58 protein-coding genes and 1 pseudogene (2 of these 59 cut by a window edge) are annotated in these 57671 nt (G+C 49.9%); 10 read left to right on the top strand and 49 right to left on the bottom strand.

The features are described 5' to 3' along the window. From DEALDRAFT_RS08115 to DEALDRAFT_RS08160, 10 genes are all read right to left on the bottom strand, one after another. On the bottom strand, positions 1 to 1054 hold the beginning of the coding sequence (locus DEALDRAFT_RS08115; protein ID WP_008516531.1) for an acylphosphatase. It extends 1835 nt beyond the left edge of the window; 1054 of the gene's 2889 nt are visible here — the first part of the coding sequence; the start codon lies at positions 1052 to 1054; its stop codon lies off the left edge, out of view. A gap of 2 nt (positions 1055 to 1056) precedes the next feature. Continuing rightward, positions 1057 to 3891 carry an acylphosphatase gene (locus DEALDRAFT_RS08120; RefSeq protein WP_008516532.1) on the bottom strand — a complete coding sequence of 945 codons (2835 nt, stop codon included), beginning with the start codon at positions 3889 to 3891 and terminating at the stop codon, positions 1057 to 1059. 59 nt (positions 3892 to 3950) lie between these two features. Continuing rightward, on the bottom strand, positions 3951 to 5621 hold the full coding sequence (locus DEALDRAFT_RS16470) for a sugar-transfer associated ATP-grasp domain-containing protein (protein WP_008516533.1): 1671 nt from the start codon (positions 5619 to 5621) through the stop codon (positions 3951 to 3953). A 39-nt stretch (positions 5622 to 5660) separates the two neighbouring features. After that, positions 5661 to 6911 carry a CDP-glycerol--poly(glycerophosphate) glycerophosphotransferase gene (locus tag DEALDRAFT_RS08130; RefSeq protein ID WP_008516535.1) on the bottom strand — a complete coding sequence of 417 codons (1251 nt, stop codon included), beginning with the start codon at positions 6909 to 6911 and terminating at the stop codon, positions 5661 to 5663. Between the two features lie 58 nt (positions 6912 to 6969). Next, positions 6970 to 7731, bottom strand: coding sequence for a sugar phosphate nucleotidyltransferase (locus tag DEALDRAFT_RS08135; RefSeq protein ID WP_008516536.1), 762 nt, complete (start codon positions 7729 to 7731; stop codon positions 6970 to 6972). Positions 7732 to 7774: 43 nt separating this feature from the next. After that, positions 7775 to 9295, bottom strand: a complete 1521-nt coding sequence (locus DEALDRAFT_RS08140) for an ABC transporter ATP-binding protein (RefSeq protein WP_008516538.1) — start codon at positions 9293 to 9295, stop codon at positions 7775 to 7777. 18 nt (positions 9296 to 9313) lie between these two features. Beyond that, the gene (locus DEALDRAFT_RS08145; protein WP_040378758.1) at positions 9314 to 10090 is read right to left on the bottom strand and encodes an ABC transporter permease; all 777 of its coding nucleotides are present in this window, start codon (positions 10088 to 10090) and stop codon (positions 9314 to 9316) included. A gap of 126 nt (positions 10091 to 10216) precedes the next feature. After that, entirely contained in the window at positions 10217 to 11785 is a 1569-nt protein-coding gene (locus DEALDRAFT_RS08150) for an LCP family protein (protein WP_008516542.1), read from the bottom strand. A gap of 167 nt (positions 11786 to 11952) precedes the next feature. Next, the gene (locus DEALDRAFT_RS16995) at positions 11953 to 12993 is read right to left on the bottom strand and encodes a CehA/McbA family metallohydrolase (protein WP_008516543.1); all 1041 of its coding nucleotides are present in this window, start codon (positions 12991 to 12993) and stop codon (positions 11953 to 11955) included. Between the two features lie 128 nt (positions 12994 to 13121). After that, positions 13122 to 13955, bottom strand: a complete 834-nt coding sequence (locus DEALDRAFT_RS08160) for a DUF5667 domain-containing protein (RefSeq protein ID WP_008516544.1) — start codon at positions 13953 to 13955, stop codon at positions 13122 to 13124. 112 nt (positions 13956 to 14067) lie between these two features. On the opposite strand from DEALDRAFT_RS08160, the gene DEALDRAFT_RS08165 reads away from it, so the two are divergent. Both DEALDRAFT_RS08165 and DEALDRAFT_RS08170 read left to right on the top strand, forming a co-directional pair. Further along, positions 14068 to 14490, top strand: a complete 423-nt coding sequence (locus tag DEALDRAFT_RS08165) for a MaoC family dehydratase (RefSeq protein WP_008516545.1) — start codon at positions 14068 to 14070, stop codon at positions 14488 to 14490. A 2-nt stretch (positions 14491 to 14492) separates the two neighbouring features. Further along, positions 14493 to 14759, top strand: coding sequence for a type II toxin-antitoxin system Phd/YefM family antitoxin (locus DEALDRAFT_RS08170; RefSeq protein WP_008516546.1), 267 nt, complete (start codon positions 14493 to 14495; stop codon positions 14757 to 14759). A 28-nt stretch (positions 14760 to 14787) separates the two neighbouring features. Here the strand turns inward: DEALDRAFT_RS08170 and mreB are convergent, their stop codons facing one another. The 7 genes from mreB to DEALDRAFT_RS08205 all read right to left on the bottom strand — a co-directional run bounded on the left by mreB (position 14788) and on the right by DEALDRAFT_RS08205 (position 21530). After that, positions 14788 to 15795: a rod shape-determining protein MreB gene (gene mreB, locus DEALDRAFT_RS08175; RefSeq protein ID WP_040378759.1), complete on the bottom strand. Its 1008-nt coding sequence runs from the start codon at positions 15793 to 15795 to the stop codon at positions 14788 to 14790. 101 nt (positions 15796 to 15896) lie between these two features. Then, positions 15897 to 16160: a sporulation transcriptional regulator SpoIIID gene (spoIIID, locus tag DEALDRAFT_RS08180; protein ID WP_008516548.1), complete on the bottom strand. Its 264-nt coding sequence runs from the start codon at positions 16158 to 16160 to the stop codon at positions 15897 to 15899. A gap of 223 nt (positions 16161 to 16383) precedes the next feature. Further along, entirely contained in the window at positions 16384 to 17454 is a 1071-nt protein-coding gene (locus DEALDRAFT_RS08185) for a serine hydrolase (RefSeq protein WP_008516550.1), read from the bottom strand. 123 nt (positions 17455 to 17577) lie between these two features. Then, positions 17578 to 18270 carry a M23 family metallopeptidase gene (locus tag DEALDRAFT_RS08190; protein ID WP_008516552.1) on the bottom strand — a complete coding sequence of 231 codons (693 nt, stop codon included), beginning with the start codon at positions 18268 to 18270 and terminating at the stop codon, positions 17578 to 17580. 52 nt (positions 18271 to 18322) lie between these two features. Further along, complete coding sequence (spoIID, locus tag DEALDRAFT_RS08195) at positions 18323 to 19327, bottom strand: stage II sporulation protein D (RefSeq protein ID WP_008516553.1); 1005 nt, start codon at positions 19325 to 19327, stop codon at positions 18323 to 18325. A gap of 83 nt (positions 19328 to 19410) precedes the next feature. Then, positions 19411 to 20676, bottom strand: a complete 1266-nt coding sequence (gene murA / locus DEALDRAFT_RS08200) for a UDP-N-acetylglucosamine 1-carboxyvinyltransferase (RefSeq protein ID WP_008516555.1) — start codon at positions 20674 to 20676, stop codon at positions 19411 to 19413. 98 nt (positions 20677 to 20774) lie between these two features. Then, positions 20775 to 21530: a YwmB family TATA-box binding protein gene (locus DEALDRAFT_RS08205; protein WP_008516556.1), complete on the bottom strand. Its 756-nt coding sequence runs from the start codon at positions 21528 to 21530 to the stop codon at positions 20775 to 20777. Between the two features lie 218 nt (positions 21531 to 21748). Between DEALDRAFT_RS08205 and DEALDRAFT_RS08210 the strand changes: the two genes are divergently transcribed. From DEALDRAFT_RS08210 to DEALDRAFT_RS08220, 3 genes are all read left to right on the top strand, one after another. After that, positions 21749 to 22360 (top strand): hypothetical protein, encoded by a 612-nt coding sequence (locus tag DEALDRAFT_RS08210; RefSeq protein WP_008516557.1) that lies wholly within the window; start codon positions 21749 to 21751, stop codon positions 22358 to 22360. Positions 22361 to 22772: 412 nt separating this feature from the next. Beyond that, positions 22773 to 23990 (top strand): multiheme c-type cytochrome, encoded by a 1218-nt coding sequence (locus tag DEALDRAFT_RS08215; protein WP_008516558.1) that lies wholly within the window; start codon positions 22773 to 22775, stop codon positions 23988 to 23990. A gap of 409 nt (positions 23991 to 24399) precedes the next feature. Continuing rightward, a complete protein-coding gene (locus DEALDRAFT_RS08220; RefSeq protein WP_008516559.1) occupies positions 24400 to 25620 on the top strand; it encodes a cytochrome c3 family protein in 1221 nt (406 codons plus the stop codon). Between the two features lie 101 nt (positions 25621 to 25721). On the opposite strand, the gene DEALDRAFT_RS08225 is transcribed toward DEALDRAFT_RS08220, so the two are convergent. Together DEALDRAFT_RS08225 and DEALDRAFT_RS08230 are read right to left on the bottom strand one after the other, a co-directional pair. After that, a complete protein-coding gene (locus DEALDRAFT_RS08225) occupies positions 25722 to 25934 on the bottom strand; it encodes a hypothetical protein (protein WP_008516560.1) in 213 nt (70 codons plus the stop codon). 157 nt (positions 25935 to 26091) lie between these two features. Further along, positions 26092 to 26820 (bottom strand): transposase, encoded by a 729-nt coding sequence (locus DEALDRAFT_RS08230; RefSeq protein ID WP_243441152.1) that lies wholly within the window; start codon positions 26818 to 26820, stop codon positions 26092 to 26094. A gap of 232 nt (positions 26821 to 27052) precedes the next feature. Here DEALDRAFT_RS08230 and DEALDRAFT_RS08235 point away from each other — a divergent pair, with 232 nt between their 5' ends. Together DEALDRAFT_RS08235 and DEALDRAFT_RS08240 are read left to right on the top strand one after the other, a co-directional pair. Further along, positions 27053 to 27295 (top strand): AbrB/MazE/SpoVT family DNA-binding domain-containing protein, encoded by a 243-nt coding sequence (locus DEALDRAFT_RS08235; protein WP_008516563.1) that lies wholly within the window; start codon positions 27053 to 27055, stop codon positions 27293 to 27295. Next, entirely contained in the window at positions 27289 to 27627 is a 339-nt protein-coding gene (locus tag DEALDRAFT_RS08240; protein WP_008516564.1) for a type II toxin-antitoxin system PemK/MazF family toxin, read from the top strand. Before DEALDRAFT_RS08235 ends, DEALDRAFT_RS08240 begins: the two co-directional genes overlap by 7 nt. A 695-nt stretch (positions 27628 to 28322) precedes the next feature. Here DEALDRAFT_RS08240 and DEALDRAFT_RS08250 read toward each other — a convergent pair. From DEALDRAFT_RS08250 to DEALDRAFT_RS08335, 18 genes and pseudogenes are all read right to left on the bottom strand, one after another. Continuing rightward, on the bottom strand, positions 28323 to 28967 hold the full coding sequence (locus tag DEALDRAFT_RS08250) for a V-type ATP synthase subunit D (RefSeq protein WP_008516566.1): 645 nt from the start codon (positions 28965 to 28967) through the stop codon (positions 28323 to 28325). Positions 28968 to 28970: 3 nt separating this feature from the next. After that, complete coding sequence (locus DEALDRAFT_RS08255) at positions 28971 to 30350, bottom strand: V-type ATP synthase subunit B (RefSeq protein ID WP_008516567.1); 1380 nt, start codon at positions 30348 to 30350, stop codon at positions 28971 to 28973. Positions 30351 to 30365: 15 nt separating this feature from the next. Further along, positions 30366 to 32156: a V-type ATP synthase subunit A gene (locus DEALDRAFT_RS08260; protein WP_008516568.1), complete on the bottom strand. Its 1791-nt coding sequence runs from the start codon at positions 32154 to 32156 to the stop codon at positions 30366 to 30368. A gap of 2 nt (positions 32157 to 32158) precedes the next feature. Next, positions 32159 to 32491, bottom strand: a complete 333-nt coding sequence (locus DEALDRAFT_RS08265) for a V-type ATP synthase subunit F (protein WP_008516569.1) — start codon at positions 32489 to 32491, stop codon at positions 32159 to 32161. Then, a complete protein-coding gene (locus DEALDRAFT_RS08270) occupies positions 32478 to 33482 on the bottom strand; it encodes a V-type ATP synthase subunit C (protein WP_008516570.1) in 1005 nt (334 codons plus the stop codon). Before DEALDRAFT_RS08270 ends, DEALDRAFT_RS08265 begins: the two co-directional genes overlap by 14 nt. 97 nt (positions 33483 to 33579) lie before the next feature. After that, positions 33580 to 34179 carry a V-type ATP synthase subunit E gene (locus DEALDRAFT_RS08275; RefSeq protein WP_008516571.1) on the bottom strand — a complete coding sequence of 200 codons (600 nt, stop codon included), beginning with the start codon at positions 34177 to 34179 and terminating at the stop codon, positions 33580 to 33582. Positions 34180 to 34192: 13 nt separating this feature from the next. Further along, complete coding sequence (locus DEALDRAFT_RS08280) at positions 34193 to 34672, bottom strand: V-type ATP synthase subunit K (RefSeq protein ID WP_008516574.1); 480 nt, start codon at positions 34670 to 34672, stop codon at positions 34193 to 34195. Between the two features lie 79 nt (positions 34673 to 34751). Further along, a complete protein-coding gene (locus DEALDRAFT_RS08285) occupies positions 34752 to 36695 on the bottom strand; it encodes a V-type ATP synthase subunit I (protein WP_161598025.1) in 1944 nt (647 codons plus the stop codon). Position 36696: 1 nt separating this feature from the next. After that, positions 36697 to 37023: an ATP synthase subunit B family protein gene (locus DEALDRAFT_RS08290; RefSeq protein ID WP_008516577.1), complete on the bottom strand. Its 327-nt coding sequence runs from the start codon at positions 37021 to 37023 to the stop codon at positions 36697 to 36699. Between the two features lie 201 nt (positions 37024 to 37224). Beyond that, positions 37225 to 37434 (bottom strand): AtpZ/AtpI family protein, encoded by a 210-nt coding sequence (locus DEALDRAFT_RS08295; RefSeq protein ID WP_008516578.1) that lies wholly within the window; start codon positions 37432 to 37434, stop codon positions 37225 to 37227. Positions 37435 to 37710: 276 nt separating this feature from the next. Continuing rightward, positions 37711 to 38892, bottom strand: coding sequence for an acetyl-CoA C-acetyltransferase (locus tag DEALDRAFT_RS08300; RefSeq protein WP_008516579.1), 1182 nt, complete (start codon positions 38890 to 38892; stop codon positions 37711 to 37713). A gap of 98 nt (positions 38893 to 38990) precedes the next feature. Beyond that, a complete protein-coding gene (locus DEALDRAFT_RS08305; protein ID WP_008516580.1) occupies positions 38991 to 40016 on the bottom strand; it encodes a lysylphosphatidylglycerol synthase transmembrane domain-containing protein in 1026 nt (341 codons plus the stop codon). 23 nt (positions 40017 to 40039) lie between these two features. Continuing rightward, complete coding sequence (locus DEALDRAFT_RS08310; protein ID WP_040378723.1) at positions 40040 to 40495, bottom strand: deoxycytidylate deaminase; 456 nt, start codon at positions 40493 to 40495, stop codon at positions 40040 to 40042. Between the two features lie 13 nt (positions 40496 to 40508). Next, positions 40509 to 41131: pseudogene (gene upp / locus DEALDRAFT_RS08315) on the bottom strand (uracil phosphoribosyltransferase). A 4-nt stretch (positions 41132 to 41135) separates the two neighbouring features. Continuing rightward, complete coding sequence (glyA, locus tag DEALDRAFT_RS08320) at positions 41136 to 42371, bottom strand: serine hydroxymethyltransferase (protein ID WP_008516586.1); 1236 nt, start codon at positions 42369 to 42371, stop codon at positions 41136 to 41138. Between the two features lie 17 nt (positions 42372 to 42388). Beyond that, a complete protein-coding gene (gene rpiB / locus DEALDRAFT_RS08325; protein WP_008516588.1) occupies positions 42389 to 42856 on the bottom strand; it encodes a ribose 5-phosphate isomerase B in 468 nt (155 codons plus the stop codon). 55 nt (positions 42857 to 42911) lie between these two features. Further along, on the bottom strand, positions 42912 to 43364 hold the full coding sequence (locus DEALDRAFT_RS08330; protein ID WP_008516589.1) for a low molecular weight protein arginine phosphatase: 453 nt from the start codon (positions 43362 to 43364) through the stop codon (positions 42912 to 42914). A 6-nt stretch (positions 43365 to 43370) separates the two neighbouring features. Beyond that, on the bottom strand, positions 43371 to 44438 hold the full coding sequence (locus tag DEALDRAFT_RS08335) for an L-threonylcarbamoyladenylate synthase (RefSeq protein ID WP_008516590.1): 1068 nt from the start codon (positions 44436 to 44438) through the stop codon (positions 43371 to 43373). 203 nt (positions 44439 to 44641) lie between these two features. Between DEALDRAFT_RS08335 and larB the strand changes: the two genes are divergently transcribed. Together larB and larC are read left to right on the top strand one after the other, a co-directional pair. Beyond that, positions 44642 to 45400 carry a nickel pincer cofactor biosynthesis protein LarB gene (gene larB, locus DEALDRAFT_RS08340; protein ID WP_008516591.1) on the top strand — a complete coding sequence of 253 codons (759 nt, stop codon included), beginning with the start codon at positions 44642 to 44644 and terminating at the stop codon, positions 45398 to 45400. Position 45401: 1 nt separating this feature from the next. Continuing rightward, on the top strand, positions 45402 to 46577 hold the full coding sequence (gene larC / locus DEALDRAFT_RS08345; protein WP_008516592.1) for a nickel pincer cofactor biosynthesis protein LarC: 1176 nt from the start codon (positions 45402 to 45404) through the stop codon (positions 46575 to 46577). 210 nt (positions 46578 to 46787) lie between these two features. Here larC and larE read toward each other — a convergent pair whose 3' ends face one another. From larE to sigG, 6 genes are all read right to left on the bottom strand, one after another. Further along, a complete protein-coding gene (gene larE, locus DEALDRAFT_RS08350; protein ID WP_008516593.1) occupies positions 46788 to 47588 on the bottom strand; it encodes an ATP-dependent sacrificial sulfur transferase LarE in 801 nt (266 codons plus the stop codon). A gap of 15 nt (positions 47589 to 47603) precedes the next feature. After that, positions 47604 to 48761: a YibE/F family protein gene (locus tag DEALDRAFT_RS08355; RefSeq protein ID WP_008516594.1), complete on the bottom strand. Its 1158-nt coding sequence runs from the start codon at positions 48759 to 48761 to the stop codon at positions 47604 to 47606. 10 nt (positions 48762 to 48771) lie between these two features. After that, the gene (locus DEALDRAFT_RS08360) at positions 48772 to 49218 is read right to left on the bottom strand and encodes a Fur family transcriptional regulator (RefSeq protein ID WP_040378724.1); all 447 of its coding nucleotides are present in this window, start codon (positions 49216 to 49218) and stop codon (positions 48772 to 48774) included. A 13-nt stretch (positions 49219 to 49231) separates the two neighbouring features. Continuing rightward, entirely contained in the window at positions 49232 to 50836 is a 1605-nt protein-coding gene (locus tag DEALDRAFT_RS08365; RefSeq protein WP_008516596.1) for a Na/Pi cotransporter family protein, read from the bottom strand. 116 nt (positions 50837 to 50952) lie between these two features. Continuing rightward, positions 50953 to 51531 (bottom strand): stage II sporulation protein R, encoded by a 579-nt coding sequence (gene spoIIR, locus DEALDRAFT_RS08370; protein ID WP_008516597.1) that lies wholly within the window; start codon positions 51529 to 51531, stop codon positions 50953 to 50955. Then, positions 51518 to 52324, bottom strand: coding sequence for an RNA polymerase sporulation sigma factor SigG (gene sigG, locus DEALDRAFT_RS08375; RefSeq protein WP_008516599.1), 807 nt, complete (start codon positions 52322 to 52324; stop codon positions 51518 to 51520). Before sigG ends, spoIIR begins: the two co-directional genes overlap by 14 nt. Before the next feature lie 188 nt (positions 52325 to 52512). Here sigG and nikR point away from each other — a divergent pair, with 188 nt between their 5' ends. Continuing rightward, entirely contained in the window at positions 52513 to 52932 is a 420-nt protein-coding gene (gene nikR, locus DEALDRAFT_RS08380; protein ID WP_008516601.1) for a nickel-responsive transcriptional regulator NikR, read from the top strand. Here nikR and prmC read toward each other — a convergent pair. The 6 genes from prmC to DEALDRAFT_RS08410 all read right to left on the bottom strand — a co-directional run. After that, positions 52924 to 53775 (bottom strand): peptide chain release factor N(5)-glutamine methyltransferase, encoded by an 852-nt coding sequence (gene prmC, locus DEALDRAFT_RS08385; protein WP_008516603.1) that lies wholly within the window; start codon positions 53773 to 53775, stop codon positions 52924 to 52926. The two genes, nikR and prmC, sit on opposite strands and share 9 nt — an antisense overlap. Next, positions 53772 to 54842, bottom strand: coding sequence for a peptide chain release factor 1 (gene prfA, locus DEALDRAFT_RS08390; RefSeq protein ID WP_008516604.1), 1071 nt, complete (start codon positions 54840 to 54842; stop codon positions 53772 to 53774). The genes prmC and prfA overlap by 4 nt, the downstream gene beginning before the upstream one ends. Positions 54843 to 54848: 6 nt before the next feature. After that, the gene (locus tag DEALDRAFT_RS08395; protein WP_008516605.1) at positions 54849 to 55721 is read right to left on the bottom strand and encodes a DUF1385 domain-containing protein; all 873 of its coding nucleotides are present in this window, start codon (positions 55719 to 55721) and stop codon (positions 54849 to 54851) included. A 251-nt stretch (positions 55722 to 55972) separates the two neighbouring features. Then, entirely contained in the window at positions 55973 to 56170 is a 198-nt protein-coding gene (gene rpmE, locus DEALDRAFT_RS08400) for a 50S ribosomal protein L31 (protein ID WP_008516607.1), read from the bottom strand. Between the two features lie 111 nt (positions 56171 to 56281). Beyond that, entirely contained in the window at positions 56282 to 57268 is a 987-nt protein-coding gene (locus DEALDRAFT_RS15995; protein ID WP_008516609.1) for a peptidoglycan DD-metalloendopeptidase family protein, read from the bottom strand. 120 nt (positions 57269 to 57388) lie between these two features. Beyond that, on the bottom strand, positions 57389 to 57671 hold the end of the coding sequence (locus DEALDRAFT_RS08410; protein ID WP_008516610.1) for a sodium:calcium antiporter. The gene runs 701 nt beyond the window's last position; 283 of the gene's 984 nt are visible here — the last part of the coding sequence; the start codon falls outside the window, past its right edge — the gene reads right to left on this strand; the stop codon is at positions 57389 to 57391.

The following is a 57671-nucleotide window of genomic DNA, read 5'->3' on the forward strand; positions in this document are numbered from 1 at the left end:
CAATTAACTGCTCTACAGTTTTTTGGCCGTCGCCAACCACATGAGCAGGTACTCGCAGCAAAGCTGAACGTGCCTGTCCACCGATTACTACAATACGTATATCTACACCCTGAACCAGTTCCTCAATAACAACAGAACTGTGATACCGTTTTGCATATTCCCATGCCGTTTCCAGGGCACTTTCAGTACGAACATCAACAGTGACGCCAGTACCGTTAAGGCCTGCCGCAGGCTTTACGACCACCGGCCGTTCAATCTGTTTCAGATACTGTTTTGCCTTTTCTAGATCCCGAAATACCTTACCCATGGGGACAGGCAGGCCACATTGCTCAAGAAAGTCTTTTGTTAGTTGTTTGTGGTCTGTAAGGGAATGGACATTGGAAGGAACACGAGTGGTTTGTGAACGCTGTAAGCCTATTTTATTTTCCGGAGATACAAAGTATATTTCTTTTTTCATGGAACGAATGAAAAAAACATTCCGCTTAATTGCGGCACCAACTAGCTCATCGGCGCCAACCAGTCTCTCAAAGTCTGAATATTGATTTGGTTCCGCTGTAAGTTCCGATACCAAATCAAGGGTCTTTATATAGCGGTCTGCTGTCCCCTGGGACCAGGAAACCTGATCTTTATCTTCGGGAATATCTTTATCTTCGGCTCCGGATTTTTTAGGTTTATTAAACCAGTGCTCAGTAATCTTTTCAACCTTTGCTTTTCTTGGTCCTTTCCAGGCGGCCTGTACCACCGGTTCAATGTCTTCACCGGGGCCAATTAGGATTGCTTCAACAGTGCTAAGGCCTTTATTTATTGCCACACTTTGCAGTCCATTTAGACGTGCTCTTCTTTGCAGCCATCCGGGATATCCTACACCTACTACCTCTCCGGATATTATTAATCGTACAGCTGCATGTTTCTTTTTAACCGCTTGTGTTAGCCAGCTCTTAACAGGTGCCCCTTCATATGGGTCTAACCCTCTATTGGCTGGATTAAGAAAGACACAGAGATTCTTGTAATATATAAACTTTGCTAACTTTTTTACCTTTTTTCTTCTAGCCACAGCTAATCCCCCTTAATCCATTTAGTCCTATTTGTTAAACATAATTCGTTTACTATATTGTGAACCACCGCAGCCTGTTTTCCTTTCCAGGGAAAGTGAAACATAGCCCACGGTGCTCTAACATCAATCTTGGAGACCACCCATTTCTGTCGGTTTGCTGGGTGTTCTGGGTAAGGAATAACCATCTGAACAACTGCCAACTCCAAACCTGGAACAACTGCCACAGACTGTAGCGCGTGTTGTATAAAATCCTGGTGTATATAGTCGGCAATATTGACTGTTTCCCCACCCCACTGCCAGTGATATTTTTTTTCCAGAATTACTGCTTGTCCTGCATGTGGCACACTATCTGGTTTAAGATTTAATTCATGCAAGGTAGCCAGGACTTCCTCATTAATACTAATTAGTTTATCTTGGTACCAGGGATTTTGAGAGCGCAATTTATTTTTATGCTCTATTAATTGCTCTATAGAAGAAGAGCCATCTCCTGTTACAGTAACCGGTTCAAGCAGCAGTGCACCTCTGTATTTGCCTGCCACTATAGCAACGTAAACATGATGTCCCGCAATAGTTTCTTCAAGCAGTAGATACTTGGTTCCTTTGCTTTTCTCTTTGCCCCACATTGCTTTCAATTCTTTTTTGTTATTTATTATATGGGTGGTATTTGCCGGAGAATTGATACCTGTTAATAAACAGGGAAAATTAATGTGCTTGACATGGGACAGGCCTCTTTGCAACTCTCCTGCTTTACAGGCAATGCCACGCGGTACAGGTAATGTATTTAGTGAGAGCAGATATTTAGCAGGATACACCCTCTCACATATTTTATCACAAAAAATAGAACTGTGGCGCATTCCGGCAATTCCTGCGGCGTTATCATTAAAAATTTGTATTACATCCTGATCTATAACCTTCCCATCTAATCCATGGTGACTAAATTCATTTAAAAACAACTGTGCATTAATATCAATATCACCAGCAAAACTTTCCGTTTCATATGCTGTAACCGGAAACGACCCTGTATCAAAACTGCTGATTTGCTCCTCTGCAGTTGGGGTTTCTGGTTTTAGCAGATTGCCTGTGTTATGAGCAAAGAGGGACGACAATTCTTTTTCACTTGCTGTTAACGGGGAGATTTGCAGATTATCTACTACCTGGCCTTCTGCGGGAGAATAGAGTTTAAAGATAAAAGCAGCTACAAGGTGTTTTCGGCCATGGACCAATATCTCGGCTTCATTATTGCCGGATTGAATACTCCCTTGTAGATTAAAGGAGCGCGCAAGCTTTACCGTATCCTCAAAAAATGTATCGTCAATTTGGCCTGAAATTAAGAGACGTATGCTTTCTAAGGGATAAGATTCATCAGTTATGTTTTCAGGGAACAAATAATCAACTAATTCCTGTGCGGCATCCACAGGTTTTCCATACATGGGAAACTGAACATTATAAATGTTTGCCCGTGAGTTTACTTCGATTATACTACAATGTTGACTGTGTCTTGGCTTATCAATTGCTTCCACTAATAGATCAATTCCCCAGAAATCATCCACACCAAATGATGATGCTGCCTCTTCTGCCAATGCTAATAAGTCGGGATGTAAATACTCCGTAATATTTATACTGTCAGCTCCTGCACCAATGTTAGCCTTTAGATGGAGAAAGACCACTTCACCTTCTTTAGGAATGCTGGACAAAGAATGGCCCTGTCTGGATAAGAAGTTTTCCGTAAAGGCATCAGGAACAATTAAGGCTTTGGCCAGTCTGGGATTGGCTAAGCGATTCTTATTTTTATCATCAATCAGGCGCTCAATTGTTTTCGAGCCATCCCCTATTACATTGGCCGGAACTCTCATAAGTGCTGCTTTGGCAGTTTTACCAATGACTAATACTCGTACGTCTATCCCTTTTATTAGTTCTTCAACAACTATTTGTTCATGATATTTCTTAGCATATAACCATGCTACTTCCATGGAAGACTCTGTACGCACATCAACTGTAATACCTTGTCCATATGATCCGGAAACTGGCTTTACCACAACGGGATAACCACATGTACGAAAATATTCTTTGGCATCCTGCCATTTAGTAAAGATCATACCTTTTGGCACAGGAAGTCCCTTGGAAACCAGAAACTCTTTTGTTAAATGTTTATGGTCGGTGAGCGCACGCACCGTGGTGGAGACTCGTGAGGTTTGTGATTGCTGTAGTCCCAGCATGTGATTTGGAGATAACAGGAAATTAATATTGCTAAACCTGGCTACAGATAAGTTTTTATTCAGAGCAGCACGTTGAATTTCACCTGCGTTACTAAATAGCCCTGTTTGAGTAAATTGATTTGGTCTTTTCAATAAGGGCTCTAACTGTTTAATGGTAGTACGTATTAGCTCCACTGAATCACCGGACCAAAGAATCTCTTCATTTTCCGGCTGAATAGCTGGCAGAGAAACTTTTCTTGGCTTATTAAACCATTTTTCTTTAATTTTTTCTACTTTGGCTTTGGCAGGGCCTTTCCACGCTGCTAAAGCAACAGACTCAACATCCTTTCCTTCTCCGATTAAGATAACCTCTATGGTTTTTTTACTCCGGGGGAAAACGAGGCAATCAAGGCCATTTAGGTGAGCCTTTTTTTGTATCCATGAGCGAAAGCCAACCCCTATTACGCTGCCGCTAATTAGCAACTGAACAGCTGATACCTTTCTTCCAGGTACAATACTTGTTGCCCAACTCCTAAAAGGAGAACCCTGATAAGGGTCAAGCCCTTTGCTTTTAGGATTTAAAAGCAAACAAAGCGTTCTAAAGTATAATATTTTTGGAATACGAATCAGCTTACTGGTCATTAAATATCCCCTGGCTTTCGAATTAAGCAGTCAGGTTATCTGACTGCAAACCATGCTGGTTAGTTAGTCTTTTTGATTTTAAAATTATTGTCCACTGATTTTTGGTGGCTTGAAACTATAACGTCTTTAACTTTAGCTCGCTCCGGCCCAAGCCAACAATTGTTAATTACATCTTCCACAGCAACAGAACTGCCTGAAAGAACCGCCTCAACCGAACCATCCTTTTTATTGCGCACCCAACCTTTAAGACGGCGGGATTGTGCTTGCTTTAATAGCCATTTACGGTAACCTACTCCCTGAACTTTGCCGGATATAAGCAAATGTACGCTTTGCTTATTAATCTGCATTATCCAGTTAAGCCATCGATTAAGCCCCGTCTTACCATAAAGCCTTGCGCTGTCGGCATTACCGCTATAAAGCTTTTTAACTGCACTTTTTGCATGGGCGGCTAGTGGTTTTGCCATGGGCATTTGCCCCAGGGAAGAAAGATGGGCTTTTTGCAAATAACATAGCCCTGGTTGGCTGTTTGCTTCGAGTATTACCGGGCCGTTTTCTGTTATTAAAATATCCCAACCAATTATTAACCGGTAAGGGAAATAAGAATGTGCTTGTTTAACCAGTGTCAATGTTTCCTGCCAGTAAGGAATTATGCGCCCCTTAATTTGCTCTTTACTCTCAGGCAATGTATCAAAACGCAAACTGAGATTGTCTGCTGAAAAGCCCACTGCAGGCCCCAGGCTTCCCGTAATCAGAGAAACGGGAGACACAAGGCCACCCGCATTGGCATTATCCACCACAGAAACAGGGTCCGTGGAAAAACGTAACATGGCGCTATTTACTTTAATGCGCATTTTTTTATCTAAATAAGTTACTACTCTAACTGTTGGAGTAGCTTTTTTACGAAAAGGTGCCAGCTGTGTGTGCGGCAGCATCAACGGCTGAACAAGGTACGAACCGCTCTTATGCTTACTTGCCAGCTTGTGTAAGTGCGTTCTTAGCTGCTCTTTAGTAAGTTTAATCCCTGCTGCACTGAGAAAGAAGTTGTCACCTTGCCAGTGCCAGGCCACTGCACCCTCACCTTCGTTATCTACATTAGGTTTGCAGAAAACATCATGTTCGGGGAATTCAATAACATCATTAACCTTAGAACCATACACATCTATTACTGTACCATCGGCTAGAAACTCATATAAAATTGGAACAACTGCAATTCCCTTTTTTGTGCAAAACCTTGTAAATTGAGTTTTGTCACCTAAGGAAAAAAAAGCATTTTCCGGTTGAAGTAGCCGCCCATGTAGTGTTAACAGACGATATACTCCTCTTTTAAGCGCATTTTTGTTTACAAAATGTCTGGCTCTGTGTAGGCCGTCCTGTTGATAAAACTCTTGCAGATAATAATTCTGCGCATCTATTGAGAAAAAAAATGCCAGGTAAAATTGTTCAATAATCTGACGGACAACGGATTTATTGGCACTGGCAGCAGCATTTTTACCTAATTTTCTTGTCCAGTATAATATATCCTGTCCAATTGTCACCGGGGAGATTAAAAATGCCAGGATTATCTTTAACCGGCTTTTTAATGTTTTGCATTGCCGCCAATAAAAGATAATATAGGCTCTGTGGAGATAATCGGCGGCATTACGCGGACGGCGCAATAAGCCCAAAACAAGAAGGTTAGGCAGCATGAAGGGAGCTTTTGTACTTTTTTCCTTGGTTGCAAACTTGCCCATATATATTCTTCCTTTACGTTGGTTGGACTCTCAGGAATACTAGTTCAGAAAGTTTTCTTTAATAGCCTTCCATAGTCTTTCTGATGACTTTCCATCCCGGTAGTGAAAAAACATCTTGCAGATTTCTTCCCTCTTTGCCTGGTATTGATCTTTAGCACCTGTTAGATGATGGTGGATTTGTTCCTGCAATTCTTTTTGATTGTAGCACTTGGGGCCAGGGGTGATTTGGTCGTAATCCAGTAGAAGTTCCCTCTCCCCACCTACATAGCTTTGGCGATCATAGGGAAAAAAGATTATTGGCCTGTCCAGTAAAAGGTAATCAAGGTAAATCGAAGAGTAATCCGTTATAAGAAGATCTGTTAGTGTTAGTAGGGGGTATATATCTGCTGTTTTGCTATATTCAACTATGTTGCTATAATCTGAAGGCTCAACTACACAATGGTGTTTGGGGTGTAATTTAAGGATAATAATAAACTGATGCAGACGCGCAAACTGATCCAGTTCTTGAAGTTTTAACTGGCTTAAAGTTTGTTCGTTTCTTCTCCAGGTAGGTGCATAAGTGACAAGGTAATAACCGCTCTGCTTTAATTTATTAAACTTTGCCAATGATTCATAGTCGCTGCCTGGCACTTGATCTTTTAGTTGGTGTGCAAAAAAGATATCATTTCTGGGAAGACCATTTAATACCAACTTTCCATACCGAAAAGCCTTGGAGCGCATTTTTACTTGGTACTGGGAGCTAAGAGTTAGCAAATCATAATAAATATATTCTTTCTTTAGCCTTAGTGCTATGGGGTTTAACCTTTTTATTTGCGGCTTTAGCAGCCCTATTGTTTTTAGACCTGTACCATGCCAGATCTGGACTTTCCTTGCTTTAAAGAAGATAAAATATTTAAGGTTTTTCGCCCATTCATTACCGTCTACAATTAACAGGTATGTCTGAAACATTAGAAGAATGGTGCGGAAGCTTGGGTAATACCAGACATTATACCCGTTATCCTTAAGGTTCCTGTATACTTTTCTTTTTTCTGTGAGAAAAACAAACTCCACACCTGGTTCATCGATGCCGTTTAGATACATATAAAAATACTTCAAACTGCCGTCAAAATCTCCAAACCTGGAAGTTAAGACGACATATCTTTTTTTCGGCATCAGATAGGATATTGGAATAAAAACCAGATAGCCGAAAAGATATAAGCATTTTTTCACAAAAAATTTCACTGTATCCAATACTGTCAAAGCTGCATTTGTGAAGAAACCAGACTTTACTTGAAGATTAATTTTTGACAACGTGATCCTCCATCCAGCAAGCTCAAACTTTTAAGAAAGTCCACAATGAATCTCCGATTTAAACCATTGTTTTAAGGTCGGCGGAAGTATCAACTTCATACCAGCTATCTAAACCAACCTCTAATAGATCTATCTTAAATACATCTTTAATCTCATTAAAAAGATTGTGCCAATAGTAGCTCTTTAGAGAGGTATCCGGTTTCATTATTAATTGATTAACCATGTATTTTAGTGCTCGCTTACTATTTGCATCTTTAACAGAGATTACACCGGCTGACTTCAACCGGCATTTTGCAGCATTAAGGTCTTTACCTGCTTTAACAAATTGGCCATTTTCGTCCAACATCACTTTCATATCATCTTTGTAAAATTGACTTGCTTTGCTGACACATAACGAAACCGTGGGTTTTTTTACGTCAGTTGGAGCATTGGTCCACTTTACAATATTTTCTACCAGTGACTCCTTAATTAGGGTATCTCCATTTACAATAACCACGCTATCATTTTTTGACTGGATTAAGCCCAGCCACAGAGAAATAAGGGGCCCGGTATTTGCGTAAAATGGATTGCATACATGATCAAATTTTGCCAGGTCGCTAAGGCTATCCAGTTCCTCCATAACCTTAGGCCTCCCATGGCCCACTACAGGTATAATTGTAGCATCCCAGTCCCACGACACAAAGGATTTTATTAAATGGTTGAAAATACTTAGGCCGTCTTCACAAAGAAGTAGCCCTTTTGGCCTGTCATTTGTCAGCGGTCTCAGGCGTCGTCCTTCCCCCGCCATCAAGACAACCACATCTACTTTTCTTGCCAACATATTCTAGCCTCCAAAGGTTTCAAGCTTATAACAGTACACCTAACTATCCTAGCTTTGCTTTTTTCTTACTTGTTTCTTTAACATGTTTTTTGTAAAGGGCCACAGCCTCTTTGGGATCGCCGTCAAACATAACTTCACCTTTGTTTATCCAAATAGCCCGAGTGCAAACTTTTTCTACAAAACTATTACTGTGCGACACAACAATAACAGCTCTGGCATTTGTTATCATTTCCTGCATTCTTTCGCTGGCCTTTTCCTGAAAAGAGATATCACCTGCGCTTAAGGCTTCATCTATGATAAATAAATCAGGTTGTATTGATGAAGCAATACTAAAACCAAGGCGCGAGCGCATTCCACTGGAATAATGTTTAACTGGCTTGTCAATATGGCCACTAAGCTCTGCAAAATCAATGATCTCTTCTTTTAAGGCAAATATCTTTTTCTTGGGAATCCCCATCATTAAACCGTTAAGGATGATATTATCGCTGCCCGACAGCTGATTATTGAAGCCTGTCTTTAAGCCCAGCAGTGCCGATGTATCGCCTTTTACTTTGACGCTACCTTCATCTGGCTTATAGATGCCGCATAACGCACGGCATAAAGTAGATTTTCCGGCCCCGTTGTGCCCAATAATACCCACAATTTCTCCTTCCTTAATGGAGAAATCAACGTTTTTAAGGGGCCAAAAAGTATTTTTGCCAAGCTTAAATTTAACACCCAGGTTTTTTACAGTTACAACTTCTTTATCTTTAACTTGCGAGATTGTTTCTGTGACCTGTAAAATTTTCCGCTTTTTTTTCCTTTCCGGGATTGACTGTTTGTACAGCGCGGCAACTTCCTCAGGAGCACCATCAGCTTTAACTGTGCCGGCATCAATCCACACAGCACGTGTGCAATTCTTTTCAATAAAACCAATATTATGGGTAACAACAATTACCATCTTGGCTTTTTCTACCAGTTCTTTTATCTTTTGTGAAGCCTTTTTGCCAAACTCCATATCACCGGTGCTTAAAGTTTCATCTAGTACCAGTATCTCAGGCTCAAGCATCGCGGCAATACTAAATCCTAGACGCGCTCTCATGCCACTGGAATAATACTTGACCGGCTGCTGAATAAAGTCTCCCAGTCCTGAAAATTGATGAATACTATTATAAAACTTTTTAATTTCCTTTTTGGGTATGCCAAGCATCATGCCATTTAGAAAAACATTCTCTCTACCGGTTAGTTCATTTTTAAATCCTGCCCCCATGGAAAGCAGGGCTGAGACCTCTCCGTTAATGTTAATAGAGCCTTTGTCTGGGCGCAAAATACCGGAAATTGTTTTACAGAGGGTGGTTTTACCTGCTCCGTTTGAACCTATAACTCCCAATACTTCTCCGGCAAAACCGTCAAAACTAACACCATTTAAAGCCCAAAAATCTTCAGACTTCATTCTTCTGCCTAAAAGAATCTCAAAGCTAAGCGAACGAATATCTTCGCGGCGATGAGAGGAGTCATATTTTATACCTAAGTTCTGGGCAGTTATTACCTTTTCTGTCCCCTCTGCATTGCTAAGGGATTTCATATCTTGCACCACCTAATTTTATAGAACCTTAATGATTTTATGCTCATTTTTATTATAAAAATACATCATAAATACGATGATAATTAATGAGACAGCACCTAGTGGCAACAGCCGGGAAAAATCAGGCATAGCCTGATACATAATGATATTGCGATAAGAAATCAGCAAATGTGAGAATGGGTTGGCATCGCTTACCCACTGATATCTAGGCGGAAGACGACTTGCCTCCCAGATAACAGGAGAAGCGTACCGCATAATTCTCATAAAGTAAGTCAGTACATTTTCAATATCTCTGATAAACACACAAATATATCCCATAATTAAACTTAAAGCCATGTGAAAAAGTATTTGAATAAGCATTACAAATGGCAACCAAACAATCTCCGGTCCGGGAGCAAGCCTGGAAAATGCTAAAAATATTGCTATTACTATCAGACCAAACAAAAAGTTTATCAACTGTGTCAATGAGGCCGCTAAAGGGAAGATTACTTTCGGCATATAAACTTGGCTGATAATGTGGGACTTTGTGGCAATGGATCTGGCAGATGAATTAACTGTTGAGCTAAACCAGCGGAATACCACCAACCCAATTACAAGGAAAGGAACTATATTCTCCCCTGCCCTACCGAGTAAAACAATTCTTAAAAAGTAGTAAACCAGCACACCTAGTAATGGGTCTAACAGCCACCAGAAATACCCTAAAAAAGTATTGCGATGCTGAGCTTTTAATCCTGAGGTTACCAAATAAATAAGCAAATCTTTTCGTTTAAATAAATCCTGCATATATTTTCTCATAATAAAGATGTGCACCTATCTTTCTCTCTTAGATACAATGAACTGCCGAGCGATTTTTATGCGACCAAAAACATTTCGACAAAATTAGTCCGGCACCTGCTATTTTTTTATCTCAATATTTATCAATTAACCATCAGAGTTTTTATTATCATTGTCAGTTTCGTCACCATCCGGATTTTCATTTTCTTGCTCGTCATTGTCGTTGTCATTGTCATTATCATTGTCGGAATCAGAATCTGAGTCTTCATTTGGCTTTTCCCGGTCCTGCTTAGAATCTTTTTCAGTCTCCTCGTCCTTTGGCCGGCCCTCTTCATCTTCAGCAGGCTCGGATTCCGGCTGTTGCCCGTTCTCAGGGTCCGCCATTGCTGCTTCTTCGATGGTAATGCTGGAGGTTACTGAATCGGAAACAGCACGCCGATTTACCGCTTCCAGACGGTAGCTATAGGTACTTCCAGGCTTTACGTCTGTATCAAAGTAGGTTCGACCTTCCTGTTTATTTGAGATACGGACATCTTCTTCACCATTTGTGCTACGATAAAGAGTATATTCACGATTGAAGTTATCACCTGGTTCCCAGGTTAAACGAATTTGAGGAGTACCGTCGTCATCTATTACTTCTGCAGTGAATGATTTAGGCGGACTTGGCGTGGTATCTGTTAAGGTTTGTTGGGGTTGAACCTGAAAGTCGATGTCGAAAACTTTATTGATAATTTCAGCTCTTAGTTGTTGGTCCATTAGCATGTAATAGATGCCGTCTTTGTGCTGGCCTCTGCCCCGGAGGGTGTGTGAGATGATTTCATCGTTTCTGAAATCCATGCCGTACATAGCAAGACCTATAATTTGTTGGTTATTAAGATTGGTATCGATGAGATCATAGTAGGAATTGTAGAGGGTAGGGATGTTTCTTACTAACCCTTCACTGCGGATGTGAGTTAATGTGGCTTTTAGAAGTTCGGTCTGTCTTTGCATGCGGCCTACGTCGCCGCCTACTTCGCGGGTGCGGAGGTACCAAAGGTACTGATAGCCGTCCAACAGTTGTTCACCTTTTTCTGCCACAAGTCTGCCACGGGTATTGTACAGGTCGAAGGGCATGTCGAAGCGAACTCCGCCGAGGGAGTCTACCAGAGTCACCACAGCGTCCATGTCCAGAGCTACGTAGTAGTTTAAGGGAATACCACCTAAGACATTACTGATGCTTTTTAAGGTATAATCGATGCCTTTTTGGTGGCGGTTTTCGTCACCTTCAGCGCCGCCATAGCGGTGACCGAAGTAGTAGGCATGGTTGATTTTATCATGGGTTGAAGTGTCTGCAATGCGAGTGTAAATATCCCGGGGGATATCTATTATGTTTATTGTCTCGTCGTCAAAGTTGACGGAAAAGACTTTAATTGTATCGGGGCGGTAGATGCTGTAGCGTTCATCGCGAGCTTCACTGCCGTCAAAGCCTAAGAGGGCGATGTTTACGATGTTGCGGCTGAAATAGCTTTCAGCGTCCCATTCATACTCCTCTGGGCGCTCGAAATCTGGGATGGTTGGTTCAAACAGATCGGCGGGCTTGGAGACACGGTAGTAGTACCAGGAAGCGTAGGCTGTTACCGGAATTAGGAGTATTAATAATATGGTGAGAACCTGGTAAGGTTTTTTTAGCGTTTTAAACTTATTAAATAGATTAAGGATACGCTGTTTAAATTGCATAGAGACCTCCGGAAAGGTGTTTTTCGACATATCCTGTTGAGTTCGACAAAACCTGTAGATTTCCTTTTTGTCAGGCAGGCAATATTTAGGAAAAAGCGTTAACATCTGCACTTTAGTTGTTAAATTTTGTTCATAAAAAGAAGTTGACAGACGTGTCAACTTCTTTGCTAAGCTTTTGAAATATAAATGGGATTGGTAAAAATCCAGGGCTTTTTGCCGTGGCGGATTTCCAGGCGGTATGTACCGGGTTTGTAGGCGCGGATGGCGACGTTGCAGCGGTCTATTTCGTCCAGGAGAGTGCCGTTGTGGATGATACGGATGGTGGTGCTGCCGCGGCATTCCAAGGGGCACTGGACGTGGAGGGCGGTGTTGTCGGTGAGGGGGACGGTATCGCCCATTTGGAATTCGGTGTTATCGCAGGTGGCAAAGAAGGCAAAACCGGTGGCTTCGCTGGCCAGGCGGTTTACGATATAGGAGCGTCCGTAGCGGAGAGCTTCGTAGATTTGTGCTTTGGCGGTGGGTAGGTCTTTGGAAAGGGGTTCGGAAAGCAGGACGCAGTTGTTGGCGGTGCGGAAAAGGTAATGATAGGGGAAGATGTCGCGGCGGATGGGGCCACGGCGGATGGGCCAGTTATGGGCGTCTGAGCCGGCAATGGCTGTTATTTTTCTGCTGCGGGTGATTTCATCAAAGCGGGCCATGGCTTCCGGGGTGGGACCGGTGATGGGGCCCGTGGGGTGGAGATAGGCATAGAAGAGGCCCAGGAAAATGTTTTGGACGCCGTCTCGCCACTGGGAGCTCCAGTTCCAGACTTCGATGCCGGTAAAGCCGGTGACGCTCCAGTCGGTCCAGGGATAGGTTCTGTTATTTAGGACCAGGGGTGAGCCCTTCTCGTAGGGGTGGGCGATAAAGCCCAGGCCGTCTTGGGCGTTGACGGCATCAATTACCTGCTGGGGGTTTTCGTCGTTGGGCGGGATTTCTTTGTGGACGTTGAGTGCTAAATAGTGGTGCTTGGTATCGTTTACTTCGGTGCCGCAGAGGACCAGCACGTCATCGTAGTAGCCTTCGTCGGAAAGGGGGATGATGTCGTGGTCGGTAACAATGATAAAGTCCAGGCCTGCCTGGGAGGCTTCTTTGGCTATTTCGGGAATGGATTGGGCACCGTCGGAATGCGAGGAATGAATATGGATATTTCCGATATACGAATGCATAGTCTCCACCTCCCGTTTATGGCTATGGAATAGTTTCTTCCGGATTGTGAAATTTCCTGCTATTTAGGTTGGAACAATTGGAAAAAAAAATACGGGAACGGATATCCGTTCCCGTAAAAATTATGGGACTAGCGATTTCTTTGTCCGCGAGGATTGGGATTCCCTGGCTTTGGGGGAGCTTCTTGGGTTTCCACATCTCCTTGCAGCTTTTCTGTATCATTATCAGGAGCTGAGGGCTCCTGCTCCTGAACTCTTTTTTGTTGGCCCGGAGCGTTTGGATTGGGGCCGGGTCTTTCACCGGCTGCTTTGGCTTCTTTTACGTCAATGGCGCGTTGGATACCGGGTTTTGCCTGGTCAGGCACTTTGTTAAGAACCTCTCTTAAGACGGTTAGAGAATTTTTTTCCCCGGCGGCTTTTTCGGAGCCCTTTTGGCCATCTTCATCTTTGGGGTCGGCACTGTCGTCGCCTTCTTCTACACCATCTACGTCATCCACATCCACATTTACATCATCGGCTTCTTCCAGTTCTGTTTCTTCCTGAGGATCATTTGTATCTTTGGGATCCTCTTGCTGCTCCTGCTCACCGAGAAGATCGTCGGCCTTTTCAATGAAGGTGAGGAAAGCGTCTACCAGGCTTTCGGCGTATTGGGCCTGTTTTTCTTCCGGCAGTGCTTCCAGTTCGGCCAGGCGGCGTTGGGCAAATTCCATAAGTCTTTGCGCTTTGGCCTCGTCTTCAAAGGTAAAAGTTAGCTGGACTTGCTCAATAAAACGCTTGAGAAAATAGAATGGGGAATCGGGAAGGATCCCTGCATCGGCTTCTGTCTCTGTATCGCCGGTTGCCGGAACTACCTCAATAATGGACTGCTGCAGTGGGTCTACTGGCATGGATACTGCCAGGGCGGTGGTGGAAAACAGGGTCCCCATAAGCATCAGGGCTACCACCAGGATACTGATCTTTTTCATTTTGTTACCTCCTTGTAGTCCCCGAAAAAATCTTTTCGGTAATACAATTCGCGGGCAGGAAATCGTTTATGGGGGTGGAAGAATATTTTAATGAATTCTTCAGGAGGATTTTATGGTTGCAGATTTGAAGTATGCAGATATCCAAGTTGGTGATTCGGCTTCTTTTAGTAAGACCCTGGCAGAAGCGGATGTTTATAATTTTGCCGGCATCAGCGGCGATTTTAATCCCATCCATATGGATGAGGAGTTTGCCAAAACTACACGGTTTGGCAAACGGATTGCACATGGAATGGTGACTGCCAGCTTTATATCTACGTTGGTGGGTATGTACATGCCGGGGCGCAATGCTCTTTATTTGTCCCAGGAGATGAAGTTTGTCAAGCCGGTGTTTATCGGGGATACGCTGACGGCTACTGCTACGGTGCTGGAAAAGATTGAAGAAAAGCGGATTCTGGTGCTGGAGACGGTGATTAAGAACCAGGAAGAACAAGTTGTTTTGGCGGGTAAGGCCCGCGTGATGAAAATGGAGGGATAATTATGGGCAAAATCAGAATCAAGAACCTCTCAGAGGTACAGCGTCGGTTGGATAGCCTTTTGGATGACCTGCAGGACGGCCCGGTGTTTATTGCTAAAAACAAGCGGGTTAAGGCGGTCCTGATGGATATGACCGATTACTACGACCTGTTGGGTGAGTTGGAGGATTTGGCGGAGCTGCTGCATACTTTGGGCGGCTGCGGCTGTGGTTGTGAAGATGACGAGATGAATGAGCTTTTGGATAAAGCGTTTTCCGAAGCTGGGGACTAAAAAAACGGCCTGAGGGCCGTTTTTTATTTTATTGGTTTGATGCCCTTCGGGGCGAAATTAGGGTATGATTGATTTTTTCCAGTTGTTCCAGGGCGATACCGGTGCCGATGGCTACGCTGCCGATTGGATCGTCTGCCAGGTAGACGTTAACGCCGGTTTCGGCGGTGATTAGTTTATCCAGGCCGTCAATCATGGCGCCGCCGCCGGTGAGGACGATGCCGTGGTCAATGATGTCGCCGGAGAGCTCCGGTGGCGTTACCTCCAGAACGTGGCGAACGCATTCCACCACCGATTCCAGTGGTTCCTGGACTGCTTCCAGGACGTGTTCGGTGTGGGCCATAAAAGAACGGGGCAGGCCGGAGACCATGTCGCGGCCGCGGATTTCCATCTCTTTGTGGCGGTTGTTTTTAAAGGCGGTGCCTACTTCTATTTTCAAGGCTTCGGCGGTACGTTCGCCGATGAGCAGGTTGAATTCTTTTTTTATGTAGCGGGCAATGGCTTCATCAAACTTGTCACCGCCCACGCGGACACTTTCGGTGACCACCGTTTCGCCCAGGGAGATTACCGCCACATCGGTGGTGCCGCCGCCTATGTCGATGACCATGTGGCCGGAGGGCTGGAAGATATCCAAACCTGCGCCCAGGGCTGCGGCGCGGGGCTCTTCAATGAGGAAAGCGTCACGGACGCCGGCACGCATTACCGCTTCCACCACCGCTTTTTGTTCCACCGTGGTGGTGGCGGCGGGGATACAGACGATGACGCGGGGGCGCAGCAGTCGGCGCCTATCGCATACTTTGCCGATGAAGTGGCGCAGCATCACTTCGGTAATGTCAAAGTCGGCAATTACGCCTTCACGCAGGGGGCGGGTGGCGATAATATTGCCGGGGGTGCGGCCAAGCATTTGCTGTGCAGCTTCCCCTACTGCCAAAACCTGCTTTGTTTGTTGTTCTATGGCTACCACGGAAGGTTCGTGCAGGACTATTCCTTTGCCGCGCAAATGAACCAACACACTGGCTGTGCCTAAATCGATTCCCATATCGGTCGCAAGATTCAACTTATTCACCTCTGGCTTTCCAGGCTTGTCTACCTAAAAAAGTATCCCTAAATAATTCGCCAACTGGTGGTGTTTTCCTTTTTTTATTCCGAATCTTTCTCTGAACCGGTATATTTCTGACGGGTTGCTTCTCCGCCGCGAAGGTGCCGTTCCGCTTTGTTCTTTTCCAGTATCATTTTTATCTCGCGGGCAATAAAGCGGTTAATATATGGCAGACGTTCGGTAACGTCTTTGTGGACTGTGGATTTGGACACGCCAAAAACTTTGGCCACTTGCCTGACGGTTGCTCCGGTCTCAAGTATATAATTGCTTATCTCCAGGACGCGCTGCTCGATATAGTCCTGCATTGGGCCGCCCCCTTTATTCACTTTGTTAAAACAATATATGTGATAGGGGGGTAATTATGACACAATCATAACAATCAAATCTTTTACGGCAATTATATTCAGAAAATTATCACGCTTGGCAGATGAAAAGAGAGCCCGCCGGCTCCCTTTGTTTAACAGCTTAAATAGTATATTTTGTTTATATTTATTAAAAAAACTACCTACCCGGAGGGCAGGCGATTTGTTAATTTTGCAGGTAATAATTAATTATATGCTCCGAGAGGCGTCCCATTAATTCCGCATTGGCTTCATCGTCGATCTGGTGGCGGTTTTTACCCTGAATCATCACCGCCAGGGCGATGGGCTCCCTGTTTGGAAAGTGGATTATGGCCATGTCGGCCAAGATGGTTGCGGTATTGCCCAGTTTATTGGCCACCTTCACATCTTCCGGGGCATACCTGCCGATGCGGCATTTGCTGGAGCCACGCTTTATATCCAGTGCTTTTTCGTGTAGGGGGCCGTCAAAAAGGGCTTGTTCTTCTATTAGAATCAAAAGTTGGATTAAATCGTCCAGGGTGGTGAGGTTATGGGGGCGGTCGGATTCCAGGTCAAACATTTTCCGGTGGGCTCTGGTGTTTTTCAGGCCGTATTCTTTAATCCGGTCATTGATGTGTTGGAAGCCGAGAATATTGGTGATGATATTTGTGGCCACGTTATCGCTTTCGGCCACCATTAGAGACAACAGCTCGGCGTGAGTCACCTTTGTCCCGGAGGGCTCATACTGCAAGAGGCCCATACCGCCCACAATGGTGCTGCCGGCATATTTATCCCTTTGCTGCAGTATATACTCCGCATCCAGAGACTGCCGCTCATGCTTTACTTCCTCCAAAAATACGGCCAGATAGAGGGTTTTTATCATGCTGGCGGGGAAAATTACCCGGTCGCCGTTATGACTGAGGGTTTCGCCGGTGGCAAAATCATAGAAGGAAAACATCAGCCGTTTGTCTTCCGGCAGTTGGGTAAGCGCCCATTCCAGGGTTTGGGCGGGGGTTTTGGCTGGGTTTGTGGATACCGCTACTTCCGGTTCCGGTTCAATTGCAGGTTCGGGATCCTGGTTTTGATTTTGGTCGGGTTCGGCGGTCTCTTCTTTCCGCTCCTCTTCATAGGTTTGGGGAGAGACGCTTGCCACTTCTTCTTTGCGGAATTCCTGCATGGCGGCGGCAGGTTGATTTTCAGACTCGAATGTGTTCTTTTCTGCCGGCTGGCACCCGACGGTGAATATTAAGATGAAGGCCATAAGCCAGTAATATTTCATTTTTTCCTCCGAAATTGAATTAGTCTGGCTGTAAAATTCTACAAGAAGTCGTACTTTCCTCTTTTTAGTACTGTATTCCTCTGCTGGATGAAAAGAACCAAAAAAAACAGCCCGGAGGCTGTTTTAGTGGGGAGAGAGTACGCCCACCGGATCAATGGTATCCTGATCCTGATAGACGACAAAATGCAGGAATGCTCCTTCGGAAGCTCCCATGCGGGCACTGTCGCCCACGATGCCGATTAGGTCACCGGCGTCTACTTCGTCACCGACGATGACATAGGGTTCTTCTTTCAGGTTGGCATATTTTGTGATGTAGTCGCCGCCGTGGCGGATTTCAAGAAACCAGCCCAAGCGGGAATCGTTACCAACATACTCCACGATACCGGGCCAGGCTGCCAGGACTTCGTCCTCTAAGGACGCTTCCAGGTTCAGGCCGGCGTGGGCTCGCCACTGGCTACCCACTTTATAGGGTTCGTGGTGGCCGATGAGGATTTCCCCTTCCAGGGGCCAGAGCATGGGCCCGTCGGGGAGGGCCAGGGCAGCTATTGCTTCCTCTTCTGTCAGCGCTTCATCTTCTTTCTCTTCCTCCTCGTCCAGAGCATTGAACGGGGGATTTGCCACGCCCGCATCATCTTCCACACCGGTTTCTGCGGCGCCCGGGTCTGCCGGCGCCTGAGTCAGGGGTTCGGTAAAGATACCGTTATAGGTGACGGCTACCAACAGGATGCCAACCACCAACAGGTAACCCATAACTAACAGGGCCTTACGGCCGGGGCGGAGTTTTCGCAGGGGTGCAAGAGATACTAGTTTTTTCATCTGGACATCACCTCTAAGCAGGTAGTTTGCCCAGTTTATGAGAGTTTATACATCAGGGGGAAAGGGTATCTACGGTTACATCAGTATAAAAGTATTCAATGATTTCCTTATAGTTATTGCCGGCTTTTGCTTTGCCGTCGGCGCCGTACTGACAAAGGCCAACGCCGTGGCCGTAGCCTTTATTGGTAAAGATAATCTGATCTTCTGTGGCCTGCCAGGTGAAGTTGGTGGAGGGCAGGCCCAGGGCGGTGCGGATGTCGCGGCCGCTTACCGCTTCACCGGCCACGGAAAGCTGCAGGACCCGGCCCGAAGAAGTGCGGGTGGCGGCATCCAAAAGAGGCCTGCCGGTGGAGGAGACGGGGACGGCGGAGACATAGGGCAACAATTTTTGGGCAAACTGCTCACTGGAAAAGACATGCTCCGTTTCCGACCAGCGGGTACCTTCGCAGTAGGGGCAGTCTACCCCGCGGAGATAGGCTAAGGCGGTGGTCCAGACATCTTCGCTGTTTTCCGTCTGGCCGCCGCAGTGGGCATGGAAGACGGCATCGATTAATTCATTGTTGTGGAGAGCTACTTCGCCGGCGGTTTCACGGACGGCCTGGCGGATTTTATTTAAATAACCGGGGCCTTCGTCCTGGGGCCAGCGGTTGAGGGATTCTTCTTCGCTCTCCCAGGCCTGGCAGTGGGCAAAATTGGTGCAGATGTCCACGGTTTGGCCATGCTTGTCACATCCCTTGCCGCCAAAGGAAAGCATTTGGTTTACGGTATAGGTGCGGGCCACCACGGCCTGGGCCTTCAGTGCTTCTATATCAAAGGAGGCGGGCATCTCAGCGGCAACTACGCCCACCAGATATTCTTCCAGGGTCATGGTCTGTACTTCATCGAGGTGATGGTTAAACACCTGCAGGGTAATTTCCCCGGCGGGAGATTCAATGGGAGCCCGGTCTACGGCGGGTGGCGGTTCTGTGGCTTCATTGCGGCAGCCGCGGACCACCAGGGCAGGTAGAATGATAATCAGGAGGAGTAACAGGATTATTACCAGCGGCAGTTTCCTCATTGTGGATGAACCTCCTAAGGCATGATAGATATATATATGAGGAAAACCGGGTGGGTAGAACGGCAAAAAAAAGCGAACAGTCATTACGGCTGTTCGCTGCGTTTTATTTTGGCTCCCAGGCTTTGCAGCTTTTCTACAAAGTTCCAGTAGCCGCGGTCGATGTGGTAGACACAGCCCACCCGGGTTTGTCCCTGAGCAGACAGGCCGGCTAATACCAGGGCGGCTCCGGCGCGGAGGTCGGTGGCGTTTACCGGTGCCCCCATTAGTTTGTCTCTGCCGGAAACCACGGCACAGTGGCCTTCGATTTTAATCCTGGCCCCCATGCGGCAAAGTTCATCCACATGCATAAAACGGTTTTCAAAGACAGTCTCAGTGACAACGGAGGTGCCCTGGGCCCGCGTTAAGAGCGCCATCATGGGAGACTGCAGATCCGTTGGAAAGCCGGGATAGGGTAGGGTTTTCACATCCACGGCTCTGAGCGGACCGTTTCTTTGAATATGGATAAGACCATCTTCTTCGGAAACATCACATTCTGTTTCTTTTAACTTGGCAATCAAAGGCGTAATGTGTTCTGGAATGACATTTTCCACCGTTACGCTGCCGCCGGTGATGGCGGCGGCCAGCATGAAGGTGCCGGCCTCAATGCGGTCCGGGATTACCGTGTATTCGGTGCCGGAGAGTTTAGAGACACCGGTGATGCGGATGGTATCTGTGCCGGCGCCGGTAACCTTACCGCCCATGGCATTTATGAAACGGGCCAAATCCACCACTTCCGGCTCCTCTGCGGCGTTTTCGATGACGGTGACACCTTCGGCCAGTGAGGCGGCCATCATGATGTTTTCGGTGGCGCCTACGCTGGGGAAATCCAGATAAACCCGTTCGCCACAAAGCTTGTCCGCCAAAGTTTCGATGAAACCGTGGCCGATGACCACTTCGGCCCCCATGGCTTTGAGGCCTTTTAGATGCAAATCGATGGGACGGATGCCGATGGCACACCCGCCGGGAAGGGAAACCCGGGCTCGTCCGTAACGGGCCAACAGCGGGCCGATGACCAGAAAAGAGGCCCGCATTTTGCGCACCAGATCATAGGGCGCTTCCGCTTTGCCCAGATCTTGTGGATCAACAATCAGTTTCTTTTCTTCCGGGAAATAATCCGTCTCTGCCCCCAGTGCATTCAGTACCTGACACATGGTATGTACGTCGTCCAGCGGGGGAATGTCGTGAAGGATAACACGGTCTTCGCAAAGGAGCGAGGCGGCAATGATGGGCAGGCAAGCATTTTTGGCACCCTCAATCCGCACACGACCCGAAAGCTCTACACCGCCTTCTAAAGTTATAAGTGCACTCACATAAAATCAGACCTCCCTCCTGAACTATTCTATTTTATCTTTTGATGACTTGTCATTGTTTATGTTTACTTTTTAGTGGATTTTAATGTTAAATTTTATTAATAAGTACCGTGAATCAATGGAAAGCCGGCCCAGAGGATGGTTGTATCGTTATAATCATCGTAGCGCAGAGCCAGGTTGAGATTAAATTTTTCGTCATCTATAGCCATGGAGCGTCCCAGCATGGGAGTATAGGCAGTCAGGCTCACCATTTGCTCATCTTCCATGCCTTCCACCACGCTGCCGCGAACTGCGCTTAAGGCTCGCTCAGCCAGGCTTTCCATTTCTCCTTTGGTTTGCCTGGCAGGAATTTCACCGGTCAGATAAAAGCTCAGTTGGCCGCTGGGCGCATACGGGATGACAATTTCCTCCAGCCTGCTGATGATGGTGGCCAATTCGCTTACAGATTCATCCCGGCAGATGATGAGTAAATAGGTTTGAGGATCTATATCATATTCTTTGTCTCCGGGATTACTTTGTAAAACCACATGGGCTTTGGGTCCAAAGGCGGTTTCGCCGTACACATCCAAAACACGAAATGATTCCCCTTCCCCGCGGTCCACCGGCCCACCTTCTATTCCCAACAGATCCGCCACCTCAAGCAGAATTGATTCCAGCTCGTCCATGGTATAATAGCGGCTCTCCAAAGCGGCGTAAAACTGTACTTCCCCTTCCACAACCGAGGCTCCCGCTGTATTAAAAATGGTCTCCAGCGCTTCCATTTCCGTTAAAACCGGCTCCTCCTCTTTCTGTTGAAGAACCACCACCATTAAACCGATTAGCAGGACCAAAACTATGATTTTTGTCCGATTCATGTCCTCACCTCCCACTCTATAGCATTGGCAAAAATTTCCCACTTTAAACCTTACTGATGTATATGAAGGACAAAAAATATTAGACCGCTTAAAAAGTTTGAATTTTAAGACATTTTTTATCAAAGCTGCCGTAGTACGGTGTAGAAAACTGTGGTATAATACCTTTAATACATAATGCCTTTGGGCTGTCCACCCCTGGACAAGAGGAGGAGGATTTTGTGCAAAAAAAAATAGTCAACACTGCTGCTGCCAAAGAAATGGATCAAATTGTTTCCCTGCTTGGTGATTTGCTAAAGGAAATAAGCTCCGCTTTTATGAATCACCGGCTCAGCCTGAAATACCGGAAAGCGACGGATGACATTTCGGGTCAGATTCGCAAAACGCTGGTTAGCCTCTCGGAGACCGCAAGTGAAATGGGTGGTCCGGAAGCGCTGGCGGTACAAAGTGCCACGCTGAACCTCAGCAAGGTTTTTTACGACACGCTGCATCTGGGACATCAGGTGGAAAGCAAAGTTAAAGAAAAAGTAATGTTTTCCGAAGAAGCGGTGGCGGAGATGAGTGACCTGCTGCGGCGCACCACCGACTTACTACCCCATGTGGCCGATGTTGTCCGCACCTGCAATCCCCTGATTGTGGAACATGTCAATAAAGAAGCAGATGAGCTGCGCAATAGTGCGGCTAACAGCACGGTAATGCATGAAGCCAGACTGTGTAAGGGCCAATGCCATCCCAAGGCTTCTGTTATTTTCATGCAAATGCTGCAGAACCTGCAGGATATCCTCTGGCACTTTAAAGCACTTTCCTGTGAACAGACGGTCCCTAAAGTATAAACTTATCATGCTTAAAAGAAGCAGGCGTTTGCCTGCTTCTTTTTTGTGCTGAAATTATTTTCGTATTTGCAAAGGCTGCAGCGGTATACAGTACGAAACGGGTGTTTACTGCACGTAGGTCATTATGCCCCTGGTACTAAAATAGGGCAATTTATTGGATTTTGGGGACATTTTATGTCTAATTTACACCGAAAAGGACATTTGTCTTGGGTCATAGGTACCCATGCACCCGAGGAGATATAGCTTGTAAGTAGAATTCACAAAGTGAGCTCTTTTAACTCAAGTAGTTATTACGTTCATTTAGTTAAAAATACCTTAGTAAAAATGTTAAAAGAGCGGACAACAAATATAAAGGGGGATAGAGCAAATTTAACCGGAAGCAAGCTTTATCAATTTTTTTTAGGGGGTAGAGATGTTGAAAAAGAGTTTACTATTGTTGCTTTGTCTGGCTCTGATTGCCTTTGTTGCCGTAGGTTGTGGCAACAATGACAACGTAGCCGATAACGGTAACAACAATAACAACGATGCCAATGATAACGACAACGGCGACGAAGTGGTAGAACTGACATACGTTGGTTCCGATAGATGCGCCGCTTGCCACGGCGACGAGCATGCAGGCTGGAAAGACACCCAGCATCCATACATGATCATGGATGCGGATGAAATCCTTCCTGAAGCCGTAGCCGCTCTGGAAGCTGCCATTGCCAATGGCGACGAAGACTTGCTGCGCATCGGAGCAGACGGTGAAGTTCTTACTTCAGTGGATCAGATTGACCTTGTTAACGGCGGATTTTTTAAACAGCGTTTTGTGTTCAGAACTGATGAAGGGCACCGGTTCTTAACTTCCCAGTTTAACGTGCCTTCCGGTGAATTATCCCCGTATGGTGCCGGTAGCCTTTGGGAAGACAACTGCATCGGCTGCCACTCCACCGGATTTGATCTGGAGTTGTCCCAGTCTCTTGTCAGAAGTGATCCAAACTACAGACTGGAAGACAACTTTGCCGAGCCGGGCGTTGGCTGTGAAGCCTGCCACGGTCCCGGTAGTGCACACATTGCCGATGTGACCAACCCCGAATTAATCGTTAACCCGGCTGACTTTACCATCGAAGAGCAGCTCCATTTCTGTGGTTCCTGTCACGCCCGTGCTTCCGGCAGCCTCGAAGTACCTGGACGGAACGACCCCATCGGCTTTGAAATCGGTGATGATATCTTTGATTACACCAAGGTTCTCAGCCCCGGCACTAACCAGAACGTTTGGTTGGGCGAAAGCGGTCGTTACTATGACAGCGAAGAAGACGGAAACTGGCGTTTCTTTGAAGACGGCGGTTCCAGATCTCACAGAATGCAGTTTAACGACTTAATCCAAGGTCCTCACTGGGGCGTAGTATCCTGCACCGACTGCCACGATGTGCACGCAGCCGGCCAGGTACACACTTCCACTGGCGCTCCCAGCACATTAAGATGGGCGTTCGAGGATACCTGTAATGCCTGCCATGAAGATGGCCAGTATGACCCCGAAGAGTATATGCCAGTACGTGCTAGCAGCAGCAACACTCCGGATCAGCGCAACCACACCTTCCTCCCTGGTGGTGTAGGCGACCCTGACCCCAATGTTCCTGAGCAAAACTAATCGATTCATTAAGAAGAAAGGCTGCGTCATACGCGGCCTTTTTTCTTTTGTACAAAAAAGGGACGGACCTTTTTTCGCATCTCTTTGCAGAATTTTGCACATTTAACGCTCGTAAAACACTTTTTACTGTAGGCTTTATAATTATTAGAAGAAGCAGGCGTTAGTTTGCCTCTTTTGCAAATCTGTGTCTTTTCAGGACTTATTGACAACTTTTAGGTCTATTTATTACAAAATTATTGCGAAAAGGACATTTGTCTCGGGACAGAGTTGCTTATGGCATCGAGGGATTGGGACTTGTGCGCCGAATTCACAAGAGGAGCTCTTCAAACACTGCTGCAAAAGTGATCACCACAGGGAGGTTGAAGCATGGCTGTAGCGGTACCAACAACTTATAAAGGGGGTTTTTATTTTGAGAAAGAGCTGGTTGTTATTCTTCTGCATGGCCATTTTAGTTGTGGCTCTCGCTGCAGGTTGTGGCAACAACGACAACAACAATGTTGCCGACAACAACAACGAGAACAATGACAATGACAATGGCGAAGAAGTAGCAGAGCTGACTTACGTCGGTTCTGAGTCCTGCTCCACCTGTCACAGCGGCGAGCATGCAGGATGGTTGGAAACTGAGCATCCATACATGATTCAGGATGCCTCAGAAATGTGGGATGTTTCCAGAGCGGCTTTGGAAGCCGAACTGGAAAAAGGTGAAGACAGCGAATTTACCACCATCGGTGGCGATCGCGGTCGCATCGAATCTTTGGACGAAATCGTATACATCGTAGGTCAGAGATGGAAGCAGCGCTTCGTTGTTAAGACTGACGAAGGTTATGGCTTCCTGACCACTCAGTACTACCCTGAAGGTGCTGACGGAGCCGGCCTTTACGGTTACGGCGGAGGCAGCATTTATGAAGACCGCTGCCTGGCCTGCCACGCTACCGGTTTTGACCTGGAAGCCAGTCAAACTGTTGACAGAACTGCAGCTGACTACAGGCTGGAAGATATCGTTTCTGAAATTGGCGTAGGCTGTGAAGCTTGCCACGGACCTGGTTCCGAGCACGTTGCCAGCCCCTCTAAGGACAACATTGTTAACATCCGTAACCTGAGCATTGCTCAGCAAAACGACTTCTGCGGCACCTGCCATGCCAGAAACAGCGGCACTGTGGGTCATGACGCCCGCCAGGATCCCATCGGCTATGAATTCGGCGATGACCTGCGCGACATCACTCTGCCCCAGAGCGTTGTAACCGGTGAAAACATCTGGCGCAAAGTTGAAGGCGGCGAAACCGTCGGCTACTTCGATGCTGCTGAAGACGGCAGCATGCGCTTCTTTGCAGACGGTGCCGGTCGCTCTCACCGCATGCAGTACAATGACTTTGAGCAGACTGCAATGTTTGACAGCAAGAGCTGTATCGACTGTCACGACCTTCATTCTGCCAACGGCTTGGTTGGCGACAGCTTCGACGACACCTGTGCACAGTGTCATGGAGATGAAACCTTTGACATTGATGAGCTGATGCCCGTAAGAGCCTTCAGCAGCAACACTCCGGACATGAGAGTTCATACCTTCCTGCCCGGCGGCGAAGGTAACCCCAACGACGATGTTATTCCGCTGACAGATGACTCTGAAGAGTAAACCGATTAATTAAGAAACCGGCCAAATGGCCGGTTTCTTTTATATCAGCAGGGGAAAACGGGCCTCGTTATGAGTGCCCGTTTTCCGTTAAGTACGTAAGGCTATTGATTGGCGAGCGCGCCTTGTACGCCGCAACCCGCTGGGCTTGGGGCCCGACGCGGCGCCTGTTCGCTCTCATTTTTAATCACCCTCAATTTCGCCATTTGGCACTCTTGAGACTGATTAACAGTGTGTAATTTTAGGGGTTCTCCCTTAAAGACTTTTTCATTGGATTCCGCGATCCGCTTAAGCAAACGGCCAAATTGAGTGAACATCTTCGTCCCTCCTTTTTTTGAATATACAACCAACTATAGCAAACTATTCAGATAATTGCAACAAAAAATTGCAAAATAAATTCTGAACTTTCAATAAACGACACAGTGCAAAAGGGGGACGGACCTTTTTTCGCACTGTTTTGCAGGATTTTGCATATCAGGCGCGGTATATAAGATGCACACTGACCCCCAGCATCTCTGCCAAAACCTTCGCCGGCAAGTTAACTTTTTCACGTATTTCCCTTAAAATTTGAGCCCGTAGAGCTAGGTTTGTGGACGCCAGGCTTTCGGTTGTTATCTTGTGCTTTGCCAGGATTTCTTTTATCACTACTTCAGCTTCCCGCCTTTTTTCGTCCAAATCTTTTTCTATATCTATGAAATTGTCTTCCGCGTCCAACGCCGAAAAGATAGCAAACTTTTTCTGTGCAACGGATCTTATATTAGCAAAAAGCCCCAAAACAAATTCGGTATCAAGCAGTTTTGTGCCTTCCTCTTTTTCCAGGTAAGCACGGTAGCTACTCCACAGATAACCATCAGGTTGGTGCACTAAATAGGCTTTGCATGGGTTGTTATGAACATACCTTATACATTCAATGAGCCGACTATCCGTTTCTATGGTCTCGCTGCGATAACGACTTTGGAATAGATAACCCACCCTACCATATTTTTTGTTAAAATAGGTGGCGTACCGAACATTTATCCTCTTCATTATTTCCGGCAACAATTCATCGCCTTCTTTGATTACCAGATGAACATGGTTATCCATGATGCAATAAGCGAAGAGGATAAAGCCCGAAATTTTTTGGACCTTGAAAAGCACTTGCAAGAAGTATCTCTTGTCCTCTTCGTCTAAAAAGATTAGTGTCTTGTTTACGCCTCTTATCATCACATGATACACCCCACTTCTGCTCCGCTTCCGTGGACCTCTTGGCATAAATTCCACACTCCTTTCCTTTCGAACATTTGTTCGTGCAGAATATTTCGCTGTTAATATCGAAAATCCTGCAAGGAATTACAGTAAAAATACAAAAAATGATACGTCCCCAATTAGCATTGAGTCTAATTGACTGCTCTTTTACCATGATGTATAATCAATGTAGATACAAAGGAGTGGTTATATGCTTATAAAGGTACAAAAGTGGGGTAACAGTCTGGCGCTGAGAATACCCAAGTCTTTTGCCAATGAGATTCAACTAAAAAACGGATCCAATATAAATCTTTCCATAGCCGAAGGTAAACTTATTATTGAACCTGTAGATGAAAAGAAATATAAGCTGGAGGAATTGCTCGAAGAGGTAAAAGAGACCAATCTCCATAAAGAATATTCTTTTGGCAAACCGGAAGGTAAAGAAATATGGTAGGTAAGGTATATGTTCCGTGTCGCGGTGATATTGTCTGGTTGGATTTTTCCCCACAATCAGGACATGAACAGGCTGGCAGGAGGCCTGCGGTATGTATTTCCCCAAATGCTTACAATAAGAAAGTAGGTCTTGCTATTTTTTGCCCCATAACTTCCAATCAAAAGGGTTATCCATTTGAAGTGCTGTTGCCGGATAAACTTCCAATCAAGGGTGTTGTACTGGCAGATCATCTGAAAAATCTAGATTGGCGCAGCCGGAATACCTCATATATCTGCTCACTGGATGAAAGCACTTTTGCAGAAGTCCTGGGTAAGATTCATACTCTTATTTAAAGGACAACCTTAACTTACTGCGGTTAAGGTCATTCCTCTTTGCATTACAAACCGTGCAAAAGTGTGCAAAGAAATGCGAAAAAAGGTCCGTCCCTGGTTTGCACAGGGAAAACGGGCCTCGTTATGAGTGCCCGTTTTCCTAAAGGATTTTACGCTATTGGTTCGCAATTGCACCTTCCCTGCATTGGGCTCACAGCACAAATGGGAGCTCGACGCGGTGCCTGTTTACTGTCATTTCTAATCATCCTCAATTTCGCCATTTGGCTCTCTTGAGACTGATTAATGGTGTACACCTTCAGGGGCTTCCCCTGGAACACCTTTTCATTGGATTTCGCAATCCTTTCCAGCAAACGGCCAAATTGAGTTAACATCTGCTTCCCTCCTTTTTGAGTTGTACTTCTTATAGTATCAGAATATTCTGACAATTGCAATCTAAAATCAGTAAGTACAAATAATAACTTTCAGAGCTAAATGCAGCCGTTTTTGCAGAATGTGTTGTGGCGGGATAACATGCTTATCAAAGTGTTGTTATGGCAGAATGCTGTGGCTAGAGTGATTCCTCTTTGCATCGCAAACCGTGCAGAAAGTTGCAATGAAGTGCGAAAAAAGGTCCGTCCCCGGTTTGCGGGGTTGGAAAAGAAATGCTGCTGTGCGATTTGCACAGCAGCATTTTTGGGTTTAGGTTTCGGTTTGGATTAGTCTTCTCCGCGGACGATGTCTTTGATTTTCATCAGGCGGGTTAAACCGGCCCGTTCGTTTTCGTCCAGTTTCATGCTGATATATTTAATGGTTTGTTGCAACTGGGGAATGAGGACATGCTCCAGGGCGTTAACCCGGCGGCGGGTTTTGTCAATCTCATCCGCCAGCAGGCCCACCGACTTTTCCAGTTCGGCCAGACGCAGTAGGTGCGGCAGAACTTCAGCCAGGGTGGCAATGGAGGTATCCAGCTCACCGGAGGTGTTGGCAAAACCGTAGGGGGTGGCGTCTTCTTCTTCACCTTCGGTGCCTTCTTTGGCAGCAGAGGTGATTTTGGGGACGTGCACGCTCATTACGTTTTTGGTTTCCACATCCACTTTAACGGCGGCTTTGGGATACATGATGGCCTCTTCCAGGGATTCGCCGCTCATCACGGCGCTGGCCAGCAGGAAGTTGGCGAAAGAACGGGAAAGTTCCGCTTCCACCCGTGTGCGCAGATCCTTGTTTTCGCGAACCAGCTCAAGGAATACACGCATCAGCTCATCTCGCTTGTCTTTCAGGAGTTTATGACCGCGCTGTGCCATTTTAAGGCGGGTTTTTAAGCGGTTAAACTCCATCCGGGTCGGGTTTACGCGAATTTCCATATCTTATTCCCCCTTAGCGGGCAGATATTTTTCCAGATATTCGTCGCGAACCCGCTTCAGCTCGGTGCGGGGCAGGAGGGACAAGAGGTCCCAGCCGATGGACAGGGTGTCAATAATGGTACGATCTTCGTTTTCACCCTGGTTTACATAGCGGTTCTCAAACTCGTCGGCAAACTTAGCAAACAGTTTGTCGGCGTCGGAGAGTGCCGCTTCACCGAGAATGGCGGCCAGTTCTTTGGCTTCTTTACCACGGGCGTAACCGGCATACAGCTGGTTCAGTACGTCGGCGTGGTCTTCCCGTGTTTTTCCGTCACCAATACCTTTATCCTTCAGACGGGACAGAGACGGCAGCACGTCTACCGGTGGGTAGATGCCTTTTCTGTTCAGAGAACGGTTGAGCATAATCTGACCTTCGGTGATGTAGCCGGTGAGGTCAGGAATGGGGTGCGTCTTGTCGTCTTCAGGCATGGTGAGAATGGGAATCTGAGTGATGGAACCTTCGCGGTCCCGGATCCGGCCGGCACGCTCATAGAGTGTGGCCAAGTCGGTGTAGAGGTAACCGGGATAGCCGCGGCGGCCCGGAACTTCTTTACGGGCGGCGGAGATTTCCCGCAGCGCTTCGGCGTAGTTGGTGATGTCGGTCATGATAACCAGAACGTGCATCCCTTTTTCATACGCCAGGTATTCGGCGGCGGTCAGAGCCATCCGCGGTGTAGCGATCCGCTCAATGGCGGGGTCATCCGCTAGGTTGATGAAGAGCACGGAACGGTCGATAGCACCGGTTTTACGGAAGTCGGAGATGAAGAAGTCCGCTTCCTCGAAGGTGATACCCATGGCGGCAAACACCAGGGCGAACTTTGCATCGGTTCCCAGAACCTTGGCCTGACGGGCAATCTGTGCAGCCAGACGGTTGTGGGGCAGACCGGAGCCGGAGAAAATCGGCAGCTTCTGTCCACGAACCAGGGTGTTCAGGCCGTCAATGGTGGAAACACCGGTCTGAATAAACTCAGACGGATAGTTCCGTGCATAGGGGTTAAGGGGGAGGCCGTTGATGTCTAAGCGGTCCTCAGGGATAATCTTTGGACCATTGTCCCGGGGACGACCCAGGCCGTCGAAAACACGGCCCAGCATATCCATGGACACCGGCAGCTCAATACCCTTGCCCAAGAAACGTACCTTGGATTGATTTACGTTCATGCCGCTGGAACCTTCGAAAATCTGTACCAGCGCTTTATCACGGTTTACCTCCAGCACGCGTCCGCGGCGGATCGAACCGTCCTTCAGTTCAATTTCAGCCAGTTCGCCGAACTTGATGCCGTCAACCTGCTCGACCATCATCAAAGGTCCGACGATTTCTGAAACACTACGATACTCTTTTTGCATGGCGGTCCCTCCTTCCTACGCGTACTGCTGCTGGTCTTCGTCACCGCCGGTGATGCCGGCGATCTGTTCTTTCACAGCAGCTTCATATTCATCGATTTTGGCAATGTCATCTTCCGCCAGGTAACGGGCACGGGCGATTTGGTCACGCACCGGCAGGTTGAGGATATCCAGCAGGTTGGCACCGCGTTCGGTGGCGCGCCGGGCCTCATGGTGGAAGAGCATAATCAGTCGGATCATCTTAAACTGCTTCTGCATGGAAGCGTAGGTGTCCACTTCGTGGAAAGAGTTCTGGTGCAAAAAGTCTTCCCGGATGGACTTGGCAGTCTCCAGGGTGAGGCGCTCTTTCTCGGAAAGGGCGTCTACACCAACCAGGCGCACGATTTCTTCCAGTTCCGCTTCTTCCTGCAGAAGCTTCATAGCTTCATTGCGATATTCGGTCCACTCACTGCCGAAGTTGTTCCGATAGTACTCATCGAAGATATCGGTGTAGAGTGAGTAGGACTGCAGCCAGTTAATGGCGGGGAAGTGACGGCGGTACGCCAGAGAGGCGTCCAGGCCCCAGAACACTTTAACAATCCGCAGAGTATTCTGAGAAACGGGCTCGGAGAGGTCACCACCGGGAGGTGATACCGCACCTACTGCTGTCAGTGCACCGATGCGCTCATCGGAACCCAGGCAGTTTACCTTACCGGCACGCTCGTAGAATTCCGCAACACGGGAACCCAGGTACGCCGGATAACCTTCTTCACCGGGCATCTCTTCCAGACGGCCGGACATTTCCCGCAGCGCTTCCGCCCAGCGGGAGGTGGAGTCGGCCATCATGGCCACCGAGTAACCCATATCACGGAAGTATTCCGCAATGGTGATACCGGTGTAGATGGATGCTTCACGGGCCGCAACGGGCATGTCGGAAGTGTTGGCGATCAGAACGGTCCGCTTCATCAGCGGTTCGCCGGACTTGGGGTCTTTTAGTTCGGGGAATTCGTTTAGAACGTCGGTCATCTCGTTGCCGCGCTCACCGCAACCAACGTAGACGATAATTTCAGCGTCGGCCCATTTGGCCAACTGGTGCTGAGTAACGGTTTTACCGGAACCGAAGGGTCCGGGAATACTGGCGGCACCGCCTTTGGCTACCGGGAAGAACATGTCGATAACGCGCTGGCCTGTAACCAGAGGCTCGTTGGGAGACAGTTTTTCCTGATAGGGGCGGCCGCGACGTACAGGCCACTTCTGCATCATCTGTACTTCAGTGGTCTTGCCGTCTTTTTCCACTTTGGCAATTGTTTCTTCCACGGTGGCTTCACCGTTGTGGATGAAGGTCAGCTTGCCGTTTACACCGGGAGGCACCATGATGCTGTGCACAACCAGGGTGGTTTCCTGCACAGTACCCAGGACGTCGCCGGCCACCACTTCGTCGCCTTGGTTTTTAGTAGGCTGGAAGTTCCACTTTTTGTCGCGGGGCAGGGATTGTACCTCAACGCCGCGGGCAATTCTGGCACCTACCTGGTTGTAGATGGCGTCCAGGGGACGCTGAATGCCGTCGTAAATCGCTTCAATCAGGCCGGGTCCCAATTCCACACTAAGGGGCATCTCGGTGGAGTACACCGGTTCGCCGGGGCCTAGGCCTGCGGTCTCTTCATATACCTGGATAGATGCGCGCTCTCCGCGCACTTCAATAATTTCGCCGATCAACCGCTTGTCACTAACGCGGACAACATCAAACATCTTGGCGCCCGCCATATTTTCCGCAACGACAAGCGGGCCGGAAACTTTGACGACTCTACCCACATTTTCCGTATTGGTCAAAGCTAACTACCCTCTTTCCCAAATAAGATATCAGCGCCGATAGCCTTCTCTGCATTCCGCTTAATCTGCTGCATGCCCAGTCCCAGGGTTCCCTGGTTATTGGGGATGAGCACCACCGCCGGTATCAGCTTCTTGTTCAGCTCGTCAATTTGCGGCTGAATATGCTGGGCAATGGCTTCGGTGATGCAGACGATGGCAACTTTGTCTCGTACAATTTCCTGCAGGGCGCTGGCCGCTTCGTCACCGTTGGTTACCGGATATGCGGCGACACCAAGGGCTTTGAAACCCAGAATTGAGTCTTTTTCACCAACTACCGCAACCTTATACATAGACATCACGTAACCTTTCCTTGATCTCTTCGGTGGGCAGCTGGTTGATTTTACCGACCATCACAATGCGAATCATTTTAATCTCATTTTCCTTGGCCAACAGATACCCCACGATGGGCTCGGGCCCGAATGTGACGTATTTAGCCTTCTTGATCATGTTAATGAGATGGTCGTCGGCCAGCTTTTCAAAGCGGGTCAGAGTATCGGTCTTTTGATACGTCTGAATTCCCTCTTCCACCACCGATGCGTACCGGGAATACATCAGCCGGTCCACCAATACTTCCAGGGGCTCCGCCAACTGGACAAGTTTTGTCATGTCCACATCGGCGGCGGGCAGCAGTGCCTGCTCCAGAAAGTCTTTGGGACGGCCCAGACGCCGTACGCGCAAGTAGGTCTTGATGTTTAAGAGATCAATCTGATTGGTCAGATAATCTTTGAGAAACGGCGACTTTAATTCGTCGGCCAGTTCCTGACATTCTTCATACATGGCCCGATCCAGTAATAGATCTACCAGCTGCGGGTCCGCCTCCATACGAAACTGCTCGGAGATGGTTTCCGCCGCCTGGCGCATGCGGGGAGGCAGGTTGCTATAGTCATCATCACTGACGGCACGGACCAGTTCTTCCAGGGCAATATTGCCCACTTCCGTAACCAACAGTTCGTCCCTTTTTTCGCCCAGTTTGTTGGCTTTAATCAGGACTTTTAAGTTATGATAGTCAAATTTCTTGGCAAAGAGGCCGATTAGTTCGGGCTCCGGTGAAATTTTGCGCAGCTCCAGATAAACGCGGCGCAATTCATGATCCAGCACCTGTTCAAAGTGGTGAACACTGTCCAGGTTAGCCAGATACTCGGCATATTCGCTTTCACTGAGCACCTTCAGCGCTTCATCAGCGTTTTTGGCCTCTACCATACGCTCAATCTTACCGTGGTCCAAAAGCCGTGTTTCCATGGCACGGATTCGGCCCACAGCGTAGGCATACCGGTCATTACTTGGCACGCTCCAAGCCTCCTTTCATGCCGGAGATCAGAGGTCAGTGCCGGTTGCCGGACTATTGCCGACATACCGGGCCTTCTCTGCCTTCCAGCGTTGGTTATTAACTAAAAAGGATTGCCGCTACTTCCGGTTCCAGTTCGTCACGCTGCATACGCAGGATGGAGTCAAACGAGTTGTTGATCTCCACGTCTCCGCTGCGCAGGATAAAACCACCCTGCATTTCACGCGTTTCACCGGAGAGGGTCAGGTTGCCCTGCTTGCCCTGTTCCTTCAGAGCCTGGTTAACACGGCCCAGAAGTTCCGGAGTGAAGCGCCCCGCATCTGCGGGGGAGACGATGATTTCTTCGGCACCGGTTTGCGCTGCGGCTAGGAGCATGGGGTAAATCACGTCTTCATATTGTTTTTGGTCCAAACCTTTCAGGCGCTCCAAAGCCTGCCTGAAGGTATCTTCAATGAGTTCTTCTTTTGCAGCCAGAATGGCCTTACGGGCATCAAGCTCCGCAATGGTTTGGGCGCGGCGGCGCCGCTCCTCACCGGTGGCGCGGGCCTGCTGCAGCACGCTTTCTTTCTTGGCCGCAGCCTCTTCTTCGCCTTTGGCGATGATGGCTTCAGCTTTTTTGCGCGCTTCCTCCAGGACTACTTCTGCCTGGCTGCCGGCTTCCGCCAAGATTTTTTCCCTGAGCTTATCGGCTCCTGACATCAGGCAGCCCCCCTTAAATTCCGAAGAACATGATCATGATGGACATCAGCAGTGCGAAAATAGCATAGGTTTCTACCATAACGGCATAGATAATACCTTTACCCAATTCTTCGGGGCGTTTGGCAACCATCAGTACGCCGCTGGCAGCAACTTTGCCCTGATAGATAGCAGAGAGAAGACCTACAAAAGCAATGGGCATAGCTGCGAAGAAATAACCCCAACCTTCTGCCATGGAGAGAGCAACAGCTTCCCCACCGATCATGCCGGTTTGCTGCAGAATCAAGAAACCGGTCAACAGGCCGTAAATACCCTGTGTGCCGGGCAGAGCCTGGAGAAGCAGGGTGGGACCGAACTTGTCCGGATCCTCTGTCAGGACACCGGCGGCGGTCTGACCAACAATACCGATACCAATTGCGGAACCAATACCTGCCAGCAATACAGCGAGTGCTGCACCAATAAGCGCTAAGCTCGCACCAGTCATAGTTTCAATCATTGATAAATGCCTCCTTTTTCCACAGGCGTATTAGTTTTTTTTTGGACGCCTGTCAGTAAACAATGTTTATTTTTTGTTTTTATTTTTGCAGCCATTCGGGCTGAATTTCAATTTCCTTGGTGTTCAGCTTAAACGGCACAAATGAGCGACCGCCACCTTCATAGAACCGGTTATAAAACTCGATGTACTGGAGACGGCTGGCGTGAATGTAGGCGCCAAGCGAGTTAATCACCAGGTTGAAAGTGTGGCCTACCAACAGCAGTGGTATCATGATGACCCAGCCAATGATATGGCCTGTCAAAAGCCCCGCCATGGTGTTGACCGCCAGAGCAATAACACCGGTAGCCAGTCCCAAAGCCAACAGACGGGAGTAGGAAAGAACGTCACTGAGGTATCCGGTGATGTCATACAGAGACAAAAGACCGGACAGGAACTTTTTGACGATGGTGGGCTGGGTACGGCCCTGGGTCAGTACCAGGCCGATGGCTGCAGCGATGGCCATGGGGCCGCCGATGCCCAACTCAGGCATAATTGCCATTAGCAGGATACCGATGATTAAGAGGTACCATAAGCCCTGATCGAAGACGGCATCCAAGATTCTGCCTTCCCTAATGCTCCAGGCAGCTTTGATGGCCATCCCGTAAAAGATCTGGATAATCCCCAGTGCCAGAGAATAAACAAGAAGCAGGATGGGATCTTCCAGTGCGCTGAAGTACAGCGGGGCGCCCAACAGATCTGCGCCAAACCAGCCGCCCACCAGCCAGCCAAACACGAAGGTGGAGATACCACCGGCGAAAATAATCCACAGCAGGTTACGTGCGCCCTGAGGCTTAATCTTGGTCAGGGCCAGCGCCGCCACCAGTGCCAGAATCACACCGTAGCCTGCATCGGTCATGGCCAGACCGAAGAAGACAATGAAAAACGGTGTCAGGTTGGCAGTGGGATCAAGGCCGTGGGGACTGGGTGTCCCGTAGAGTTTGGTAATGAACTCAAAAGGTGTAAAGGCCGGTTTGTTTTCCAGAGAAACCGGAAACGCTTCACCTTCCTCGGGTTCACGGGAGACAACCTCAACGGTGTCACAGGCCTTTTCCAGCTTCTTTTTCAGCTCCGGCAGATCCTGTTCACGAATCCAGCCTTCCAGAATGAAAGAGTTGCTGGTACGGGCAAAGCTGGCAACTTTCTGCTTTTTGTCCCGCTCCACCGTCAGATAATCAAGGTAATAATTCAGTTGTTCACGGTGTTTGACCTGTTCTCCGGCGGCTGCCAGCGCTTCCTGGCGCTCTTTGTCCGCCTGAACCAATTCCTTTTCAATCCGCTCCAGGTTTTCTTTTGGCGTCCCGGATAGCTTCGGAAAGGTATGTTTGTTAAAGTTGTGCTGCTTGAGAAGTGCCGGCACCTCTTCGGCATCTTCGGCGTGGTAGGCTACCAGTACGTAGGACTCGCCACGCTCTGCCTTCACTTCGTCCAAAACGAATGCTGCACCGGCTTCGGCCAGTTCTTCTTTGACCGGGCCCAGTTCTGCCGTGGGCAAAGTGCCCAGCTCGACGCGTACAGTGTTTGTGGACTTAACTTCTTCCAGGGGTACGGTTAGTTTATCCCATGGTTCCAGCTGCAGCTTCAGGTTCTGCAGCCGGGTTTCTTCATTGCGCAGGGAAATTAGTTTTTCATCCACCTGGCGCAGTGCGGCATATACCTGGTCAGTTGTTTCGGCCCACTGTGCTGCCGTGTCTGCCAGTTCATTTGCCAAAACCGACTTCTTTTCACCGTTAATGGCATCCAGCATGCCTTTTTTGGCGGGATAATACCGCTTCAGGAAATCCAGGGAAAAACGCACATCTGCTAACCGTTCCTCCAGTGTGTTTAACGCTTCCTGTTCCTGATCGCCTTCCACCAAATCGGCCCAGGCCTCATCTTCCAAATCCTTGGCCTGAAGATCGTTAACCTCCATTACACCAAGTTGCTGCAGGACGGCGAGGACCTGATCCTTCTCGGCCTGGTGGGCGACCAGGTAAACCTTGTTCATTTTAGATATGCCCATAGGTTTTCACGATCCTCTCCATGACCTTTGTAATTGCCGCTTCCTGTTTTTCGCGGGCAGCGCCGATTACCTTTTCAATCTCCTGTTCTGCACGTTGCTGAATGGGGGCCACCAGACTCTGGCCCTCTTTTTCCGCTGCGGCAACAATGTCGCGACCTTCTGCCTCTGCCGCTGCCAAACTCTTCTGGAAGACCTCGGACGCCTTTAGCTCCGCTTCCTGAACAATTTTACGGGCTTCAGCGTGGGCTTTGCGTTTTGCCTCTTCCGCCTGGTCTTCTGCGACCCGAATGTCTTTAATCATATCCACCAACAAACGCTATCACCTCCTCTGAAATTTATAAGAAAAGCGGCTTATTCAGTTCCATCAGCGCGCTTTTCAATACTGGTTTCCTCAGCAGCTTCACAAAATGTGAAGCGTTATTTCGTCACCAGTATATAAACCTTTGTCGGTCTCCGGCGGCAGCTTCCGGCCCGACAAACTGCATGAAAAGACAGCTTAGACCGGCCCCGGGCTCTATTTCTTTAAGAGCATCCGCATAGCCTGCCTAAACCCAGCAATCAACCCCAAAATCACACCAACAAGAACAAAAAGGGGCGCGTTGCCAAATTGTCTTCCCAGAAACTGGCCCAGCAGCACTCCGGCAAGTAAGGGAATGGAAATACTTAATGCCAGGTTAATTGCCAAACCAAAACCTGAGAAGTCCTCCGGGCGATACTTTACCACATTTTCACCTGCTTTTCCATACCATAATTATAGTTCCCAGCAATTCCCGGATATATCCAAAAAAACATGTGCGGCACACTATTTTTCCATATGTACCCGGATAATTACCACAGGCAAGTAATTAGCATTTCCCGAATGACCCTATTCCTTTTCGACAGGTATATGCAAATCCCTGCAACAAAAAGTAATCTTATAAGAATAAATTTACTTTTTCTTATGAATTTTCAGAATTTTGTGATTAAAATAACAGGCGCCTGTTTGGCGCCTGCTTTTTTTTTAGGAACGAGCCACCACAGTGGCCACACCCTGTCCGCCCCCAATACATAAGGTGGCAAGGCCTGTTTTGGCATCACGTTTTTTCATTTCATGTAGCAGTGTAACAAAGATTCTTGCCCCGCTGGCACCGATGGGATGACCGATGGCAATGGCTCCGCCGTTGACGTTAACGGCATCCATATTAAAGGAAAGAGTTTTGGCCACAGACAGTGCCTGGGCGGCAAACGCTTCATTGGCTTCAATCAGTTCCAGATCTCCCAACTCCATGCCGGCTTTGGCCAAAGCCTTCTTGGAAGCGTTAATGGGGCCGGTACCCATAATGCGCGGCTCTACCCCGGCGGAGGCGGAAGCCTTGATTTCTGCCAGCGGCTCCAGGCCCAGTTCGGCCGCTTTCTCCGCCGACATTACCACCACAGCGGCGGCACCGTCGTTTAAGCCGGAAGCGTTACCGGCAGTTACCGTACCGTCTTTTTTGAAGGCGGGACGGAGCTTGGCCAACACATCGGCGGTGGAACCCTTCTTGGGGAATTCGTCGGTATCAAAAATTACCGGATCACCTTTTCTTTGGGGCACTTCTACGGGAACAATTTCATCTTTAAAGCGGCCCGATTCAATGGCGGCCACGGCACGGCGCTGACTTTCCGCCGCCAGGGCATCCTGATCTTCCCGGGGGATGCAGAAATCAGCAGCAATGTTTTCTGCGGTAATGCCCATATGAATGCCGTCAAAAGCGCAGGTGAGACCGTCGGTGAGCATGGAATCTACCAGCTTGCCGTCGCCCATACGCTGCCCCCAGCGGGCTCCGGGAACCAAATACGGCGCCTGGCTCATGTTTTCCATGCCGCCGGCCACCACGATTTCCGCATCGCCCACCATAACCGCAGCTGCTGCCAGATTCACCGCTTTTAAGCCGGAGCCGCAAACTTTGTTGATGGTGAGGGCAGGCACGTCCACCGGCAGCCCGGCGCGAATGGTTGCCTGGCGGGCCGGATTCTGGCCCAGGCCGGCCTGCAGTACATTACCCATAATTACTTCGTCCACTGTGGCACCGTCTACGCCGGCCCGGCGCAGGGCTTCCTTAATTACCAGTCCACCCAGATCCACCGCCTGTACACCTTTTAAACTGCCACCAAAACTTCCTACTGCGGTTCGTACTGCACTTACTACTACAGCTTTTTTCACAATAATTTCCTCCCCTTTTTCTTATATTTTTAAATATTGCGACATTGCTTGCCGCTATATTGGGCTGCGGCCTGACGGCCGGCAGCCCAAAGGATAGCTTAAACTTTTTTTCCCAGCCCGCCCATGAAGATGGCTCCGAAAATCAGGGTCAGGTAATAGGTAAAGAAGCGCCAGGCCAGAATAAAAACCCCCAGAACACTGGCAGGAACAAAGGCGGCAAAAAGTGTGGCCAGCCCAAACTCAGCCACGCCGCTGCCTCCGGGAATGGGAACGTAGGGAATAACCAGCATAATCATTACCTGCCAGGCGATGGTGGTGTGAAAATCCACCGCCACACCCAGTCCGGCCAAAAGCACCGGGGCAATGGAGTAAAAGATACCCCAGAAAAGAACGGTTAAAAGCATGGGCACCAAAAAGCGCAGCCCGTTTTGCTTGTTAATATAACCCACCGTGTCCTGAAAGTGGTTGGCTTCATTGAGCAGGTTATCTACAAACCGGCGGACCTTGGGCCTTTTTTCGTAAAAAGACTGGAAATGACGGAACTGTTGCAGTTTCTGTAACAGCGACTGGGCCAACCCCGCCCGCCACATCAAGAGCAGGTAGACGGCGGTGGTGGCAATCATCACCCAGAAGGCATAGCGAAACAAAATAAAGATGGGGCCGGAGCCCTGGGCAGCGCGGCCGTCCACAAACAAAAGAAAGGCGGCGGCCAAAACAAAGACGCTTTTGGTTAAAAAGGCGCGAACCAGGGAAACGGCGGTGGATTCACCCGCCGACAGCCCGGAGCGGCAGAGTCCGTAGACCTGTGCCGGCCACTCTCCCACCGCCATAGGGGTGATGCCGGCAAAGAAGAAGGTCACCAGATAGACCCGGGTGCCGTCGCGCAGCGGCAGAGGGTCGGTATATCCCAGGGAATGGGCAATGGCCTTGATGCGCAGACCCTCCACGCCCCACAAAACAGCCACCATCAGAGTGGCAATAACCAAAAAACCGGGATCCAGGCGGAGCACGCTTTCTACGGTCTTTTCATCCACGGTAAAAAACATAATCAGGGCCAAAGACCCCACACTCAGTGCCAGTGAAACGAAGATACCACGTTTACTGACAGGCATTGAATTTGGCATTTCTCACCTCAACAGCGCGGAGACTAACAGGCGCTCGGTTCTTCCAGATAACGGACCGTCACTCCAGCTTCATCCAGGAGGGCGGCGGCCATGGTATCCGGGTAGGTTTTGACAATGACTACTTCCTTCATGCCGGCGTTAATAATCATTTTTGCACACATTACACAAGGGTGTGTGGTGCAGTACAGGGTGGCGTGCTGAATTGAGACGCCGTACAGGGCCGCCTGCAGGATAGCGTTTTGCTCGGCATGCAGCGCCCGGCACAATTCATGACGTTCACCGGAGGGCACCTGTTGTTGTTCTCGGATACAGCCCACGTCCTGGCAGTGAGCCAGGCCGCTGGGGGCACCGTTGTAACCGGTGGCCAGAATCCGTTTGTCTTTAATAATCAAAGCACCTACTTTGCGGCGCAGGCAGGTGGACCGGCCTGCCACCACATGGGTAATTTCCATAAAATATGCATCCCAGGATGGTCTCATACTCTTTTCCCCTTTACACCGTACCGTAGAGCCGGTCTCCGGCATCGCCCAGTCCGGGCATAATGTAGCCCTTTTCGTTTAATTTTTCATCCAGCACTCCTAAAAAGAGCCGTACGTCGGGATGTTCCCGCTCCAGCCGGGCCACCCCTTCCGGGGCGGCGATGATGGAGAAAAGGGAAATATCTTCGGCACCATACTCCCGCAGGATGTTGAGCGCCTCACAGACGGAACCGCCGGTGGCCAGCATGGGGTCAAGCACCCAAACCGGACGTCCGGCCATGGGGGGCAGCTTCACCAGATAACGGATGGGCTCTAAAGTATCATGGTCACGCACCAGTCCCACGTGTCCCACCGGAGAGGTGGGCAGCTGCTTTAGAAGGGGATCGGCCATGGCCAGCCCGGCACGCAGCACCGGCACCAACACCGGCGGAGGTCCGTCCAGCACCGGGCACTGGGTTATGGCCAGCGGCGTTTCCACCTGTTTGGTGGTGCGGGGCAGGTCTTGGCCACTTCATAGAGCATCAGCGTGGTCACTTCTTCCACAAGCTGGCGAAACAGCGCCACAGGAGTGGTGCGGCTGCGCAGCTTGGCCAGTTTGCCATCAATCAGGGGGTGGTCAAAAATAAATGTGCTCATCTGCTCACTGGTAGATTGCAAAAGCGGCACAGAGCTCTTTTACCTGCTCTTTGACCCGCGCCTTTACAACCTCATCTCCTATATTATGCAATATATCGGCAATCATGTCCGCTATTTTCTCCATTTCATCTTCCTGCATACCCCGGGAGGTAACGGCGGGAGTGCCGATACGCAACCCGCTGGTAACAAAGGGGCTTTCCGTGTCAAAGGGCACCGTGTTTTTGTTGGCGGTGATTCCCACCTCATCCAAAACTTCCTCGGCCTGCTTGCCGGTCAACCCTTTATTGCGCAAATCCACAAGCATCAGATGGTTATCGGTACCGTCGGAGACCAGGTTAAAACCGTGTTTTTTCAGCCGGGAGGCAAAGGTTTTGGCATTGGCCACCACCTGGCGGGCATAAGTACCAAATTCAGGCTGCAGTGCTTCCTTAAAGCTCACCGCTTTGGCGGCAATGACATGCATCAGCGGGCCGCCCTGCAGTCCGGGGAAAATGGCCTTGTCTATTGCTGCGGCATACTCCTGGCGGCAGAGAATCAGGCCACCCCTCGGGCCGCGCAGTGTTTTATGGGTGGTGGAGGTAACAAACTCCGCGTGGGGAATGGGAGTGGGATGGAGCCCCGCCGCCACCAGGCCGGCAATATGAGCCATGTCTACCATCAGGTAGGCGCCTACCTTATCGGCAATCTGGCGAAACGCTGCAAAGTCGATGATGCGGGCGTAGGCACTGGCACCGGCCACAATCATTTTCGGCTTGTGCTTGGTGGCCAACGCTTCCACTTCGTCATAATCAAGATAACCGGTTTCGCGGTTTACCCCGTAGGAATAGATGTTGAAATACTTGCCGGAAATATTAACCGGGCTGCCGTGGGTCAGATGTCCGCCGTGGGACAAATTCATGCCCAGCACGGTGTCACCCACTTTCAGTGCCGCCAGAAATACCGCCATATTGGCGCTGGCTCCGGAGTGGGCCTGCACGTTGGCATGCTCTGCGCCAAAGAGCTCCACAGCGCGCTTGCGGGCCAGAGTCTCCACCTCATCCACAAATTCGCATCCCCCATAGTAGCGTTTGGAGGGATACCCTTCTGCGTATTTATTGGTCAGCACAGACCCTTGTGCTTCCAGCACCGCCTGGCTGACATAGTTCTCTGAAGCAATAAGTTCAATTCCGCTTTGCTGCCGGTGATGCTCCTTTTCAATGGATTGAGCAATCTCCGGATCAAAAAGACTTAATGTGGACATCTGCTGCGTATTCCTCCTTAGTGACCGGACTTATCCGGATCCAGAAACCTGGCTTCAATTTCTTTTATTTTTTCCACACGGCAGGCGTGGCGCCCACCGGCGTATTCACCCTGTAAAAATGCTTCCACAACTTCAATGGCCAGTCCCCGGCCGATGACCCGCTCACCCATGGTCAGCACATTGGCATCGTTGTGCTCCCGGGTCATGCGGGCGGAAAATGTATCATGACAGTGGGCGGCCCGAATTCCCGGCACTTTATTGGCCACCATGTTCACACCGATTCCGGTGCCGCAGCAGAGAATACCCAGATCATACTCACCCTGGGCCACCGCTTCGGCCACCAATATGGCAAAATCGGGATAATCCACCGATTCTTCAGTCAGTGTACCGAAGTCTTTGTATGTATAACCCTTTTCCTTCAGATATTCGGCAATGTGTTTTTTTAGTTTAAAACCGCCATGATCACTGGCAATGGCAATTTTCATCTAAAATTCCTCCTCGGCTTGTATTCGCTTTGCCCATGGGAAAATCCTGCGTCGCTTATTTTGCCAACTTTTCCACCAGGCGGGGCATGAGTCCCTCCAACTCCCGGGCAGCATGACTATACTCTGCAGGTCCCCCACCAAAGGGGTCGGCTACGTCACCGTCCTCACCCACAAATTCTTTTAATACGTATACTTTAGAGGCTGCCTGCGGCGCGGCGGAAAGCAGCGCCTGCTTATGGGTCCGGGTCATCACCAGCACCAGGTCCGCTTCAGCAAGCAGCTCCTCTGTCAGCAGCCTGGACTGGTGAAGGGATAAGTCCAGGCCCATCTCCCGGGCCACAGCCATGGCCCCGGCGCTGGCGGACTGGCCGGAAAAAGCCTGCATTCCGGCGGAATCCACAACCCAGTCGGTTACATTGGCTCTTGCCAGCGCAGCAGCGGCCAGCACCTTGGCCAGCGGGCTGCGGCAGGTATTGCCGGTGCAGACAAAGAACAGTTTTTTCTTCACATCAAATCACTCCAAACACAAAACTCTTGGTCCGGCGGCTTTTGCCATCCGGTTCATCAGGGCAAAGCCCATGCCTTCATCATTATACCCTTCGGCTAAAATCACATCACAATCTGTTTCATCCAGGCGCCGCAGGGCACTATATAAATTAGCGGCCAGCTCTACAGGCCTGTCCCGCTCGCCCAGCACTTCCACCGCATCGGCGGTAACCCGGTTCGACAGCTCCCGGGAAAGAAGCAGCCCTACTTTCTGACTCTGGGCCCAAAACTCATCCCGCATCGCTTGCATCTTTTCGGCCACCGCTTCGGGCTTTCCCAAAAGCAGATACATTGGCGCCTGCGGTGCGTAATGGGTATACTTAAGGCCCGGGGAAGGCGGTGCATCTCCGGACTGTTCCTGCCAGGCGGCCACGGCACAAACCTTTCCCAGCACCTGTGTTATCTGCTCCGGTGTGACTCCGCCGGGGCGCAGCACCACCGGCTGGCCGTTTTCTATGGACAACACCGTGGATTCCACCCCCACGCCGCAGGGTCCGCCGTCAACCACCGCATCGATGCGGCCGTCCAGATCATCCAGCACATGTCCGGCGGTGGTGGGGCTTGGCCGTCCCGACAGATTGGCACTGGGGGCGGCCACCGGCACGCCCGCTGTCTTTAAGAGCGCCAGCGCCACCGGATGATCCGGTATGCGCACCGCCACGGTCTTTAGTCCTCCGGAAACCTCACGGGGCACAATCTCCTGTTTTGGCAATACCAGCGTCAGCGGCCCGGGCCAAAAATGCTTGGCCAGGCACCAGGCCTCCGGCGGTATGTTTTGCGCCAGCTCCCGAATTTTATCCGCCCTGTCCACATGAACGATGAGGGGATTATCGGAGGGCCGGCCTTTGGCATTAAATATCTTTTCCACAGCAGGGCCGTTTAGGGCGTTGGCGCCCAAACCATAGACCGTTTCTGTGGGAAAGGCCACCAGTCCGCCGCCGGCCAGGATGCGCCCGGCCTGGGCAATTTGCTCTTGTGCTTTGTTTATGTCACGGGCGTCTATCACCCGGGTATGCAGTTTCTTTTCCCCTGCCACAAAAAAACCTGCTTTCCTGCGTATTAAACATAAATGCCATAAAAATCATGTTTTCGACAGCTTTACCACAAATTCCTTTAATATTTAGCTTGCCCCAAAATTCTTCATTAAGTTTTAACCTCTTCCATTTTTTCTGCTTTATGATAAATTATTATATACCAGATGGTGTAATAAACGAAATAGCCACTTACGGAGGATAAAAAATGGACAAAAAGCATTTACGCACACTACTGTGTCATGTGGAAAACGGAGATTTAAAAGTGGATGAAGCGTTGGAGCGCTTACGGCACCTGGCCTATGAAGACCTGGGCTTTGCCAAGGTGGATCATCACCGCTGCCTGCGCCAGGGCTTTCCTGAAGTAATTTTTTGCCCGGGCAAAACCACCGAACAAATCGTACAAATTGCCCAACGGATGGCCGACACCACCGCCAATGTGCTGGCCACCCGGACCACACCGGAGGTCTTTGCCGCATTAAGCGAGGTTTTTCCCGATGCGGAATACCATGAACTGGCCAAAGCGGTGGTGGTAAACCGGGATCAGACAGACTGCGGCCGGGGGAAGGTGCTGGTGGTTGCGGCCGGGACCGCCGATTTGCCGGTGGCCGAAGAAGCGGCACTTACCGTCGAGGTGATGGGCAGTCGGGTGGAACGTTTGTATGATGTGGGGGTGGCCGGCATCCACCGGCTCTTTGATAACCACGACAAACTGATGTCGGCCAACGTGCTGGTGGTGGTGGCGGGCATGGAAGGGGCGCTGGCCAGCGTGGTGGGCGGCCTGGTGGATAAGCCCATCATAGCAGTACCCACCTCAGTGGGCTACGGCGCCAATTTTGGCGGGCTGTCCGCTCTGCTTACCATGCTTAACTCCTGTGCCACCGGGGTCAGCGTGGTAAACATTGACAACGGGTTTGGCGGCGGCTACAGTGCCGCGCTGATTAACCGCGTGCAACTGGAGGAATAACATGAAAATCCTGTACTTTGACTGTTTTGCCGGAGCCAGCGGCGATATGCTTTTGGCAGCCCTTTTAGATGCGGGAGCATCGGAGGAGTTTGTCAGAGAGGAACTGGCAAAACTGCCCCTGACAGATTATGAACTACAGCTTACCCGGGTGGTAAAGAAAGGAATTTCAGCCTTAAATGTCACCGTAGACGTAGCTGAAGATAAACAGCCCCACCGCCACTTTAAGGACATTGCCGCTATGCTGCAAAATTGCGGCCTCACTCCGGAAGTTATGGAGATGAGCCTGGGAATTTTTCGCCGCCTGGCGGAAGCCGAAGGCAAGGTCCACGGCAAGGAACCTGAAGCTGTCCACTTTCATGAAGTGGGCGCGGTGGATTCCATTGTGGACATAGTGGGCATAGCCGCAGCATTGTTTAGCCTGGGGGCAGACAGGCTTTACTCATCGGCTCTGCATACCGGCAGCGGCTTTGTGCGCTGCGCCCATGGGGAACTGCCGGTACCGGCGCCGGCCACCCTGGAGTTGTTAAACGGCTTCCCGGCTTATTCCCGCGGCATTGAAACCGAACTGTTAACCCCCACGGGAGCAGCGGTGCTCACCACAGTGGCCGAGTTTTCCCACCTGCCGGCCATGACCGTTACCGGCAATGGTTACGGTGCAGGCAAAAAAGATTTGCCCATGGCCAACCTGCTGCGGGTGATTGTGGGAGAAACAAAAGAAAAAAGCGCCTATGTAACGGAAAAAGCGGTGGTTTTGGAAGCAAACATCGACGACATGAACCCGGAGTTTTTTAGTTATATAACCGGCAAATTATTTGACTGTGGCGCCCTGGATGTAACGCTGCAGCCGGTGCAGATGAAGAAAAACCGTCCCGGCACCATGATTTCGGTGTTAACCAAAGCTGAACATGCCGAGGACTTAGCGCAAATTCTCTTTTCTGAAACCACCACACTGGGCATCCGCCGTTTCAAAGCAGACAAACTGATGCTGCCTCGCCGCCGACAGGAAGTGGAGACTGAATACGGCCCGGTAAGAATAAAAATCGCCGAACTAAACGGCGAAATTATCAACGCGGCCCCGGAATACGAAGACTGCCGGAATCTGGCCGAAAAAACCAACACACCCCTTAAAACCATCTACCAGGCAGCCCAAAACGCCTGGAACCAACAAATAAAATAAGTACAAAACAGGGACGGACCTTTTTTTGCACTCAGATGGTATCCATTCCTCCCGAAACAAAAAGAATGCCTTATCATCATTTGATAAAGGCATTCTTTCATTTGCTGACTATCCCTGTCGATTTAATTTTTTTGTGATGCACATTTGCATAGGAAGCATGCAATATTTTGCATTTTTTTGCGAAAAAAGGTCCGTCCCCAATTTGCGGGGTTAGAGGACTTCGTTCATGGAGCCGGTGCGGTAGCCGGCTAAGTCCAGGGAGATGTAGGTGAAGCCGATTTGGCGGAAGTGCTCCACTATTTGGGGGGCGTGGGGGACGGCTTCGGCCAGTTGGGTCGGGGGCAGTTCGATGCGGGCGGTGTCGCCGTGGTGGCGGACACGCAGCTGCTCAAAGCCCAGTTTTCGCAGATAGCGTTCAGCGGCGGCCACCTGGTTTACCTTTTCTTTGGTTATGGCCTGGCCGTAGGGGAAACGGGAAGAAAGGCAGGCCATGGCCGGCTTGTTCCAGTTTTCCAGATTCAGTTCGCGGGCCAGCCGGCGCACATCTTCTTTGGTGAATCCCGCCTCTTTTAAGGGGCTGCGCACGCCCAGTTCGGCGGCGGCTTTCATGCCCGGGCGCCAGTCGCCCACATCGTCGGCGTTGGAGCCGTCGGCCACATACTGCAGCCCGTTGGCTTTGGCCACTTCGGTGAGTTTGCCAAACAGTTCATGTTTGCAGTAATAGCAGCGCTCCGGCGGGTTGTCCTGAAAGGCGGGGATGGCCAGTTCTTCCGTTTCAATGACCTGCAGGGGGACCTGCAGTTTAGCGGCTAAGCGCTCCGCCACTTCCTGCTCTTCGGACAGATAGGTTTCCGAAGCTGCGGTAACCGCCAGCACCTTGTCACCCAAAGTGCCGGAAGCCATGGCCAAAAGCACCGATGAGTCCACGCCTCCGGAGAAAGCCACCAGTACACTTCCCATTTCTTCCAATATGGTGGTAAGTTTAGCTTTTTTTTCTGTGAATTGTTCCATAATCGTCCTCCGCTCTTACTTGTTAACAGAGTTCTCCGCAGGTTTGGTGGTACGGACGGTGAGCAGTCCGGCAAACAGTGCGGTGAGCGGCACAGCGGTTACCAGGCCGATACTGCCGCTTAGCGCGCGAATCACTTCCGTGGCCACCAGGTCCATGTTAATCATGGAGGAATAACTGACCTCATAGCCCATAAACAACAACAGCAGGGACATTGAGGTGCCCAGGTACGCCAGAATAAGGGTGTTGGCCATGGTCCCCATCACATCGCGGCCCACATTCATGGCGGCACGAAACTGATCGCGAACACAGATGGCCGGATTGGCGCAGTATACCTCGTGGGAAGCGGAGGCTATGGACATGGCCACGTCCATCACAGCGCCCAGGGCGCCCACAATAATGCCGGCAAAGAGCAGGCCGCGCACATCAATGGTCCCTTCCATATACATCAGCATTTGTGCCTCTTCACTGGAAAAACCGGTGAGGTTGGCCAGATTACCCACTAAGAGAGCCAATGTTCCCGCCACCACCACACCGCCTGCTGTCCCGATAACCGCAGCCAACGTCTTGCGCTGCAGGCCGCCGATGCCAAGCAGTGTAACTAACGTTATCAGCACTGCCACCACAAGGGTGGTGGGAATGGGCGGATAGCCCTGCAAGAGTAGCGGCAATAGCACTCTGGCCACCAGGGCAATGGTCACCGTGAGAGTAACCAGCGTTAATAAGCCTTTCTTGCCGCCTGCCAGCACCAGCACCAGGACAAACAAACCAAGCACGTAGTACAGGTAGGTGTCGCGCACATAGTCCTGCAGGTAAATCTGCAGCAGGGTGCCGTCGTCGGGGTCCACTTCGCCCCAAAGGATCACCTGCCGGCCTTCTTCCACATAAATATCAAAGAGCGGATGTCCCATCAGTTCGTTGAGAATGGTATGCTGCTGGCCCTTAAAAGGGTCGCTGGTAATTTCAATGGTAACCAACTGTTCCAGTTCCACAAACTGGCTTGCCTCACCGTCCGGTTCCAAGTCCTCCACCGAAATCACCCGTCCCCGCAGGTCCACAGTGTCGGTTTCGTCGGAAAACACCGGCTCATTGGCCTGAGCCGGTGCGGCAAGAAGCAGAAATATAAGCAAAAAAAGGCCCGCATAACGCAAAGCCTGATAACTTTTCCCCGTCATGATGTCCTCCTTAAGTGTTACTTTTTGTCTTGTCACATTGGGCACAGTAGCCGTAAAACTGCACACGGTGATCAATTATATGAAAACCGTGCTCCTTTTCGATGACTGTTTCCAGTTGGTGCAAAAGATCTTCCTTAACCTCCAAGATTTGGTTGCAGTTCAGGCAGACCAGATGATGGTGATGATGCTCCGAGGAAACATGGCAGAGCTCGTAACGGCTCCGCCCATCGCCAAAGTGCAGCTTGTGCACGATATTTAGCTCTTCCAGAAGATCCAGGGTACGATAGATGGTGGCCAGGCCGATTTCCGAATCGATTTCCTTGGCCAGCGCATAGACTTCCTCCGCACTTAAGTGGGATTCGGAATTCTCCAAAAGCGCCTGCAGGACAACGCGGCGCTGCGGCGTCATTTTATGCTCTTTAAACTGTTCCCTGAACCGTTCCAGTTTTTGTTTCAATTCGTCACCCCGTTTAAACTTCACCCAACACAATCTGGGCAATGTTGGTGGCATGGTCACCGATACGTTCAAAGTTACTGAGCACATCAAGATAGATTACACCGCTGGGCGGAAAGCACACCTTATCATTGATACGGCCGATATGGGCTTTGCGCAGATTGCGCTCCAAATCGTCCACCACATCGTCCTGCTCCACAACTTCCCGGGCCAGGGCCAGATCTTCCTTGGCAAAGGCTTCGATAACGTTGGCCAACATTTCATCCACTTTGGCCTGCATGCATTTTAGTTCTTCCATGGCTTTGTCGGTAAAAGCTAATCCTTCTTCCATCTTGATTTCTGCCAGATGGACAATATTTTGTGCATGATCACCGATGCGCTCCAGGTCATTTACAATATGCATCAAGCCGGAGACTTGCTGCGACTGTTCAATGGTCAGCGAATGCTGCGCCAACTCCGCAAGATAAATCACAATTTCTTTCTCCAGACTGTCCACCAAATCCTCTTTTTGCAGGACCTGTTGCATCATTTTGCGGTCTTTTTTGATAAAAACATGCAGCGACTCGTCCACCATTTCCCGGGCCAGGGAGGCCATGCGCAGACATTCCTGGCGCACACCACCGATGGCTATGGCAGGGGTTTTCAAGATACGCTTGTCCAAATATTTAGGGCCCATTTCCAATGCCACTTCGTCGCCGGGAATGACATGGGTTATCAGGGTGACAAAATACTTGAAGAACGGCAGCACCACCAATGTGCTTACCACGTTAAAAACAGTATGGGCATTAGCTGTCTGCCGGGTAACATCGCCGCCCAAACCGGCAATAAATTCGGTGAAAGGGCCAAAAATCAGCAAAACTATCAGCACGCCGGTTATGTTAAAGGCGATATGACCAAAGGCGGCACGCCGGGCCGGCAATGAAGCGCCGAAACTGGCCAAAAGGGCGGTGATACAAGTGCCCACATTAGTGCCTAGAATCAGGGCCACCGCCGCTGTTAAGGGCAGGATTCCCTGCAAAGACATGGCAATAATTAAACCGGTGGACGCACTGCTGGACTGCACCAGGGCGGTAAACATAGCCCCGATGAAAATACCGAAAACCGGAAATGTGCCGAACTGGGCTATCATATCCATAAAAAACGGTGAATCCCGCAGCGGGCGCATGGCATCGGACATGGTGGTCATGCCCGTAAACAATATCCCGAAACCCAGGATAGCCTGTCCCACATATTTATACAGGCGGCGCTTACCGAAAAAATTCAGCACCGCCCCCAGCCCGATGGCCGGGTAGACCAGATAATAGACGTCAAACGATACAATCTGCGCGGTAACGGTGGTGCCGATGTTGGCACCCAAAATTGTTCCCAGCGCCTGCGGCAGAGTCATCAGGCCGGCATTGGCAAAGCCCACCACCATTACCGTGGTGGTACTGCTGCTTTGCACCAGGATTGTAACTACAATTCCCGTCAATACGGCAATAACCGGATTTGACGTAAGTACTTCCAGAATTCTTCGCAGGCGATCACCCGCCGCTTTTTGCATTCCGGAAGCCATAAGCTGCATTCCAAAGAGAAACAAACCCAGGCCGCCCACCAACTGGATCAACATGTTCCAGACCATGCATCCTCCCAAATTGCTGCGCATATAATTTGCGCCATTTTTTCGACATCTTTTTCTCTATAGCAATCGAGTTTATTATAAAGGATGGGCAACTCTTTTTCAACAGGCAAATAATATTAGCTTCTGCCGCCAAAAAGGTTCTGCCACCATTCCAGCAGGCGGGAACGGGGTCTGGGCGTTTGTGCCCGGTCACCGGACACGGGAATGACAGAATCGTCCGACACTTCCACAAAACACAGCGGGGGAAAAAGTACGCACCACCAGTTTTCACCGCTGCCTTCACCCAGATAAATCTGCACCGCCTGATACGTTCCGGCGCGGTAGACCTGATCCCCGTACAACCGGGTGGGAAAATCGGCCTCACCCAGGGAAGCGGAGACCTGATAATTATAGCCCGCATTGTCCACCACGGAGTCGGCGGCAGCCAACACTGTGGGCAGCACCGTTTCCACTTCGGCTCTGGCCTGCTCCAGGCTGCCGGATTTCTCCACATGGTCCTGCATCACCGCCAGCACCGCATCGCGCACCTGATATTTCAGTGCCTGGTCCGCCGGCGAGTTGCTGTTGGCCCGCACATGTAACCGCAGCATGGATTCGGGCGATTCCTCCACCGGTGCTGTGGCGCCCTGAGGACGCATAAACAGCAAGGGAAGCAGGATAATACACAACACAACAGCTATTTTACGCACCGGCACTTTTGCTTCCCCCTTCTTCGGCCAGATGATGGCGAACCTGTCGCAGGGCGGATTTTTCAATCCGTGACACCTGGGCCTGTGAAATACCTATCTCATTGGCAATTTCTGTCTGTGTCCGTCCTTCAAAGAAACGGGATTCCAGGATACGCCGCTCCCGCTCACTGAGTATCTCCATGGCCTGGCGCAGTGTGATATCTTCTACCCAAATTTCGGCGCTGCTGGACTGATCACTGACCAAATCCATGACAAAAACCGGGTCCGTTGTGTCCTGAAAAACCGGGTCGTGCAGGGAAAGTGGATCGTTTATGGCCTGGTAGGCAAACACCACTTCTTCCGGCGTAATGTCCAGGTCCGCGGCTATTTCTTTTAAGGTGGGCTCCCGCAGGAGCTTGCGGGTCAATTCCTCTCTGGACTGCTGGGCCTTGTGGGCCAGCATCTTTAGCGAGCGGCTGACCCGCACCGCATTGTTGTCCCGCAGGTAACGTTTAATCTCTCCGATAATCATAGGTACCGCATAGGTGGAGAAATGAACGTTATGATCCAGAGAAAAGTTATCCACCGCTTTCATCAGGCCGATACAGCCCACCTGAAACAAATCGTCCAGGTTTTCCCCCCGGTTCTTGAAGCGCTGCAGCACACTTAATACCAGGCGCAGGTTGCCGTTAATCAATTCCTGGCGCGCATGCTCGTCTCCGCTTTGCATCTTTTTAAATAACTCCTTCATGCGGGCGCTTTTTAGGACCGGCAGCTTATATGTGTTCACTCCGGAAATGTTTACTTTTCTTACCTGCATGACTATCCCCCCTCATCTTCCTGTCCCATAGTATTGCCATAAATTTCATGCATTAAACATTTACTTTTGGGGAAACTGAAAAATCTCAGGCTAAGCCTGAGATGGGGATTGTTGCAACTTATGCAGGATTTATTATGTTTAGGGAGAAACTTTTGATACACTGTCTTTTTTGTGCTAAGGAGGAAAACATGAGCAAACTGGTCCGTTTCGGCATTTCTATGAATGAACAGCTGCTGGAAGCCTTTGATAAAAAAATTGTCTCCCAGGGCTATGCCAACCGGTCGGAGGCGGTGCGCGATTTGATCCGCAACCGTCTGGTGGAGATGGAGTGGGAGGATGAAAACCAGGAGGTGGCGGGCACCATCACCTTGATGTACGACCACCATGTGCGGGGGTTAAGCAATCTTTTAACCGAACTGCAGCATAACTGGCATGATATGATTCTTACATCCACCCATGTACACCTGGATCACCATAACTGCCTGGAAGTATTGGTTTTAAAGGGCCCGGCAGGAAGGGCCCGGGAAGTAGCCGACAAACTGATAAGTGTCAAAGGGGTTAAGCACGGTCAGCTCACCATTACGTCCACCGGCCATGAGTTACGCTAATTTTGCGGTGATTATCCGGTCAATACCCGCCAAGTCTTTGATTTGGCGGGTATTTTCGTATCCCGCCTTTAAGCAAAGCGCCGCCACCGCCTGGGCCTGGCCCATTCCCACCTCAAAGGCAAGCATTTTAGGCCGGTTTGACAAAACGTCCAGTTCCCCGGTTAAGCGGCGGTAAAAATCCAGCCCGTCTTCCCCGCCGCACAGGGCCAGGCGGGGCTCAAAGTCTTTGACGTCACACTGCAGCTTGAGGATATCGGCGGCGGAAATATAAGGGGGATTACTTACCACGGCGTCGAAATACTCGTCTGCCACCGGTGCATATAAATCACCGGCCAAAAATTCCACCCGCCCTGCCACGCCGTGGCGGGCGGCATTTTTTTGAGCTATCTCCAGTGCCGCCTGCGAAACATCCACCGCAACCACCCGTGCCTTGGGCAGCAGCTTTGCAAGGGAAACGGCCACCGCCCCGCTGCCGGCGCCAATTTCCAGGATGCGGGGACTGGTGTGGGCCTGCAGCTCCTCTGCCACCGCTTCCACCAAAAACTCCGTTTCCGGCCGGGGAATTAAGACATCCGGCGTCACAGCAAAACAGAGGCCCATAAACTCCTTTTGGCCGGCCAGGTAGGCAAAGGGTTCCCCTGTGGCGCGGCGCGCAAGCCAAGCCTGAAACTCTGCCCACTGCGGGGCGGTAAGCTTCTCCTGGTCGTGGGCATAAAGCCAGGCCGCATCACAGCCCAAAAGAGCGGTAAGCAGAAACTGCGCTTCACGCCGCGGCCGGTCAAATCCCTGGTCACGCAGTTGAAAAGAAGCCCTCTGCAGGGCTTCTTTAATGGTTATACTCATGCGTCTACCTGCTTTAACAGTTCGGCCTGCTCACTGGTGATAAGGGCATCTACCATCTCATCCAGGTCACCGTCCAAAAACTGATCCAGTTTATACAGAGTCATGCCGATGCGATGGTCGGAAACCCGGCCCTGCGGGAAGTTATAGGTGCGGATCCGCTCACTGCGGTCACCGCTGCCCACCTGGGTCTTCCGGGCTGCGGCCTGTTCCGCCGCCGCCTCTTCCTGAGCTTTCTCAAACAAACGGGCCCGCAGAACGCGCATGGCTTTGTCTTTATTTTTGTGCTGGGATTTTTCGTCCTGGCAGGAAACTACGATACCGCTGGGCAGGTGAGTAATACGCACCGCAGACTGGGTGGTGTTTACGCTCTGACCGCCGGGTCCTGAGGAGCAAAACACGTCAATGCGCAAATCGTTTTGATTAATATCCACTTCCACATCTTCAGCTTCCGGTAAAACCGCCACCGTGGCTGCGGAGGTATGGATACGTCCGCCGGACTCGGTTTCCGGCACCCGCTGCACCCGGTGCACGCCGCTTTCAAACTTCAGGCGGCTGTAGGCGCCATCGCCTTCAATGGCAAACACCACTTCCTTAAATCCGCCGATGTCGGTTTCGTTGGCATCCAGCACTTCCGTTTTCCAGCCCTGCCGTTCCGCATAACGGGTATACATACGAAACAGATCGCCGGCAAACAGCGCTGCTTCATCGCCACCGGTACCGGCCCGCACTTCCACAATAACGTTTTTGTCATCGTTGGGGTCACGGGGTAAAAGCAAAAGACGCAGCTTTTCGGTCAGCTCTTCTTTTTTTTCAGTATTGGCCGTAATCTCATCTTTTAAGAAACGGCTCATTTCTTCATCGCCGCCGTCGCGCAGCATCTCTTTGGCTTCGGCCAGATCCTGCTCCACCTGCTGATACTCGCGATAGGCATTAACAACCTCCGAGAGGCGGGAATGCTCTTTGGTCAGCTTGCGCCACTCGTCCTGGCGGGCAATGACTTCCGGGTCGCTGATAAGCTTCTCCAGCTCATCAAAGCGTTCTTCTGTGGCCTTTAATTTATCAAACATAGTTTATCACACCTTATCATTGGCGTCGGGCAATACGGACTGAATGGCACGCAGGGCCACTTCAATCTGACGGTCATCGGGCTCACGGGTGGTCAGCCGCTGCAGCCAAAGCCCGGGAGCGGTAAGATAGCAAAAAAAGCGATGGCGTCCGGCCAGCTGAATCACTTCATAGGCCAGCCCCGCCACCAGCGGGAGCAGGGAGAGACGCAACAACAACCGCTGCAGCAGACCGGGCCAGCCAAAAAAGGAGAACAACAGAATACTGATGGCCATCACCAGCAAAAGAAAGCTGGTACCGCAGCGAGGATGCAAGGCGGAAAATTTGCGGGCATTGGCCACCGTCAGGTCTTCCTGGGCCTCATAACAGGCTATGGCCTTATGCTCCGCACCATGGTATTCAAAAACCCGCTGAATATCTTTAAAACGGGAAATCACCAATACATAGGAAATAAAAATCCCAATACGGATCCCGCCTTCCAAAAGGTTCAACAAAACAGGATGGGCCGTAAAGCTTTCAGCCAGCAGGCGCACCAGCACGGTGGGCAGGAAGAAAAAAAGTGAAATACCCAGGGCCATGGCAATAATTACGCTGAAGGTCAACTGCCAGCCGGTTAATTCCTCTTCCTCTTCTTCAAAGGCCTGATTGGCGGAAATGGTAAGCACCCGGGTCCCCAGGGTGAGCGCTTCCACAAAAGCTACCATCCCTCTGAGGACAGGCAGTTTCAGAAACGGGTAACTCTGCCCGGCGGTGCGCAATGTTTCCTGATGGAGAAATATCTCACGGTCCGGTTTGCGTACAGCCACTGCCAAACGGTCACTTTGGCGCATCATAACGCCCTCAATTACGGCCTGGCCTCCGACCTTTACCGCTGAAGACATGGTCTCCCCTCCAATTTTACATCAAGAAAGGCCTGCTCTTTTAGTTAACTAAAAAGCAAGCTTTCCAGAGATTTTTTTGCTTTCTGTAAAGCATTAATTCCAACCGGTAACCGGTAAAAAAAGAGCAGCGCCGAACGCTGCTGTTTGTTATACTGCTAGGAAATTATAACGCTTCGCAGATAGCGAAGCTGCTAAGGTAAGCAGTACTGAAATGCGCGCGCTGAGGAAACCGAAAGGGCGCGCCTTTCTTGTTACATTCCGTACTTACGCTTAAACCGTTCCACACGTCCACCGGTATCGATGAATTTTTGTTTGCCGGTAAAGAAAGGATGGCATTTGGAACAGATATCGATTTTCAGCTCTTTCTTTGTTGAACCAGTTTCAAAACTATTTCCACAGGCGCAGGAAACAGTAGCCTTTTCATACTTGGGATGAATCTTTGCTTTCATTGGGTTCACCTCTTTCCACCATCAAAATCTACTAACATATAATAACACAACGTGGCAAACAGTGCAATCATTTCTTTACACTGTTTACCACATTTAACATTTAACATGTTTTTATCTGGCAGGCAGATGCTGGATGGGATTTCTGTGTTCACCCTGATAAATCATTTCCAGATGCACATGGGGCCCGGTGGCATTGCCGGTGGCTCCCACTGCGGCAATCTGATGGCCGGAGTCCACCGTTTGCCCTTCGCTGACAAACAGGCGTGAAGCATGGGCATAAAGAGACTGCCAGCCGTTTTGATGATCGATGCGCACCATATAACCGTATCCCTGCCGCCAGCCGGCGGTAACTACGGTGCCGGAAGCTATGGCCTTAATGGGTGTTCCGGTGGGTGCGGCAATATCGATGCCGTTATGAAAACTTCCCCAACGCGGTCCGTATCCGGAAGAAATCCTGCCCTGCACAGGCCAGATAAAGCCGCTGCTTCTGGCCACAGTACTTTGCGAACCGCCGCTGCGGGAGGCCACAAGCCGGTCTCTTTCCGGTGGTGCCTGGGGCACCTCATCATCCTTACCCGGGATACGTATAGCCTGTCCCGCCTGCAGTCTGTGCGGATCACTGATATTGTTAAAAGCCAGAATATCATCGATGCTCACATCGTACTGACGTGACAGCTCCCAGATGGTTTCACCGCGGCGCAGGGTATGGCTGGAACCCGACACCTCAACCTGGGAGGGGTCCTCGGACAGCAGGGTCAGCACCTGTCCTTCCCGGAGGAAGTTGGCGCTGGTCAGATTGTTCACCTGCATCAGGTAGTCCAGGGATACGTCATACTTACTGGCGATGGCACCCAGCGTTTCGCCCCGTGCCACCTCATGCTGCAGCGTCTGCGCTTCCTCCAGGGCCTGTCTTTTTTCCAAAAGCCCGCTTAATTGCTGCAGATAAAGTGGCTGCACAGTGGTCCCCGACAGACCGTGGGGTGCATCGGGCACATAGCGTGCCTCGGCTTGCGGCTCTTCGGCCAACGCCGTGGCCGGCAGCAGCAAAACGAGGAGCATTACCCCGGTCAAAAGAAATCTTCGTTTGTTGTATTTCATCGTCTCACCTCTTAGGAATTGGCCTGGAAACAAAAACGTTGTGCTAAACACAACGCTCAAAATGCCAGGTTACCCCTAAGTGTGGCCCGTTTTATTTGTTTTTATACATTTTTTTAAGCTTCAGGCAAAAAATAACAGAATCATGGCCACCACATAACCGGCCACAATGGCCATGGAATCAAAACCCAGCCGGACAAAGCTGCGCTGAGAACGGTATATCATGCCGGCCACGGCAATGGAGGTGAGAATCACCGACATCATGGCGCTAACCAGGTGATCACCGCTGATGACATGCATGATGGAGCCGCCGGTATAAAACAGGTCGGCAAAAAAGATAATCAGCACATTAAACAGATTGGCCCCGAAAATGTTGCCGATGGCCATATCCAAAACACCCATCCGT

The sequence above is a fragment of the Dethiobacter alkaliphilus AHT 1 genome (genome assembly GCF_000174415.1).
Lineage (GTDB): Bacteria > Bacillota > Dethiobacteria > Dethiobacterales > Dethiobacteraceae > Dethiobacter > Dethiobacter alkaliphilus.

Bases quoted from the DNA above. Each gene is read 5' to 3' on its own strand.
- DEALDRAFT_RS08120 (WP_008516532.1), bottom strand. From the start codon at position 3,891: ATGACCAGTAAGCTGATTCGTATTCCAAAAATATTATACTTTAGAACG.
- DEALDRAFT_RS16470 (WP_008516533.1), bottom strand. From the start codon at position 5,621: ATGGGCAAGTTTGCAACCAAGGAAAAAAGTACAAAAGCTCCCTTCATG.
- DEALDRAFT_RS08135 (WP_008516536.1), bottom strand. From the start codon at position 7,731: ATGTTGGCAAGAAAAGTAGATGTGGTTGTCTTGATGGCGGGGGAAGGA.
- DEALDRAFT_RS08140 (WP_008516538.1), bottom strand. From the start codon at position 9,295: ATGAAATCCCTTAGCAATGCAGAGGGGACAGAAAAGGTAATAACTGCC.
- DEALDRAFT_RS08145 (WP_040378758.1), bottom strand. From the start codon at position 10,090: ATGAGAAAATATATGCAGGATTTATTTAAACGAAAAGATTTGCTTATT.
- DEALDRAFT_RS08150 (WP_008516542.1), bottom strand. From the start codon at position 11,785: ATGCAATTTAAACAGCGTATCCTTAATCTATTTAATAAGTTTAAAACG.
- DEALDRAFT_RS16995 (WP_008516543.1), bottom strand. From the start codon at position 12,993: ATGCATTCGTATATCGGAAATATCCATATTCATTCCTCGCATTCCGAC.
- DEALDRAFT_RS08160 (WP_008516544.1), bottom strand. From the start codon at position 13,955: ATGAAAAAGATCAGTATCCTGGTGGTAGCCCTGATGCTTATGGGGACC.
- DEALDRAFT_RS08165 (WP_008516545.1), top strand. From the start codon at position 14,068: ATGGTTGCAGATTTGAAGTATGCAGATATCCAAGTTGGTGATTCGGCT.
- DEALDRAFT_RS08170 (WP_008516546.1), top strand. From the start codon at position 14,493: ATGGGCAAAATCAGAATCAAGAACCTCTCAGAGGTACAGCGTCGGTTG.
- mreB (WP_040378759.1), bottom strand. From the start codon at position 15,795: ATGGGAATCGATTTAGGCACAGCCAGTGTGTTGGTTCATTTGCGCGGC.
- spoIIID (WP_008516548.1), bottom strand. From the start codon at position 16,160: ATGCAGGACTATATCGAGCAGCGCGTCCTGGAGATAAGCAATTATATA.
- DEALDRAFT_RS08185 (WP_008516550.1), bottom strand. From the start codon at position 17,454: ATGAAATATTACTGGCTTATGGCCTTCATCTTAATATTCACCGTCGGG.
- DEALDRAFT_RS08190 (WP_008516552.1), bottom strand. From the start codon at position 18,270: ATGAAAAAACTAGTATCTCTTGCACCCCTGCGAAAACTCCGCCCCGGC.
- spoIID (WP_008516553.1), bottom strand. From the start codon at position 19,327: ATGAGGAAACTGCCGCTGGTAATAATCCTGTTACTCCTCCTGATTATC.
- DEALDRAFT_RS08205 (WP_008516556.1), bottom strand. From the start codon at position 21,530: ATGAATCGGACAAAAATCATAGTTTTGGTCCTGCTAATCGGTTTAATG.
- DEALDRAFT_RS08215 (WP_008516558.1), top strand. From the start codon at position 22,773: ATGTTGAAAAAGAGTTTACTATTGTTGCTTTGTCTGGCTCTGATTGCC.
- DEALDRAFT_RS08225 (WP_008516560.1), bottom strand. From the start codon at position 25,934: ATGTTCACTCAATTTGGCCGTTTGCTTAAGCGGATCGCGGAATCCAAT.
- DEALDRAFT_RS08230 (WP_243441152.1), bottom strand. From the start codon at position 26,820: ATGATAAGAGGCGTAAACAAGACACTAATCTTTTTAGACGAAGAGGAC.
- DEALDRAFT_RS08235 (WP_008516563.1), top strand. From the start codon at position 27,053: ATGCTTATAAAGGTACAAAAGTGGGGTAACAGTCTGGCGCTGAGAATA.
- DEALDRAFT_RS08240 (WP_008516564.1), top strand. From the start codon at position 27,289: ATGGTAGGTAAGGTATATGTTCCGTGTCGCGGTGATATTGTCTGGTTG.
- DEALDRAFT_RS08250 (WP_008516566.1), bottom strand. From the start codon at position 28,967: ATGGAAATTCGCGTAAACCCGACCCGGATGGAGTTTAACCGCTTAAAA.
- DEALDRAFT_RS08255 (WP_008516567.1), bottom strand. From the start codon at position 30,350: ATGCAAAAAGAGTATCGTAGTGTTTCAGAAATCGTCGGACCTTTGATG.
- DEALDRAFT_RS08265 (WP_008516569.1), bottom strand. From the start codon at position 32,491: ATGTCTATGTATAAGGTTGCGGTAGTTGGTGAAAAAGACTCAATTCTG.
- DEALDRAFT_RS08275 (WP_008516571.1), bottom strand. From the start codon at position 34,179: ATGTCAGGAGCCGATAAGCTCAGGGAAAAAATCTTGGCGGAAGCCGGC.
- DEALDRAFT_RS08280 (WP_008516574.1), bottom strand. From the start codon at position 34,672: ATGATTGAAACTATGACTGGTGCGAGCTTAGCGCTTATTGGTGCAGCA.
- DEALDRAFT_RS08285 (WP_161598025.1), bottom strand. From the start codon at position 36,695: ATGAACAAGGTTTACCTGGTCGCCCACCAGGCCGAGAAGGATCAGGTC.
- DEALDRAFT_RS08305 (WP_008516580.1), bottom strand. From the start codon at position 40,016: ATGCCAAATTCAATGCCTGTCAGTAAACGTGGTATCTTCGTTTCACTG.
- DEALDRAFT_RS08310 (WP_040378723.1), bottom strand. From the start codon at position 40,495: ATGAGACCATCCTGGGATGCATATTTTATGGAAATTACCCATGTGGTG.
- glyA (WP_008516586.1), bottom strand. From the start codon at position 42,371: ATGTCCACATTAAGTCTTTTTGATCCGGAGATTGCTCAATCCATTGAA.
- rpiB (WP_008516588.1), bottom strand. From the start codon at position 42,856: ATGAAAATTGCCATTGCCAGTGATCATGGCGGTTTTAAACTAAAAAAA.
- larB (WP_008516591.1), top strand. From the start codon at position 44,642: ATGGACAAAAAGCATTTACGCACACTACTGTGTCATGTGGAAAACGGA.
- larC (WP_008516592.1), top strand. From the start codon at position 45,402: ATGAAAATCCTGTACTTTGACTGTTTTGCCGGAGCCAGCGGCGATATG.
- larE (WP_008516593.1), bottom strand. From the start codon at position 47,588: ATGGAACAATTCACAGAAAAAAAAGCTAAACTTACCACCATATTGGAA.
- DEALDRAFT_RS08355 (WP_008516594.1), bottom strand. From the start codon at position 48,761: ATGACGGGGAAAAGTTATCAGGCTTTGCGTTATGCGGGCCTTTTTTTG.
- DEALDRAFT_RS08365 (WP_008516596.1), bottom strand. From the start codon at position 50,836: ATGGTCTGGAACATGTTGATCCAGTTGGTGGGCGGCCTGGGTTTGTTT.
- sigG (WP_008516599.1), bottom strand. From the start codon at position 52,324: ATGCAGGTAAGAAAAGTAAACATTTCCGGAGTGAACACATATAAGCTG.
- nikR (WP_008516601.1), top strand. From the start codon at position 52,513: ATGAGCAAACTGGTCCGTTTCGGCATTTCTATGAATGAACAGCTGCTG.
- prmC (WP_008516603.1), bottom strand. From the start codon at position 53,775: ATGAGTATAACCATTAAAGAAGCCCTGCAGAGGGCTTCTTTTCAACTG.
- prfA (WP_008516604.1), bottom strand. From the start codon at position 54,842: ATGTTTGATAAATTAAAGGCCACAGAAGAACGCTTTGATGAGCTGGAG.
- DEALDRAFT_RS08395 (WP_008516605.1), bottom strand. From the start codon at position 55,721: ATGTCTTCAGCGGTAAAGGTCGGAGGCCAGGCCGTAATTGAGGGCGTT.
- rpmE (WP_008516607.1), bottom strand. From the start codon at position 56,170: ATGAAAGCAAAGATTCATCCCAAGTATGAAAAGGCTACTGTTTCCTGC.
- DEALDRAFT_RS15995 (WP_008516609.1), bottom strand. From the start codon at position 57,268: ATGAAATACAACAAACGAAGATTTCTTTTGACCGGGGTAATGCTCCTC.